Consider the following 57269-nt stretch of genomic DNA (forward strand, 5'->3'; position numbering starts at 1 on the left):
TGTGTTCGGAGCGAGGGCTCACGGCGGTCGCTCGCAACTTCCGGGCCTGGTTCGACTCGGGTCCGGCCGACATCGGCATCCAGACCCGGCAGGTCCTCTGGTCAGCCGGGCCCGCCCCCACCGCGGCGGAGTGCACGTCGGCTGCCGCGGCCCACTTCGCGAGGAACGGGCGGTCGGCGGGCAACGGATCGCTCATGCGGACCGCCCCGGTGGCCCTGGCCCATCTCGGGGACACCGAGGCGATAGTGCGGGCCGCGACCGCGGTGAGTGCGCTGACCCACGGCGACCCCCGCACGGGTCAGGCGTGCGTCCTGTGGTCCCTGGCGATCGACCGCGCCGTCCGGGAGCAGGTTCTCGACATCCGTAGCGGGTTGACCGAGCTCGACGACGAGGCCCGCGGGTACTGGACGGACCGGATCGACGAGGCCGAGCAGGGTCCGCCCGGACGCTTCACCCCCAACGGTTGGGTGGTGACCGCGCTCCAGGCCGCCTGGTCCGCGATCCACCACACCGCGATCCACCCAACCGTGATCCACGACTCCCAGGCTCCCGCGGAGAGCCCCGGCCCGCACCTCGCCGACTCGCTCGTCACCGCCATCGGGATCGGAAACGACACGGACACGGTGGCCGCGATCGCCGGTGGGCTCCTGGGTGCCCGGTGGGGAGCAGCAGCGGTGCCGGCGGACTGGCGGCGGATCAGTCACGGGTATCCGGGTCTGACCGGGGAGGAGCTGATCGAGCTGGCCCTCTCGGCAGCAGGCGGGTAAGCCTGCACGGTTCCAGGCGGGCTGCGGGGAGTCTGTGGACGGAGCGCCGCGGCGCGGGAGAGGATTCAGGGGTGAACCCGCAGCAGCCCGACCACGTCCAGCGCATGCTCGCGGACCTCGACGCCCGGCTCGGACGCATCTCCGCGGAGGTCGCGGAGGTCCGGGCCGGGCTGTCGGCGGTCGCCGGGCAGCCGCGGTCCCCGGAGTCGGTGCCGGGCCCAGCTCCAGCCCAGGGCCCGCAGTTCCAGCGCCAGGCACCAAGCCAGCCGCGTTCGCACGGGCAACATCAGCCGCAGCAGCCCGACCGGGCCTCGGTGTGGCGCGCGGGCGCGGCGCAGGTCGGTTCCCCCGCCCCGGGCGGATATCACCCCGTCGGCGCGGCCAGCGGTCCCCACCCGCAGCCCCGTCCCGGCCCGGCGCACCCGGAGCGGCCCTGGCAGCCGGTGGCTCCCCGTCCTCGGCGGGCACCACGCATCACCGCGGCCACGGTCATCGCCGCGATCGGCGGGTCGGTGATGCTCGCCGGCATCGCGTTCCTGCTGGTCGTGGCCATCCAGGCCGGGCTGTTCCCGCCGCTCGCGCGGGTTGTCGCGGCGGCGGCGCTGGCGGTGGTGCTGGTCGGGCTCGGTCTGCGGCTGCAGTCCCGGCACGAGGCAAACGCGGAACTCAAGGCCACCGCGGAGCCCGGGGCCACCACAGAGCTCAAGGCCACCGCGGAGCGCCCGGCCACGGCGGAGCGCCCGATCAACCCCGGCGCGCTGGCACTGGTCGGCACCGGCCTGGCCGCCGCGATGCTCGACGTGATCGCCTGCACCACGCTCTACCAGTGGGTCCCCGTGCCGGCGGCCTACATGTTCGTCGGCGGGTTGGCGCTGGTGGGGATGGCGCTCGCCCAGCGCTGGTCCTCGGGTCTGCTCGCCTGCCTGGTCTCCGCCGGCACGATGCTGCTGGCCCCGCTCATCTCCACAGGGGTCGAACTCCCCGCGTTCCTGGTCATCCTCGCGATCGCCACCGCCGTGCTCGGGGCCGACCTCGGCACCGCGGTCCGGGTGGTGTGGTCGGTCTTCCCGGCGCCGGTCCTCCTGGGTTACCTCGCGCAGACGCAGGCCCACGGCCGCGGCGAACAGATCGTGCTCATCGTGGCCGCGCTCGTCTTTGCCGCGGTGGGCGTCGGGGTCGCCTGGTTCGACTCGGTGCGCCGGAGCCCGGCTCCGGAGAACGCGGCCCTCGTCGTCGTCCCCACCGCCGTCCCCCTGCTCCTCCTCTCCGGTCTCTTCCTCCTCCGGCCGGGCTGGCCGGTCGGGGTGCTCCTCGCGGCGGCCTACCTGACGGTGGCGGTACTGGCCGGACGGCGCTCCCGGGAAGAGGGTCCGGTGCTGTTGTCCGCGGTCTCGGGCTTCGTGGGCAGCGCGCTGCTGCTCGCCGCGTGGGTGGAGCTGGGTGGGCGGGAGCTGACGAGCCTCGCGCTGACGCTAAGTGCGACCGCCTACGTCGTGGCCGCCGGACTGTGGGGCCGCCGCTGGGTGGACCGGGTGGCGGGCCTCGGCGCCGCCATCGCGCTGACCGTGTACTTCGCGGTCAACCAGCCGTTTGTGGCGCTGAGCGAGCGGCTGTCGGTGCGCGAGTTCTCGTATTGGGACGTGGTGTCGGCGTTCGCGATCACCGTCCTGGCCGTCGCGGTGACGTGGTGGGCTGCCCGCCGCCGACCGCGCGAGGCCTCCCGGGTGGTGATGGTGGGCGCGGTCGTGGCGCTACTGACGTTCTCGGTGATGGTGGTGGCGACGGGCGTGGTGATCGGCGAGCTCGCGGGGGCGCCCCGGAACGGCTTCCTCGTGGCGCATCTGGTGGTCACGGTGCTGTGGATCAGTTGCGCGGCGTGGCTGATCCTCACCGCGAGCCCGCGGATCTCGGAAGCGCGCAAGATGGGCTTCGTGCTGGGCGCCCTCGCGCTGGCCAAGCTGCTCCTGCTGGACCTGGCCACCCTGCCCGGACTGTTCCGCGTCCTGTCCTTCATCGCGGTGGGCGCGGTGACGCTCGCCGTGGCGGTCCGCTACCGCAGCGAGACCGAACCGTCGGGGAGCGGTTCCCCCACGTAGACGCGGAAGGCACGTGGTTCCGCCCCGGACATCAGGACCTCGACCTCGGGGTGGTCCACCTCATCGGGGTCGTCGGACGCCTGACTCCAGACGACCTCGCCGGCGTCGGTGAGCTCGCGGAACGCCTGGCGGGTGGCGCGGACCCATCGGACGTGTTTCAGGGCCGGCTCGTCACGCAGGTCGTCCTCGGCCATCTCCTCCCGGTCGCGCAGATCCACCATCAGGCGTTCGCCGGCGGGTGCCTCGTATGCCATGCAGACGTGGTCCACCAGCACGCCGAGCGGCCATGACGGTTCGGAGCCGAGAAGGTCGATGATGATCATCCGAGCGTCGCCGACCTGGCAGGAAGCCGGTGTGGTGAGGACCTGCAGCCGGTCGGCTACGTCCTCCGTGATCTCGATGAGCTGGACGGTCATGGCGAACCCCTGTTCCGACGGGACGGTCGACGACAGGGTCCGCGGCGCGGGCCCCGGCCGCCGGCGACTGTGACGCATATCATAACCCAGGTCCGTGTCCGGTGGGTCTCGGCCGGATGACGATCGCGGCAACAGGGACGCACAGATGATCACCCGAGCGGCGACCGGAGTGGATAGTGTCGAGGAGGTGACCACCCCGCAGTCCGGATCCGAGAACGACGCCATGCTCGACCAGGCCGACGCCTTCACGCTCTCCTACAGCGGGTTCGATCCCGGAGACGAGGGATTGCGGGAGACCCTGACCTCGACGGGGAACGGCTACCTGGGCTCGCGCGGAGCGGCCGAATGGGAGGACGCCGACGGGATCCACTACCCCGGGACGTACGTCCACGGCCTGTACAACCGCGCGACCACCATGCTCGGCGGAGTCCCCGTTCATAACGAGGACCTGGTCAACCTCCCCAACTGGCTGCCGCTCAAGCTGCGCATCGGCGGGGCGGAGGTGTTGCGGCTGGCCGAGGTGGAGATCCTGGACTACCACCACGAGCTCGACCTGAGGTCGGCCCTGCTCACCAGGCGACTACGGTTCCGGGACCAACAGGGCCGCGAGACCGAGCTGGTCAGCCGCCGGTTCGTCTCCATGGCCTCGCTGCACCACGCCTACCTCGAGTGGACCCTCACGCCGCTCAACTGGTCGGGTCCGGCAGAGGTGGTCACCGCGCTCGACGGGCGGGTGGTCAACGACGGCGTGCCCCGCTACCGCCAGCTCGAGAAAGATCACCTGCGCCCGGGGAGCACGGTGTTCCCCGAACCCGAGGTCATCGCGATCAAGTCCTGGACGCGACAGTCCGAGGTCGTGGTCAGCCTGGCCGCGCGCACCCTCGTCCACTCGGCCGGGGAGGAGATCGACGTCCCGCGTGCGGACTTCCGGACCCCGGACTACATCCAGCAGACGCTGAGCCTCGATCTCGAGCGCGGGGTCCCGGTCACCATCGAGAAGTCGGTGACCCTGTTCACCTCGCGCGACCCCGCCACCGGGGACACGATCATGCGGGCCCACCGCTCGGTGGCCCGCTCCCGGCCCTTCGAGGCCGCCTACGCGCACCACGTGGAGTCGTGGAACCGCCTGTGGGAGGCGTGCGACGTGCGGGTGTTCGGCGACGACGAGACCCAGCACCTGCTCCGCGTCCACATCTGCCACATCCTGCAGACGTGCTCCCACCACACCGCGGACCTGGATGCCGGGGTGCCCGCCCGCGGGATCAACGGCGAGGCCTACCGCGGCCACATCTTCTGGGACGAACTGTTTGTCTACCCCTTCCTCACGTTCCGCACCCCTGACGTCACCAAGGGTCTGCTGATGTACCGCTACCGCCGCCTGTCGGAGGCACGCGCCGCGGCCGAGGCGGCCGGGTACGAGGGCTTCATGTTCCCGTGGCAGAGCGCGTCGCTGGGGACCGAGGAGACCCAGGACCTCCACCTCAACCCGCTGTCCGGGCGGTGGGACGAGGACCTGTCCCACAACCAGCGACACGTCAGCGCGGCCATCTTCTACAACATCTGGCAGTACGTCACCCTCACCGAGGACACGATGTTCCTGGAGTACCGGGGAGCGGAGATGATGCTCGGAATCGCCCGCTTCTGGGCGTCGATCGCCCACTACTCGCCCGAGCGGGACCGCTACGAGATCCACGGCGTGATGGGGCCGGACGAGTACCACGAGAAGTACCCTGGGGCCGCCGAAGGCGGCCTGCGCAACAACGCGTACACCAACATATTTGTGGCCTGGATCTGCGACATCGCCGCCAGCCTGCTGGACTTCCTGCCGGAGCCGCGGGCCGACGCGGTCCGCGCCCGGTTGGAACTGCGCGACGGGGAGGTCTCCCGGTGGAAGGACATGAGCCGCAAGATGTTCGTCCCGTTCCACGACGGGATCATCAGCCAGTTCGAGGGCTATGAGAATCTCGAGGAACTGGACTGGGACGGCTACCGCGCCAAGTACGGCAACATCCAGCGACTCGACCGGATCCTCAAGGCGGAGGGCGACACCCCGGACCGGTACAAGCTGGCCAAGCAGGCCGATGCGGTGATGCTGTTCTTCCTCTTCAGCGACGCCGAGCTCAGGCGGGTCGTCACACGTCTCGGTTACGACTTCCCCGACGACGCCGCCCAGCGCACCATCGAGTACTACGACCAGCGGACCTCGCACGGGTCGACCCTGTCCTACATCACGCACGCCGGCGTCCTGGCCCGCTTCGACCCGGACGCCTCCTGGGAGCGGTTCAAGATCGCGTTGGGCAGCGACGTCGGCGACATCCAGGGCGGCACCACCCGCGAGGGGATCCACATGGGGGTCATGTCCGGAACTGTCGACCTGGTGCAGCGGTTCTACGCCGGGATGCGGGTGACCGGCGGGAAGCTGCGGCTCGACCCGAACCTGCCGTCCGGCATCGACGGGTTCGCCTTCAACATGACCTACCTGCGGTCTCCGCTCACCGTGACGGTGATGCGGGACCGGGTGACCGTGCAGCACCGGGACGGCGTGATCGATGCGGTCCCGGTCTGTGTCCGGGTGGCCGGCGAGGAGCGGCTGGTCCAGGTGGGCGGCGAGGAGACTTTCGACCTGGCGTGAGGCCCGCGCTGGCGTGACGCTCAGCCCGAAGTGGCGCCGTGCCGCGACCGGCGCCGCTCGTCCCTCTGGCGGTGCCGTTCGGCATGGCGTTCCTTCTCGCGCTCGGTCTCCACCTGGTGGTCGTACGGCCGTCCCCGGAAACGCCGGAGCGAGTAGACGAGCAGGGCCAGGCCGATGAGCCCTGAGACGATCAGGCTCGTGCCCGTGCCCCAGCCGCCGATGAACCACACGTCGGGGTCGAACGGCCACCACCCGGGCGCCGGGGGATGCTCACCCCAGAAGATCCCGAGTCCGACCAGCCACGCCACCCCGAGGACCGACGCCGCGATCCGCGGCCACGTCTGCACCCCGCGGGAGGCGCCCTCCAGGGCCAGACGTTTGACGGGGTCGACACGCCTCTCGAACCACTCGTACTGCTGGGAGAGCACCACCATCCCGCCGAAGAGCATGAGCAGGCCGGGGCCGGGGAGGAACAGCGCCGCGATCCCGAGGATGACGAGCGCCCACCCGAGCGTCTCGAGACCCACGCGCTTGGCCGCGACGTAACCGAGTCTTCTCACCGGTCCATCGTGGCAGAACTCCGGCCGCGGGTGTGCGGACCCGGGGCACCCGGTCAGGTGACGGTGGTGCCCAGGATCGTGCCGATCCCGTAGGTCGCGGCCATCGCCGCGAGGCCACCGAGGAGCAGCCGCCGGACCGCCTTCCCCCGATCTGCGTCCCCGAGCCGTGCGGAGACGTAACCGGCGAGTGCCAGGCCGACCAGGGTGAGGACGGCGATCGTCGGCACCCTCAGGGCCGCGGGTGCGAGTATCGCGAGCAGAGGGATGACCGCGCCGAGGGTGAAGGCGACGGCGGAGGACACGGCGGCGTGGATTGGGTTGGTGAGGGACTCTTCGTCGATGCCGAGTTCGGCGTCGAGGTGGGCGGCGAGGGGATCGACTGCGTGGAGTTCGGTGGCCACCTGCCGGGCCGTGTCCTCGCTGAGCCCCTTGGCGGTGTACAGCCCCACCAGCTCCTCGAACTCGGCCTCGGGCTCCTCGGTCAGTTCGCGGACCTCCTTGGTGATGAGCGCCCGCTCGGTATCGCGCTGGGTGCTCACCGAAACGTACTCCCCGACGGCCATGGAGAAGGCTCCCGCGGCCAGACCGGCGATCCCCGCGATCATCAGCGGTGACCTGTCGGTGGTGGCCGCCGCTACGCCCATCACCAGCCCGGCGGTCGAGAGCAGTCCGTCGTTCGCCCCGAGGACGGCGGCGCGCAGCCAGTTGAGCCTGTCGGCGACCGAAGCGTCATGGGGTTCGGCGGCCACGTGATGAGCGGGGCGGGGGGTGACCATGTGCTCACGTTAGGAGCCGACGCGCGGCCCGACAAGTGTCGAAAGCCTTGCCTTACCAGCGCTTTACCGCGTGCGGCGAAGTGCGTACGGCTTCAGGCCGGGACCGTCGTGGCATACGCCCGCACGGCGCGGACCCCCGCCTCGAGGTCGATCTCGGGCCAGCCGTCGGGGGCGTGGAGGACGGCCGCCAGCTGGGCGGCGGTGAGCCCGGTCCCCGAGTTCAACAGGGCGTCGATCGCTCCGGGTGGCGGCGGGTCGAGCAGTGTGTCGTCGGCCAGCTCGTCGATGATGTCCCGCAGCGCCAGCCGGGTGACCGGGAACAGCTCGGGGTCGAAACCGTCGTCGGTGGGCTGGTCGATCCGCCACCAGGACGACCCGTCCCAACCGTAGAGGAAGCCCAGGTAGGCGCCGTGGGATCGGGCGTGCTCGACGCCGCGGCGCCACCAGACGGGGGCATCTCCCACGAGGTCGGTGCCTGCCTCGCCCGCGCGCCCACTGCCCTCGGTCATCGAGAACTCGTGGTGCCAGCCGACCAGGAGTGCGCGTCCCTCCCCGGGGCGGACGAGCGCCATCCACATGCCGTCGGCGCCCGCCCAGTGCAGGGCCGCGGCGGACGGGGGGAAGTGTTCCAGGCCCACGGCAGCGCGCACCGCGGCGTCCACGGCGAGCAGCGAGGCGATGACGTCGGGTGTCGAGTCCAGGTCCACGGGCAGCAGGGCCATGCGGCCCACGGTAGACCACCACGGTGACCACGGCGAGGGGATCAGGGTGAACGCCCGGCGACCCCTGGATGGACGGCTCCGCTCCGATCGGCGGGTCCACCGACGCCCGCGCCGGGGCGCCGCCGGGCGTTCACCTGAGCGACACCTGCACAGCGCGTTCCCGTCTCAACCGGGCTCTAACGTCGAATCCCGCGCGCCGGAACGGCTGGCCGCAGGGAGAGGACACCAGAACAATGGCAGAGAACAGCATCGATCGCCGTCGATTCCTGGCCGGCGCAGCCGCCGTCGGAGCGGGGATGTACGTCGCCGGGAACCTCACCGGCACCTTCACGGGTTCCGGCGCCATCGCGGGCGCCACGGCGGTGGGCACCGAGGGATACGGGGAGCTCGTGCTGGACCCGGACGGTCTGCTCGATCTGCCGGAGGGCTTCACCTACTCCGTGGTCACCCGCGCGGGCGAGCACGCCATGGAGGGCGGTGCCAAGTCCCCGTCCGATCCCGACGCCGCCGGTTACTTCGCGGCCTCCGGCCCCCTCGGTTCGCTCTCGGGGGCACTCGGTTCGCTCGGTGACCTCGTGGGCGCGGGCGGCGGGTTCCTGGTCCTCAACCACGAGATCGGCGGCAGCGAGCCGCATATCGTGCCGGTGACCGACGGCATCACCTTCGACGACCAGGCGGGTGGGGGTTGCACGGTGATCGCCGTCGACTCCAAGGGTGTACGCAAGTCGCAGTACGTGGGCGTGGCCGGCACGGTGAACAACTGCGCGGGCGGCGTCACCCCGTGGGGCTCGTGGCTCACCTGCGAGGAGACCGAGCTCCGGGCTGGCGGCAGGTCCCTCCAGGGGAAGACCGCGTCGGTGGACCACGGCTGGGTCTTCGAGGTCTCGCCGGACACGGCACTCAACCGGGCCCAGGCCGCGGTGCCCCTCAAGTTCCTCGGGCGCTTCTCCCACGAGGCCGTCGCCGTGGACCCCGCGACCAGCGTCATCTACCTCACCGAGGACGCGGGCAATCCCAACGGTCACGTCTACCGCTGGACCCCGCCGGCCGGCTTCACGCCCGGCACCGGCTCGCTCGCCGAGCTCGCCCGCTCGGCGGGCGGCGACACCGCCGGGACCTTCGAGATGATGCGGTGCGTCTCGGGGGGTGCGCACGTCCCTGACCTGTCGGTGGCCACCACCGTCGGAACGACGTACCAGCTCGAGTGGGTCGAGGTCCCGGGCCGCGACCGCCTCGCCGAGACCACGTCGATCCGTAAGCAGTCCTACGGCGCCCGCGGAACCCGTTCGCGCAAGCTCGAGGGTGCGTGGTGGAAGGAGGGCGCGTACATCGTGGCCTCGTTCGCCAGGATGGGCGACGGTTCGGCGGCCGAGCACGACGGCCAGGTCTGGCGCATCGCGCCGGACGGCAAGTCCATCACGTTGAGCTCGATCTTCGGGAAGAACCCGGACCCGGCCGCCGACCTCGCGGCCGGCGGGAACTTCGACGGCCCGGACAACATCACGGTCTCGCCCCACGGCGGCGTCGTGGTCTCCGAGGACGGCTCCGGGGTCCAGCACGTCGTCGGCGTCAACGATCGCGGCCAGGCCTATCCCATCGCCCGCAACCGCGTGAGCAACTCGGAGTTCGCCGGCCCGGTGTTCAACGAGGACGGTTCGGTCATGTTCGTCTCGATCCAGGGTGACGGCTACACCTTCGCGATCACCGGCCCGTGGGCGCGTCTCGCGGGGAGTGCCGGCACCGGCGCCGGCTCGCTCGGCACCGCGGGCCTCGGATCGTGACACCTCTCGCCTAGGTGACCAGGTCCGCGCCGACACCTCCTGCAGCAGGGGAGGTGTCGGCGCGGGTCGTCCGTCCGGCACGATTCGGGCCCGCCGGCCCGATCCCCGCGACCTCACCGGACCGGCTGCGGCAGCACGTGTCGACTCGTACGGTATGGCCATGACCGACGTCCTTCCCCCAGGCCCGCGACTGCCCGGGCTCGTGCAGGCTCTGCTCACCCTGTCGGCCCCCGCCCTCACGTTCCCGGCGGCGGCCAGACGGTACGGGGTGCCGTTCAGTCTCGAGCTCATGCCCAAGGGTCGGTCGGTGGTCGCGGTGGCCGATCCCGCGGACGTCAAGGACGTGTTTGCCGGCTCGCCGTCGGTATTCCACGCCGGCAAGGGCAACGAACTGCTCCGCCCGCTGCTCGGGGAGGACTCGTTGCTCCTGCAGGACGGCGACGCGCACGCCCGCGCGCGCCGGCTCCTGGCCCCGGCGTTCGGCCGGCGGGAGATCGCCGGCTACCGCACGCTCGTGGAGGAGGTGACGGCCCAGCAACTGGACAAGTGGCCGCGCTCGGGCCGGGTCCGCGCCCACGTCCTGCTCAGCGAGCTCACGCTCGAGGTGATCCTGCGGGTGGTGTTCGGCGTGACCGACTCGGAGCGGCTGGATCGGATGCGGCCCGTGGTGGCCCGGGCCGTCGACGCGGGTCCCGTGATGATGATCGGCCTGGCGATCCCCGCGCTACGCCGCCTCTGGCCCTGGACCCGGGAGATCCGCGACCTGGCCACGATCCACGCCTTCCTGGACCAGGAGATCGACGCCGCCCGCAGGGACCCGGCGCTCGCCGACAGGCGCGACCTGCTGGCGTTGCTGGTCCGGGCGTCGGCGCAGGACGGCCAGGGCTCGTTGGGCACAGAGCAGGGCCACAGCGACGGCCGGGGCTCGTCAGGCACAGAGCAGGGCCACAGCGACGGCCGGGGCTCGTCAGGAACAGAGCAGGGCCACAGCGACGGCCGGGGCTCGTCAGGAACCGAGCAGGGCCTCGGCGACGCGGAGTTGCGCGACCAGCTGATGACCCTGCTGGCAGCGGGGCACGAGACCACCGCCACGGCGATGGCCTGGACGATGCTCGAGCTGGCCCGGCAGCCGCGGATCCAGGACACGTGCGTCGCGGAGATCGCCGGGGGTGAGAAGACGGACTACCTCGAGGCGGTCCTCAAGGAGTCCCTGCGGTTGCACCCGGTGGTCCCCATGGTCATGCGGGAGCTGCAGGAACCGGCGACCATCGGGGGCCGAGACTATCCGCGGGGGATGACCATCTCGCCGTCGATCATCCTGGCCCACCGCGCTCCCGCCGCCTACCCGGCGCCGCAGGACTTCGACCCCGAGCGGTTCCTGGGCGACGTACCGACCCCCACCACGTGGTTGCCGTTCGGCGGCGGCGCGCGACGGTGCATCGGGGCGTCCTTCGCGATGATGGAGGGCGAGGTGATCCTCCGGCAGGTGCTGCAGCGCTACCGACTGGACCCGGTGGGCAGCGGCCGGGAATGGCCGAGGTCACGCAATGTGACGCTGTATCCGTGGCGCCGGGCGCGGATAGAGCTGCGTCCGAGGTGACGAGTCGGCCAGGGGACGGGGGCGCAGATGTGCGTTTCACCCCGGACTTTCCTACCGTAGACAGTGTGAACGCTTCTCAGTCGCCCTCGCCTCAGGCCGAAGCGCCCCGCGCCTCGGCTCCCTGCATGTACACGTGGATCTCCGAGACCGGCAAGCTCATCGAGCAGGTGAGGATCGTCCGGAAGGGCGAGTCCTCCCGCGCCCGTGGCCGCATCGTCGCCGCCGCGCACGCCGGTCAGGACGCGTTCACGCTGGAGTACGAGGCCGAGATCGGCTCGGACCTGGCGCCCAAGCGGGTTCAGCTCACGGTCTCCACCGAGGCCTACGAGCGCACCATCGACCTGGTCTGTGACGACGAGGGGTCCTGGCTGCTGGACGACCCCACCGACACCCGCTCCCGCGTCGGCGGCGAGGGCGTGGTGGACGTGGACATCACCTTCAGCGTGTTCTTTGCCAGCGTCATCATCCGGCGGCTCGGCCTGCACTCGCAGCCCGGCTCAGCGGAGCGGCGGGTCCTCTCGGTGGACTCCATGACGCTCGCGGTCACCGAGGACTCGGTCACCATGTCCAGCGACGACGAGAAGATCCACGGCATCACGGCCACCGCCGCCACCAGCGCGACGGTCGACGCAGACGGGTTCATCCTGGACGTCAGCGGACTCAGCCGGCGGGTCTGACCCTCACGCCAGCGAAACCAGAAGGCGGGTCCGACCCTCAGCCGGCGGGTCTGACCTCCAGCCCCGCTGCTCCCGCCTCGCGGAGGGCCTCGAGCCAACCCGGTGCGCCCGGGGTCACCGGCACCGGCGCGTGCTCCACCTTCACGGGTCCCGCATCCGCCTGCCCCCCACGCGCCTGCTCTTCCCGCGAGGGACCTACCTGAGCGTCCTCGTAGGCGCGTCGCGCGCGGTGCCCGTCGTCGACGAGCGCGCCGAGCGTCCCCCGCGCGGCCAGCGACTCCCGCGCCGCACCGAGGTCTGCCAGGCACTCGTCGAGCACGTCCAGCAGCGCGTCCCGGTTGGGTTCGCAGATGGCCCGGACGAGGTCGGGCGAGGTCCCGGCCACACGGGTGCCGTCGCGGAAGGACCCCGCGGCCAGGGCCAGTGCGAGGTCGCCGCCGCGGCCCCCGGCCAGCGCCAGCGCCTCGGCCAGCACGTGCCCCAGGTGCGAGATCCGGGCGACCGCCGAGTCGTGCTGGTCGGAGGTGGCCGAGACCACCCGGGCGCCGCAGCCCACCGCCAGCCGCGCCACCCGCGACCACGTGTCGGGGTCGGCGTCGTCATCCGCGGCCACGAGCCACGTGGCGCCGCGGAAGAGGTCCGGGTCGGTGGCGTCCCAGCCGGAGTGTGCGTTGCCGGCCATGGGGTGGCCGCCCACGAACCGGCCGCCCAGACCCCGCGCGCGCACCGCGGCCAGGACCGGGCCCTTGACGCTCACCACGTCGGTGAGGGCGATCCGGGGTGCGTGTTCGGCCACCGCGTCCAGCACCGCGCCGAGGGCGGGCAGGGGGACGCCGACGACGACGAGGGCATCGGCTCGCGCGGCCCGGCGGAGTGTGTCGGCGAGGTCCGTGGAGACGTCGAAACCGGCCGCCGACGCCGCTCGCGCTCCCGCGGCCGAGCGGTTCCAGCCGAACGCCCGCTCCGGGCCCAGGGCCCGCAGTAGCGAGCCGCCGATCAGACCCACCCCGAGCACGCACACCTCCGTCGCCACCGCCACCTGACAAGGTTCTCACAGCCGACTACGGTTGGGCCCATGACCAGCAGCTCCGACCGAAGCTCCCGCAACACCGACACCGACGACGACACCGTCACCGGTAACGCGTTCGGGGTGATGCAGGAGGGCGACTCCTGGCAGATCACGCGTCTGACCGATGCCGCGCTGACCAGCCTCGACGACGCCGCCCGGCAGGTCCGCTCGCTGCGCACCGAGGGCGCGTCCTTCGGTCTGGTGGACGTGGACCACGAGTTCTTTGTGATCCTGCGTCCAGGACCCTCCGGGATGCGGCTCATGCTGTCCGACGCCACCGCGTCGCTGGACTACGACCTCGCGGCAGACGTGCTCGAGGAGCTCAACGTGGACGTGCCCGACATGTCCGACGAGGAGCTCGAGGACACCGACCCGTGGGGCGAGGGCGACATGTCGATCCTCGAGGATCTGGGGCTCCCGCCCGGGGTGCTGGAGATCATCGTCTCCGAGACCGACCTCTACGCCGACGAACAGTTGCAGTCGGTGGCCGAGCGGATGGGCTTCGGCGAGGTGCTCGAGCGGCACCTGCCCGACTCGTGACCCGGGCAGGTCGCGCGACACCATGTCACTGAATTCGCCCCGGGCAGCCGACGAGAAGCTGATCTGGCGGGCCCTGGCCGTCGCGACCGGCACCCCGGAGCAGGACGTTCCCGTCGGCGCGATCGTGGTGGGCCCGGACGGCCGCGAGTTGGCTGCCGCCACCAACCGTCGCGAGGCGGACGCGGATCCGCTCGCGCACGCGGAGGTGCTGGCGCTGCGCGAGGCGGCCACGGTTCTGGGCGACGGTTGGCGCCTGGAGGACTGCACCCTCGTCGTCACCCTCGAACCGTGCACGATGTGCGCGGGAGCGGCCGTGGCGGCGCGGGTCGGCCGCATCGTCTTTGGCGCCTGGGAACCACGCACCGGCGCCTGCGGGTCGCTGTGGGACGTGGTCCGGGATCGTCGACTGGTCCACCGGCCCGAGGTGCGCGGCGGGGTGCTCGAGGCCGAATGTGCGGCGTTGCTGGAGCAGTTCTTCCGGGAGCGCCGGTGAGCTCTCTCCTCCCCGCTCGGTGACCGCGGCCCGGCCGCGCCGGACACGTCTCCTCGCCCGCGCGGTGACGGGATCGTGACCTCGGATCGGTGGAGGCCCGCCGGGGATCTCCGTACGGTGGATCGGGAGAGGCGCCGGGACACCGGCGCCGCGATCGAGAGGAGCACCACATGGGAGTGGGAGACAAGTTCTCGAACAAGGCCGAGGAGCTGGGCGGCCGCGCCAAGGAGTCGGCGGGTGCCGCGTCAGGCGACCGTGACCTGCAGGCCGAGGGCCAGGCGGACCAGGGCAAGGCCGGCGTCAAGCAGGGCGCCGAGAAGCTCAAGGACAAGGCCAACGAGGCCGCCAGCAAGCTCACGGGGAACAAGTAACCCGCCCGATTTTAACGAGCGGGCCCCGGTGAAGTAGCCTGGTCGGCGGTGGCGTGTCCGAGCGGCCGAAGGTGCAGCACTCGAAATGCTGTGTTGGGTAACCCCCAACCGAGGGTTCAAATCCCTCCGCCACCGCCACGGGGAACCCCGGATCTCAGTCGAGGTCCGGGGTTTCCTCTTTCTCCGCCCCGCTCCCCGGGACGTCGGAGTCGAAGACGTGCAGGGACGCGACCGCGTGCAGGGTGGTCAGCGCCGAGTCGATCACCGCGTACTGCGGAAGACCCGACTCGTCTCCGAGGAGCGCCGCCTCCTCCACGCCGGCCAGCCAGGACCTGGTCAGCACCAGGGGCATCGGGCCGGGTTCGGGAAGTCCGATGCTCTCGAGGATCCGGAGACTGATCGTGCGGTGCATCCCGTCGACGACCTTCTCCAGGGCCGGGTCGACCGATCTGCCCGATCGCAGGACCGCCACGTAGTTGTCGCGCCGACGCTGGATGTAGCGCACCAGGGCGGTGATGATCGCGCGGGTGCGGTCGTCCGCGCTCGTGGTCTCGGGTACCTGGGTGAGCGCCAGCACGTGGTCGGCGGCCGCCTCGACCACCGCTGTGAGGTAGTCCAGCTTGGTGGGGAAGTAGTGGAAGAGGAGGCTGCGGGAGACCCCGGCCCGCTCGGCGACGTCGTCCATCGAGAGCGCGTGGAACGGCACGGTCTCGAGCAGCCGGACCCCCATCATCACCAGCTGGGCGTGACGTTCGCGACGGGAGAGCCGTCGGCTGGTCGTTCCCGGCACAGCTCACCTCGTCGTCGTTGATCTCGGGGGCCGTTGATCTCACCCGCCGTCGGGTCACAGCCGGACCCATCGTAGGTCCATGGCCGGGCCCGTCGTGCGGCTACGGCCGGACCCGTCGTGGTGCTGTCGTGGGGCTGCGACCGGACCCGTCGTGGGGCTACGGCCGGACTCCCGTGCCGTCGTGCCACGATGGAACCCATGTCGGTCCACGAATCCCCCTCGCCACGCGCCACCACCTTCGACGTGGGCTCGCGGATGGTCCTCGACGGCACGGCGGGCGGCCGCACCGGCGTCATCCACACCCCGCACGGCGACATCGCCACCCCGGCGTTCATCCCCGTCGGCACCAAGGCGACCGTCAAGACGCTGACCCCCGAGCAGATCCGGTCCACCGGCGCGCAGGCGGTGTTGGCCAACGCTTATCACCTCTACCTGCAGCCCGGCCACGGGATCGTGGACGCCGCCGGCGGGCTGGGGGAGTTCATGCGCTGGCCCGGGCCCACCTACACCGACTCCGGCGGCTTCCAGGTGATGAGCCTGGGGGTAGGGTTCAAGAAGGTGATCGAGATGAGCGCGGGCACCGAGCCGGCCCCGGACGACTCGGCGACCAACAAGGGCCAGGGAAGGCTGGCGAAGGTCGACGAGGACGGCGTCACCTTCACCTCCCACCTCGACGGCTCGAGCCACCGCTTCTCGCCGGAGGTGTCGATGCGGATCCAGCACGGACTGGGCGCCGACATCTTGTTCGCCTTCGACGAGCTCACCACGCTCATGAACACCCGCGTCTACCAGGAGCGCTCCGTGGAGCGGACCCGGCGCTGGGCGCAGCGCTGCCTGGACGAGCACGAGCGGCTGTCGCTGGAGCGCACCCACCGGCCGGGGCAGTCGCTGTGGGGCGTGATCCAGGGCGCGCAGTTCGAGGACCTGCGGCGGCAGGCCGTGCGCGGGCTGGTGGAGATGAGCGACCGCGCCGAGTCGGAGGGGCGCCGCGGGTTCGGTGGCTACGGGATCGGCGGGGCGCTGGAGAAGGAGAACCTCGGCACGATCGTGGGCTGGTGCGCCGAGGAACTGCCCGAGGACCGGCCGCGGCACCTGCTGGGGATCAGCGAGCCCGACGACATCTTCACGGCCGTGGAGAACGGCGCCGACACCTTCGACTGCGTGGCGCCCACCCGGCTGGCCCGTCACGGCGGCATCTACACCCTCGACGGGCGGGTCAACGTCACGCGCGCGCAGTTCCGCCACGACCACACCCCGCTGGACCCGGAGGGGCCGTCCGAGGTCTCGCGCGAGTACAGCCGGGCCTACATCCACCACCTGTTCAAGTCCAAGGAGTTCCTGGGCTCCACCCTGCTGACCCTGCACAACCTGGCGTTTGTGGTCCGGCTGGTCGACGAGGTGCGCGCGGCGATGGTCGCGGGGCCCGAGCAGTACGTGGCCTACAAGACCGAGTTCCTGGGGCGGTACTACTCGACGTCGAAGTAGGGCTCGCCTCGGGCGAGGACTTCTGACCCCGGTCAACCTGTCAGGCCACGCCCAGGTAGGCCTCGATGATCGACTTGTCTGCCAGCAGGTCGCGGCCCACGCCCGTCCGGGTGACCTGCCCCGTCTCCAGCACGTACGCGCGATGGGCGCGGGAGAGGGCCTGCTTGGCGTTCTGCTCGACCAGCAGGATCGTGGTGCCCTGGGCGTTGATCTCCGTGATGATCGCGAAGATCTGCCGGATGAACTGCGGCGCGAGGCCCATCGACGGCTCGTCCAGCAGCAGCACCCGGGGTTTGGCCATGAGGGCCCGGCCGATCGCCAGCATCTGCTGTTCGCCGCCGGACATGGTCCCGCCGAGCTGCTTCTCGCGTTCCTTGAGGCGGGGGAACAGGGTGTAGACGCGGTCGAGGTCGTCGTCGATGCCCTTCCGCTCTTTACGTCCGTACGTCCCCATGTCCAGGTTCTCCGCCACCGTCATCCCGGGGAAGATGCCGCGCCCCTCGGGCGCCTGGCTGATCCCCCGCGTGACGCGGGTGTGGGCGGGCATCGCGGTGATGTCCTCGCCCTCGAACAGGATCTGCCCGGCCGACGGCGTCAGCAGCCCCGAGATGGTCTTCATGGTGGTGGTCTTGCCGGCGCCGTTCGCGCCGATGAGGGAGACGATCTCGCCCTCGTCGACGGTCAGGGAGAGCCCGTTGATGGCCTGGATCCGTCCGTAGTGCACGTCCACGTTGTGGAGCTCAAGCAGGGACATCGTCGTCGTCCTCTCCGAGGTAGGCGCGGATGACCTCCGGATCGCGGGTGACCTGGGCGGGCGTACCGTCGGCGATCTTGCGGCCGAACTCCAGCACCACGATCCGGTCGGTGACCCCGGTGACGAGCTTCATGTCGTGCTCGATGAGGAGGACGGTGTACCCGTCGGCGGCGATCGTGCGGATCAGGTCCATGAGGTCCTCCTTCTCCGCCGGGGTGAAGCCGGCCGCCGGCTCGTCGAGGCACAGGACCTTGGGGTCGGTGGCCAGGGCGCGCGCGATCTCGAGCCGCCGCTGGGAGCCGTAGGGCAGGTTCTTGGACAGGTCGAACGCGTGGTGGGCGATGCCGACGAAGTCCAGCAGCGCCATCCCGCGCTCGATCGCCGACGCCTCCTCGCGGTGGTGGCGGGGCAGGCGCAGCAGCGCGCCCACGACCGAGGTCTTGTGCCGCGCGTCCAGGCCCACGACCACGTTCTCCAGCGCCGTCATGAACCCGAAGAGACGGATGTTCTGGAAGGTCCGGGCCAGTCCCATCCGGGTGATCTTGTGCTGGGCCCGGCCGATCACCGAGACCCCGTCGAGCACGACATCGCCCGAACTCGGCCGGTAGACGCCGGTCATCGCGTTGAAGCACGTGGTCTTGCCGGCGCCGTTGGGGCCGATGAGGCCGAGGATCTCGCCCTTGCGGATGGTGAAGCTGACGTCCTCGAGGGCGGTGAGCCCGCCGAAGCGGACGGTGAGGTCCTTCACCTCCACCAGGACGTCGCCGATCCGGGCGTTGGTCGCGCGCTCGGGCGCCACGTCCTCCGCCGTGGTGCCGAGTTCGCCGCCGACCAGGGCGTCGGGGTCGAGGCCGATCTCGGCGGCGGTGACGGGCGGGGTGGAGGCGCCGGAGGGGCTGTCGCCGCAACCGGGGTCGGACCGGTCGCCGGGTGGGGTCAGGGCCGAGCTCATGTCGCTCCTCCGTCCTGTCCGCGCGGGACCCGGCGCTCGGACCCCGCCACCATCGAGGAGATCCAGGTCCGCGCCCGGCGGGCGTAGGTGAGCAGGTGCATGCGGGCCGGGATCAGCCCCTGCGGCCGGAAGATCATCAGCAGGACCAGCACGATGCCGAAGATCAGGTACTTGTAGTTGGCGATCTCGACGAAGCGGTAGGGGATGTACGCCACGAGAGCGCCGCCGACGATCGCGCCGACCTTGTTGCCCTGCCCGCCCAGCACCACCGCGGCGAGGAAGAGGATGGAGGTCTGCACGTCGAAGCGCTGGTTGTTGACGAAGCCGATCTGGCCCGCCATCAGCGCGCCGGACAGCCCGCCGAAGGCGGCGCCGAGCGCGAACGCCCACACCTTGTACTTGAAGGTGGGCACGCCCATGATCTCGGCGGCGTCCTCGTCCTCCCGGATGGCGATCCACGCGCGGCCGACGCGGCTGCGCTCGAGGTTGCCCACCAGGAACAGCACCACGATGATGATCGTCACCGTCAGCCAGTACCAGGGGGCACCGTCGGAGTTGGTGAACAGCGGCACGCCGCTGTCCCGGGTGCCGGGAGGGGCGCCGACGTTCTGAAAGCCCACCTGGCCCTTCATCGCCGGGATGATGGTCGCGAGGATGCGGATGATCTCGCCGAAGCCCAGGGTGACGATCGCCAGGTAGTCCCCGCGCAGCCGGAGCACCGAGAGCCCCAGGAAGATCCCGACCAACGCCGTCACCACCATGGCCAGGGGCAGCGTCCACAGGTAGGGGATCTTGAGGTACGGGGAGTCGGGGCTGGTGAACATGGCCGCGACATAGGCACCGACGGCGAAGAACGCCACGTAGCCCAGGTCGAGCAGCCCGGCGTACCCGACCACGATGTTGAGGCCGATCGCCACGAGCGCGAACTTGGACATCTCGAAGCAGGTGATGGCGAAGTCCGAGCCCGGCTCGGTGGTGAGCACAGGCGGGTTGAGGATGGGCAGCGCGTACACCAGCAGCACCACCGGGATCAGGTAGAGCCACTGACTCTGCCGGGGCTGGCGGTGCCACCAGGTGCCCAGGCGGCCGGTGGGTCGGCGCCGGAACAGCGGTCGGTCCGGCTGGTTGTCGACTCCGGCGGCGGGCGGGTCGGCCGCGGCCGGGGTGGCCGACTGTCCGGGAGCGCTCATGCTCGGCTCCTTCCGAGGGAGGTGCCGAGCAGGCCGGTGGGCTTCACCAGCAGCACGAGCACCAGGATGACAAACGCGACGACGTCGGCCCACTGGCCGTTGCCCAGGATCAGCTGGCCGTAGTTGGAGATCAGGCCCAGCAGCAGCCCGCCGACGAGCGCGCCGCGGACGTTGCCGATGCCGCCGAGGACGGCCGCCGCGAACGCCTTGATGCCCAGGACGAACCCGGCGTTGTACTGGACCCCGGAGGGCAGCTTCATCACGTAGAACAACGCGCCGATGCCGGCCAGCAGGCCACCGATGACGAACGTCGTCATGATGATGCGTTCCTTGTTCACGCCCATGAGCGTGGCGGTGTCCGGATCCTGGGCGACGGCACGGATCCCGCGGCCGATGCGCGTCTTGGCCACGACCCGCTCGGTGACGATCATGACCGCGACCGCGGCGACGACGATCACCAGGTGCTGCGAGTTGATGATGGTGCCGCCGATGTCGAAGACCGGCTCGGGGACGAACATCGTCACGGCCCGCTCGGCGTTGGGCCCGCGCCACAGGAAGATCAGGTACTGCAGCGTGAACGAGATCCCGATGGCCGTGATGAGGAAGGCCAGGCGCGGCGCACCCCGCTTCCGCAGTGGCCGGTAGGCGATGCGCTCCATGACCAGGGCCACCGTCGCCGAGGCGAGCATCGCCAGCACGGTGGCAAGCAGCAGGTTGGCCACGATCGCCCACACACCGAGGTTGGGGGCGTCCGGCCCGAAACCGAGGGTGGAGAGGGTGAAGAAGATCGTGTACGCGCCGATGATGAAGACCTCGGAGTGCGCGAAGTTCATCAGATTGAGAACGCCGTAGACCAGGGTGTACCCGAGCGCGACGAGGGCGTAGATGGCGCCGAAGGTCAGGCCCTCGACGGTGGCGGAGCCGAAGTTCTCGGCCAGGGCCCCGAGGTCGAAGGTGATCCAGGTCGAGGTGGCGGCTTGGGCGAGGAGCGATGTCGTCATGACAGTCCTGCTCTTGGAAGGAGGGGAGCGGGCGGGCCCGGGGCCCCGCGCGTCTTAGCTGCGCGGGACCCCGGGAACGCGGGCTCAGCGTGACCGGGGGATCATTCGCCGATCTTGCCGACGGAGACGATCTTCCCGCCCTCGGCCTTGTAGCCGTAGACGTCCGGCTCCTGGAGCTCGCCCTTCTCGTTCCAGCGGTAGTGCTTGGACAGCCCCGGGGCGTCGTAGTTCACGACCCAGTCCAGGAGCGCCGCGCGGTCGTGGTTCCCGGCGTCGATGCCCGCGAGCAGCACGGTCGTGGCGTCGTAGCCCTCGATCGAGTAGGTGCCGGGTTCGATGCCGGCGGTCTCCGTGTAGGCGTCGGCGAAGTCCGGGATGAGCTCGCCCGGGATGCACGGGCAGGTGAAGTAGGCGCCCGCGGACGAGTCACCGGCCTGCTTGATGAACTCGGGGTCCTTGATGCCGTCGGGACCCACGAACGCGCCGTCGTAGCCGGAGGCGCGGAGCTGCTGGATGAACGGCGCGGCCTCGGCGTAGTACCCGGAGTAGAAGACGGCGTCGGGCGTCGCGGTGTTGATCTTGGTGATGATCGCGGAGAAGTCCTTGTTGCCCGTGATCGTCCGGTCCTCGCCGGTCAGCGAGTCGCCGAGGGCCTCCTTGACGGCGGTGCCGAGGCCGATGCCGTAGTCCGAGTCGTCCTGGACCACGTAGATCTTCTCGGCCTCGAGCTGGGTTGGGTGGTCATCATCTCCGCGGCCGCCGGGCCCTGGACCGCGTCGTTACCGAGGCCCCGGAAGAACGTCCGCCACCCGTTGTCGGTGAGCGTGGGGTTGGTGGCGGCCGGGGTCACGTGGACCAGGCCGGCCTGCTCGAAGATGTTGCCGGTCGCCTTGGACTCGCCCGAGAACGGCAGGCCCACGACGCCGATGATGCGCTGGTTGTTGACCGCCTGGGTGACCGGGCCGGTGGCCTTGGTGGGGTCGCCCTCGGTGTCGAACCGGGTGAAGTCGACCGTGCACTCGGGGTTTGCCGCGTTGTGCTCGTCGATCGCGGTCTGGACGCCGTTGTAGATGTTCACGCCGAGCTGGGCGTTGGGACCTGTCTCCGCGCCGATGTAGGCGATGGTCGTCCCCTCCGGGCAGGTGGCCCCGCCCTCGCCGGCCGCGCGGAGGGCGCCCTCGGGGGTGTCGACCTGGTCGACGGTGGGCAGCTCGACACCGCCGCCTCCGCCGCCCTCGGAACCGCCGGCGTCCGAGCCGGAGTCGGACTGGTTGGCGCATCCGCTCATGACGAGACCGACGGACAGCACCGCCGCGGCCAGGGTCAAAGGCTTGCTTCGCTTCATCTGGGGCCGTCCTCTTGGGACCGGGTGGCCGGGCCCGCGTCGGGCCCGGTCACGATGGGATCAGGTGGGATGAATGTACACACGTGAGCCCCCCACCCATGTGTGATCCGCGTCACCCGATTTGACAACACGGGTCCGATCCGTAGCCGCGACCCCCGGATCCTGGTGCGGCGCTGGCCGTCTGGACGCCGGGCGGGGCGGGCCGGGCCCGGCTCGTCAGTCCTCGAAGTACAGGTCGTAGTGCAGCGCGCACCCGGGGTTGAAGGCCGCCCCACACGACGTGCACCGGCCGTGCTCGCGGTACTCCGCGATCGACAGCGTGGCCCGGCAGACGCCGCACAGGATGGCGGGCTCGTCATACGCCTCCCGAGGCCACACCGACAGCGCGTGATCAGCGGCGTCGGCGTGGCACCGGAAGCAGGGATAGAACTCGCGGCAGCAGTGGAACCGGATCGCCACCACGTCCAGCGGCCCGCGGTAGTGCACGCAGCGCGTCTGGTCGTCGACGGTCTGGCCGAGCACGCGGACCGGTGAGCCCGAGCCGGCGGCGGGGTTGACGGCGCCCGCGCCACCGAGTGGGTCAACGGCGCCCGCGCCACTGGGTGGGTCAGCGGGGTCGGTCGCGGTCATGCGTCGATCCTGCCAGCGCGGACTGGTAACTGGGTTCGCGTTTCTTGATCCACGCGATCACGGCGAGGGTCACCGGCAGCATCACGAGTTCCACGAGGGTCTTCCAGACGAACCCGATCACCACGTAGTTCCAGTAGTCACCCGAGCCGAGCACCATGCCCAGGGCGGGCGCCGCGATGGTGCAGAAGACCAGCGTGTCCGCCAGTTGGCCCACGACGGAGGACCCGAGCAGTCGTGCCCACAGGGTCCGCTCCCCGGTGCGGCGCTTCATCCACACCAGGATGTAGCTGTTGAGCAGCTCGCCCACCACGTACCCGGCCAGCCCGGCCAGGAAGAACTGCGGGATCACGCCGGCGACGGCCCGGAACGCGTCCTGGTGCTCGTAGAAGTCGGCCGGGGGGAGGTGCACGGTGACGGTGAAGCTCAGCGCGGCGAGTGCGAGGACGGCGAAACCGGAGAGGACGGCCCGGCGCATCGCCCGGAAGCCGTACACCTCACTGATCACATCGCCCAGCACGTAGGCCAGCGGGAAGAGCAGGAAGGCGCCGTCGGTCACCAGCCCGTCGACGTGGATGAACCCGAGTTCGAAGCTCAGGTCGGGGAAGAGGAGAACGCCCTTGGTGCCGGTGACGTTGCTGATGAGCATGACGCCCACGAACAGGGCGATCAGGTAGCCGAAGTAGGGGCTGGCGACCGTGGCGAAGACGGCTCGGTTGGTGCTGCCGCGGTCTGCTGGGGCGGTGTGGGGGCTGCGTGCCGGCTCGGGAGTGATCCCGTCCGGCCGCCCAGGCCCGAGTGGATCAGGATTCTGCTGCGATGGAGTGTTCACGGTCGTCGATTATCCGCGCCGGCGCACCGCTGCGGCGAATCCTGCCGCCGGCCCGGCCCCGATCCCCGGGGTTGGCGGACGTGCCCCGCCAGTTGGCGGACGTGCCCCGCCTGTTGGCGGACTTCACGCTGGTTTTCGGGCCGGTTTTCGCACGAGATGTCCGCCAGGCGTGAAGCGATGTCCGCCAGGCGTGAAGCGATGTCCGCCAACCCAGAGGCGGGGGGCGCGGGTCAGGCCACGACCCAGGGGCCGGACTGCAGGGACTCGGCGGTGATCACCCCGCGCAGCGCCTCGATCGAGTCCGCGCCCTCGGGCCCACCGAGTGAGGCCACGATGCGGGCGACGGCGGACCTCGTCGTCGTCCCCTCTCGGGCCAGGTCGGCCAGCGTCACCGCGCCGTCCCGCTTGGCCAGGCGCTCGCCCGCGGCGTTGACGGCCAGCGGCACGTGGGCGTATTCGGGCCTCGGCAGTCCGAGCAGCTCCGCCAGGTAGACCTGGCGGGGGGCGGAGGAGAGGAGGTCCTCGCCGCGCACCACCTGGTCGACGCCCTGGTCGGCGTCATCCACGACGACGGCGAGGTTGTATGCCCACACGCCGTCCCCGCGGCGCAGCACCACGTCGTCCACAACACCTGTATGGGACCCGAGGACGAGATCGTGGACGGTGAGCTCAGCGACCTCCGCGCGCAGGCGGAGAGCCGGCGTCCGCCCGGGGCCGAGCGCCTCGCGGCGCAGGGCCCGCTCGGCCCCGGTCAGATAGCGGCAGGTGCCGGGGTACGCGCCGGGCGGGGAATGCGGCGCGCGCGGGGCCTCGGCGATCTCCCGGCGGGAGCAATAGCACTCGTAGACCAGCCCACGGTCGGCCAGGCGACCGGCGGCGGCCGCGTAGGCCTCCGAACGCTCGGACTCCCACATGATCTCGCCGTCCCAGTCGATCCCGATCGCGGCCAGGTCGGCGAGCTGACGCTCGGCCACGCCGGGGCGGGAGCGGGCGGTGTCGAGGTCGTCGACGCGCATCCGGAACGCGCGGCCCGAGTCGCGGGCCAATACCCACGCCACCACGGCCGTGCGCAGGTTGCCCAGGTGCAGGTCACCCGACGGGCTGGGGGCGTACCGGCCGGCGCCGCGGGGAGGGGCGCCGGGCGGGCTGCCGGCTGCGGAACTGGCGGGGGAGTGCACGCCCTCAGGGTAGGCGGCGGCCCGAGGTGCCAGACTGGGCGGCATGAACGCAGACGCACAGAACGCACACAACGCCGACGATGCTGACGCCGCCGGCCAGGCCCCCGATGCCGGCGACAACACCCGCCTCACCGAGGAGCAGATCGCCGAGGGGCTCGCCGACCTGCCCGGTTGGGCGCTGTCGGAGGGGTCGCTGACCTACACGGCGGTATGCGAGACGCCGCAGGCCGCGATCAACCTGGTGGCCGCGATCGGCCAGGCCGCCAACTCCCAGGACCACCACCCGGACCTGCTGTGGAGCTACGACGAGGTGACCCTGGACCTGCGCAGCCACGACGTGGAGGGCGTGACCCGGCGGGACCTGCGGCTGGCGCGGTCGATCTCGGCGCTGTCCGGGGAGTACAACGCGACGCCGCTGGGAATCGACGGGGTCTGACGCGGCGCGGGCGCCTACCCGACGAACACCGCGGCGGACCCGGCCAGGTCGAGCAGCGGCTGCGGCGCGATTCCCAGCGCCAGCGTCACCACCACGGCGACCCCGATCACCGCATACGTCACCGGCTGTCGGGCGAACGCGATCTCCGAACCGCCGGTGACGCCGCCGCCGCCGCGCCCGCCGCCGCCGCGCCCGCCGTCGCCGCTGCCGCCGCCGTCGCCGGCGGGCGCGTCCCGGAAGAACATCACCACGATCACGCGGACGTAGAACGAGGCCGCGATGGCGCTGGTGAGCACCCCGATCACCACCAGGGTCGCCGCGCCCCCGGCCACGGCCGCGGAGAAGACCGCGAACTTGGCGATGAACCCGCTGGTCAGCGGGATGCCCGCGAGCGCCAGCAGCAGCACCGCGAACGCGCCCGCCGCCAGCGGCTGCCGCCGGCCCAGACCCGTCCATGCCTGCAGGTCACCGATCTCGGCGCCGTCGGGGCCGCGGACCAGGCCGGCCACCGCGAACGCGCCCACCGTGCTGACGGCGTACGCCGCGAGATAGAACAGGGTCGCCGACACCCCGGCGGACCCGACCGCGATCACCCCGGTCAGCAGGAACCCCGCGTGCGCGACGGACGAGTAGGCCAGCAGCCGCTTGACGTCGTTCTGCGTGACGGCGACGATCGTCCCGACCAGCATCGTCAGCGCCGCGATCACCCACAGCACCGGTCGCCAGTCCGCCTGGAGCCCGGGGACCGCGGTGTGGAAGAAGCGCAGGATCGCGCCGAACGCGGCGACCTTGGTGCCGGCGGCCATGAACGCGGTGATCGGGGTGGGCGCGCCCTGGTAGACGTCGGGCGTCCAGGTGTGGAACGGCACGGCCCCGACCTTGAACAGCAGCCCCACCGACATCATGGCCACGCCGATCAGGGCCAGCGGGTTGCCGCCCTCGGCCGCCACCACGCGGGCGATCCCGCCGAAGTCCACGGTTCCGGCGTAGCCGTAGACCAGCGCGATGCCGTAGGCGAAGAACGCCGAGGAGAAAGACCCCAGCAGGAAGTACTTGACCGCGGCCTCCTGCGAGAGCAATCGCCGGCGGCGGGCCATCCCGCACAGGACGTACAGCGGTAGCGACAGCACCTCGAGCGCGATGAACAGGGTGATCAGGTCGTTCGCGGCGGGGAACAGCATGAGGCCGCCGGTGGCGAAGAGCGCCAGCGGGAACACCTCGGTCTGCATGACGCCGGCGCGCTCGGCGTCGCGTTCACCGTCACCGCCCGGGGCCACAGCGGCCTGGGGCGCGAACCCTGCCAGCACCTTCTTCGCCGAGGCGGCGGGGACGACGGTGCGCTCGCCGATCAACAGTCCGGCGCCCATCGCGACCAGGACCGTGACCCCCTGCAGGAACAGCGCCGGCCCGTCGACCGCGACCGCACCCTCGGCGGTGACGACCCGCGTCCCGGCCAGCAGCACCACCGAGACCAGCGCAGCGGCCAGAGCGCCGAGGAAGAGCACCAGCTGGGCGTGGTACCGGCGGCGGGCAGGGACGAACGCCTCGACGAGCACACTCAGGATCGCCGCGCCCAACACGATGAGCAGCGGCATGAGCTGGCCGTACGCGATATCCGGGGTCATCGGACTCCTCCCACCAGTTCGACGGTGTGGGCGACCGCCGGTTCGATCACGTCCAGCGCCGGCTGCGGGTAGAAGCCCAGCACGAGCAGCGCCCCGACGAGCGGGAGCACCACGACGCGCTCGCGGAGACCGAGGTCCGGCGTCCCCTCCAGCCCGGGCGCGACCGGCCCGCCCATCACGCGTTGGTAGGTCCACAGGATGTAGATCGCCGCCAGGACGAACGTGGAGGTCGCCAGCACCGCGGCCACGGGGTACGGGCCGAAGGTGCCGACGAACACCAGGAATTCGCTGACGAACGGCGCCAGTCCAGGCAGTGAGAGGGTGGCCAGGCCCGCGACCAGGAACACCCCGGCCAGTACGGGGGCCACCTGCTGCACGCCGCCGAACCGTCCGATCTCGCGCGTGCCGCGGCGGCGCACCAGGAACGCGGCCACCAGGAACAACGCGGCCGTGGCGATCCCGTGGTTGACCATGTAGAGCGCGGAGCCGGCGGCGGACTGCTCTGTCCGCGCGAAGACGCCCAGGACGATGAACCCGAAGTGCGAGATCGAGGCGTAGGCGATCAGCCGGAGCAGGTCGGTCTGCGCGATGGCCATGACGCCGCCGTAGACGATGCTGATCACCGCCAGCGTGACCAGCACGGGCGCCGCGGTGGAGGCGGCGTCGGGGAACAGCGGCAGGCTGTAGCGCAGCATCGCAAAGGTGCCGACCTTGTCCACCACCGCCATCATCAGCACCGCGGAGGCGGGCGTCGCGGCCACCGCCGCGCCGGGCAGCCAGGTGTGGAACGGCCACAGCGGGGCCTTGATGGCGAACGCCAGCGTGAAGCCGGCGAACAGCAGCAGCGCCACGCCGGGCGGGATCTCGAGCCGGCCGTCGCCGATCGCCGCGGTGATGATCCGGTAGTCGAACGTCCCTGCTCCGCCCGCGCCGAGCCCGGCCCGGGCGGTGAGCACGTACAGCCCGATCACGGCGGCGAGCATGACCAGCCCGCCGAGCAGGTTGTAGATCAGGAACCGCACGGCCGCCGCGGCCCGGTCGACGCCGTCGGACACACGGCCGCCAAAGCCCCCGATGAGGAAGTACAGCGGGATGAGCATCGCCTCGAACGCCACGTAGAACAGCAGCACGTCCAGGCTCGTGAACGCGACCAGCGCCAGGGCCTGGGTGGCCAGCATCAGCGCGGGGTAGACCTGGGCCCGCCGCCCGGCGGCGCCCACCTCGTCGTCGTCCTTCTTCCTGTCGCGCTTCCCGTCGTGCTCACCCCCGTCGTGCTCACCCTCGTCGGACGGGGCGGACCCGTCGGCGTCGTGCCACCCCGCCAGCAGCAGCAACGGCATGAGCCCGGCGGTGAGCAGCACCAACACCAGCGCGATGCCGTCGACCCCGAGCGAGTAGGTGGCGCCGAACGCCGGGATCCACGGCCGCGTTTCGACGAACTGGTGGGTGTCGCCGCCCGGGTCGAACCCGACCGTCAGCGCGACCGCCAGCCCCAGGACGAGGAGCGAGGTGGCCAGGGCGAGGGGCCTCGCCGCGCGTCGGGCGCCCGAGGGGAGGACGACGACGAGGAGGGCGCCGATCAGGGGCGTGAGCCACAGCGCGGTGAGCATCCCGGGCCCGGTCACAGCGCGCCTCCGCTCACCATGGCGGCGATGATCAGCGCGGCCCCGATGAGCATGTACAGCGCGTAGGACCGGGTGAGTCCGGACTGCAGGAGCCTGGTCTGTGCGGACAGGAGCCCGATCGCCCCGGCGACCCCGCCGGCGGCGCCGGTCACGACCCTGCGGTCGACAACGGCGGTGGCCGCGACCAGGCCCTGGCCGGGCCGCATCAGCGCGCGCTCGTTGACGGCATCGGCGTAGAGGTCGCGGCGGGCGGCGCGGGTGAGCGCGGAGACCCCCGCCGGGGCCGTGGCCGGGATGTCAGCGCGGGAGTAGAGGCGCACCGCGATGGCGATCCCGGCGGCCACGACCACCAGCGAGGCCGCGGTGACCAGCCACACCGGCACCACATGCTCGGCGTGGTGGTCGCCGACGACTGGGGCCAGCCAGTCCTCCAGACGCCCGCCCATCGCCAGCAGCGCCCCGGAGAGCACCGAGCCCACGGCCACCACGACCATCGGCGCCGTCATGGACACCGGCGACTCGTGCGGGTGGGTGCCCGCGTCCCAGCGCCGCTCGCCGAAGAAGGTCAGGATCATCACGCGGGTCATGTAGAACGCGGTCAGGCCGGCGCCGAGCAGCGCCACCGAACCCAGCAGGTAGCCGCCGGCGCCTGCCCCACCCCCAGCGCCCGCGCCCACGTCGAACGCCGCCGAGATGATGCCCTCCTTGGAGTAGAAGCCCGAGAAGGGCGGGACGCCGATGATCGCCAGGTAGCCCAGCCCGAAGGTGACGAAGGTGACCGGCATGACCGCGCGCAGGGCGCCGTAGCGACGCATGTCCACCTGGTCGTCCATCCCGTGCATCACCGATCCCGCGCCCAGGAACAGCCCGGCCTTGAAGAAGCCGTGGGTGAGCAGGTGCATGATCGCCAGCGCGTACCCGGCGGGGCCGAACCCGGCGGCCATCACCATGTACCCCACCTGGCTCATGGTGGAGGCCGCGAGCACCTTCTTGATGTCGTCCTTGGCGCAGCCGATCACCGCGCCGAACAGCAGCGTCACCGCTCCCACGACGATCACGGCAGTCCGCGCCGCCGGGGCCGCGTCGAAGATCGGGTTGGCCCGGGTGATGAGGTAGACGCCCGCGGTGACCATGGTGGCCGCGTGGATGAGTGCGGAGACCGGGGTGGGGCCCTCCATGGCGTCTCCCAGCCACGACTGCAGCGGGACCTGCGCGGACTTGGCGCACGCGCCCAGGAGCAGGAGCAGTCCGAGCGCGGTGACCAGGCCGCTGCTCACGGCAGCGCCGCCGGCGCCCGACCCCTCGACCCCATCGGCGACCGCCGCGAAGACGCCGTCGAAGTCGAGGGTGCCCAGCTGCGTGACCATCAGCATCATCGCCACCGCGAGCCCGATGTCCCCGACGCGGTTGACCAGGAACGCCTTCTTGGCCGCGGTCGCCGCCGACGGCTTGTGCTGCCAGAAGCCGATGAGCAGATACGAGACCAGGCCGACTCCCTCCCAGCCCAGGTAGAGGACCAGGAAGTTGTCGGCCAGCACCAGCAGCAGCATCGCGGCCAGGAACAGGTTGAGGTAGGCGAAGAACTTCCGCCGCGCCGGATCGGCGGCCATATAGCCGATCGAGTAGACGTGGATGAGCAGGCCGACCCCGGTGACCAGCAGGACGAACACCATGGAGAGCTGGTCCAGGTGCAGGCCCAGGTCTACGTGGAGATCGCCCACCGAGACCCAGGTGAACAGCGTCTGGCCCGCGGTGCGGTCGGCGGCGTCCCGGCCGACCATGGCGGCGAACTGCCAGGCGGCCACGCAGAAGGAGGCCAGCGCCGCGGCGCAGCCCAGCAGGTGACCCCACTTGTCGCCGCGGCGGCCCAGCAACAGCAGTAGAGCGGCGCCGAGCAGCGGCAGTCCGGGGATCAGCCAGAGCGCCGGGGACACGGTGACAGCGACCGCGGTGCTCGAGTCCAAGGCGGTGGAGGCCATGCTGGCAGTCATCGGCGCACCCCTAGTACCTGAGCAGACTGGCGTCGTCGATCGAGGCCGATCGGCGGGAACGGTAGATGGCCATGATGATGGCGAGACCGATCACGACCTCGGCCGCGGCCACGACCATGACGAAGAACGCGAACACGTGCCCGCCCACGTCACCGTGCATCCGCGCGAACGTCACCAGGGCCAGGTTGGTGGCGTTGAGCATCAGTTCGATGCACATGAACACCACGATCGCGTTGCGCCGCAGCAGGAACCCGGCCGCGCCGATGGTGAACAGGATGGCCGAGAGGTAGAGGTAGTTCTCGGGGTTCACGGCCGCCCCCCGTCGTCGGAGCCCAGCCCGCGACGCCCGCGGACCTCGTCGCGATCGGGAACCTCGCCACGCCCGGGAACCTCGCCGGCCCGGCGGCGGAGGATCTCACTCACCGATTCGACCGAGTCGGATCCGTCGGGTAGCCGGGCGGGGATGTCCGCGGAGTTGCGGCGCGCGTAGACGCCGGAGCTGGGCAGCGGCGTCACGCGGGCGCCGGCGTCGCGTTGCCAGTCCAGGAACCGTTGCTCGGACAGCTCGCGCTGCGTGCGGCGCCCGGTGAACCGCTCGCGGTGGGCCAGCACCATGGCGCCGAGGGTGGCGATGATCAGCAGCACCCCGGTCAACTCGAACGCCCACACGTGCCGGGAGAACAGCAGCTCGGCCAGGGCGGGTACGTCGGAGTGCCCGGGGCCGAAGCCGGTGAACGGGGGCAGCTCCGCGCGGGCCAGGCCGGTCGCGAGCAGCACCCCGAACCCGATCCCGGCGACGAGCGCCGCCACGCGATGCCCGCGGATCCGCTCGACCAGGGACTCCGAGGACTCCACGCCGATGAGCATCACCACGAACAGGAACAGCATCATCACCGCGCCGGTGTAGACCACGATCTGGCCGACGCCCAGGAACACCGCACCCTGCGCGATGTACAGCACGGCCAGCGCGATCATCGTCGCGGCCAGGCACAGCGCGGAGTAGACCGCCTTCTTGGCCGAGACGACGCCGAGCGCCCCGACGACGACGACCACGGCCAGCACCCAGAACAGGACCGACTCCCCGGTGGACACCGACCCTCCGGCCATCAGGACTCCTCCCCGTGCTGGGGCGCGCGCTGGTTCGACGAGGGGGCGGCCGTCCGGTCGACTCCGCTCTGTGCGGCCCCGGTGATCTCGCCGCGGTAGTAGTCGGCGTGCGTGGTGCCCGGGACCATGTCGTGCGGGGCGGGGACCATCCCGTCGAGCATCGGCCCGAGCAGATCGTGCTTCTCGTAGATCATGTCGGCCCGGTCGTCGCCGGCCATCTCGTACTCGTTTGTCATGGTCAGCGCGCGGGTCGGGCAGGCCTCCACGCAGAGGCCGCAGCCGATGCAGCGCAGGTAGTTGATCTGGTAGACGCTCCCGTAGCGCTCGCCGGGGGAGAATCGCTCTTCCGCGGTGTTGTCGGCGCCCTCGACGTAGATCGCGTCGGCCGGGCACGCCCAGGCGCACAGCTCGCACCCGATGCATTTCTCCAGGCCGTCCGCGTAGCGGTTGAGCTGGTGGCGGCCGTGATACCGGGCGGCAGTGGGGACCTTCTCCTCCGGGTACTGCTCGGTGTGCTTCTTGCGGAACATGGTCGCGAACGTCACCCCGAACCCCGCGAGCGGTAGGAGGAACCTCGGCACTCTAGCCATCTCGGGCCTCCTCGGGTGTCGTGCGCGGCGCGGACACGCCCTGCGGGGACGTGCGCTGCGGGGACGTGCGCTGGTGGGGGAGCGGCGGGACGGGGAAGCCGCCGGCGACCGGGTTGAATTGCGCCACATCGAAGGTGGCGGCCGGGGGAGCGGACGTGGCGGCGGGGTGACGGTCGGCGCGGGAGCGATAGACGACGACGATGAGGGCGGCGGCCAGCAGACCCGCGATGACCAGGGCGGTCGTCAGGCGGTCGTGATCGGGACCGGCGACCACCCGGATCGTGGCCACCGCCATCACCCACGCCAGGGAGACCGGGATGAGCACCTTCCAACCGAAGCCCATGAACTGGTCGTAGCGCAGCCGCGGCAGGGTGCCGCGGAGCCAGATGAACAGGAACATGAATCCCCACACCTTGATCACGAACCACAGCAGCGCCCACCAGCCCGAGTCCGCGCCGCTGATCAAGGAGAACGGCAGCGGGGCCTGCCAGCCGCCGAGGAACAGGGTGGCCGCCAGGGCCGAGACGGTGGTCATGTTGACGTACTCGGCCAGCATGAACATGGCGAAGCGCAGCGACGAGTACTCGGTGTGGAACCCGCCCACCAGCTCGCCCTCGGCTTCGGGCAGGTCAAAGGGGGCGCGGTTGGTCTCGCCGACCATGGAGATGACGTAGATGAGGAACGAGGGCGCCAGCAGGAAGACAAACCACACGTCGGTCTGCGCGGCGACGATCCCCGAGGTCGACATGGTGCCGGCGAACAGGAACACCCCGACGAAGGACAGCGCCATCGCGATCTCGTAACTGATCACCTGCGCAGTGGAGCGCAGCCCGCCGAGCAGCGGGTACGTGGAGCCGGAGGACCAGCCGGCCAACACGATCCCGTACACGCCCACCGAGGTGACGGCGAGGATGTAGAGCACGCCCACGTTCAGGTCGGTGAGCTGCAGCGGCGTGGAGTGCCCGAAGATCGAGACCACGGGCCCGAAGGGGATCACCGCGAACGCCATGAACGCGGGGATCACCGCGATGACCGGGGCGAGCAGGAATACGGGTTTGTCGACCCCCGCGGGGATCAGCCCCTCCTTGAGGGCGATCTTGACGCCGTCGGCCAGGCTCTGCAGCATGCCCAGCGGTCCCACGCGGTTGGGGCCGATGCGCATCTGCATCCAGGCGATGACCTTGCGCTCGAGGTAGATCGCCGCCAGCACCGTCACCACGAGGAATACAAAGACGGCGACCGCCTTGACGAGCACCAGCCACCACGGGTCGATTCCGAATGCCGACAGGTCGGTGCCGTAACCGGACGAGCCCGACGGGCCGGCAGCGGCGGTGGCAGCGGCGGTGGCAGCGGAAGCGGAAGCGAGAATCGTCACGGGGTCACCTCCTCGGGTGCGTTCTGCGGGGCGCCACCGGCAGCTATCCGGACGAGGTCGCCCGCGGCGACGGCGAGCGTGGCATTGACGGCCGACCCGGGCGAGTTCTGCGGCAGCCACACCACGCGGTCCGGCATCGCGGTGACCGCGCAGGGCAGGGTGATCGCCCCGCGGTCGGTCGAGACGGTCAGCGGCTCACCGTCACGCACGCCGACCTCACGGGCGGTGGCCTGGGACAGCCGGGCCACGGGGGAGCGGGCCGTTCCGGCCAGGTGCGGCTCACCGTCCTGCATGCGCCCGGCGTCGAGCAACATCCGCCAGGTGGCCAGGACGGCCTGCCCGGCGGCGGGATCCGGGAGCCCGCCCGCGAACCCTGCGTCCGCTCCCCGAGATGGCGTCTCGCCCCCGCCGAAGCGCACGCGAGACGCCATCTCGGCGTGCGGCTGCGGTCCGGCGTGCGGCTGCGGTCCGGCGTGCGGCTGCGAAGCCAAAGCCTCGCGCACGGCTGCCATTTCGCGGCGGACGGATTCGACGTCGGTGAGGCCGATCCCGGTGCCCATCTCCTCGGCGAGGGCGTTCAGGACACGGTGGTCGGGCAGGGTATCCGTCCTGGTCAGGGCGGCGGCGAAGGGTCGCTCGCGGCCCTCCCAGGTGAGGAAGGTGCCGGCCTTCTCGGCGACGGGGGCGATCGGCAGGACCACGTCGGCGCGATCGGTGATCTCGCTGCGGCGGAGGTCGATGCTCACCACGAACCCGGCGGCGTCGATCGCGTCCAGAGCGGCCTGCGGGTCGGGGAGGTCGGCGGCCTCGACCCCGCCCACCAGCAGCGCGGTCAGCTCACCCGACGCGACGGCGCGCAGTTGTTCGTCGGTGGACCGGCCGGGGGCGGTGGGCAGGGACTGCGCCGGTGAGAGGTCGGCGCCCCAGAGTTCGGCGAGCGCGCGGCGGGCGGCGTCGTCGGTGACGGGTCGGCCGCCGGGCAGCAGGCCGGGCAGGCATCCCGATTCGAGGGCGCCGCGCTCGCCCGCGCGGCGGGGGATCCACGCCACGCGCGCACCGGTGGCATCGGCGAGTGCGGCGGCCGCCGGCAATCCTCCGGGGATCGCGCCCAGTCGCTCGCCGACCAGGATCACGGCGCCGGGCTGGCGGAGCAGTGCGGGGAGCTCGGCGGCAGGGTCAACGGCAGGGTCAACGGCAGGGTCGGCAGCGGGGTCAACGCCGAGGTTGGCGGCGGGGCCGGCAGCGGCGCGATCCGGAGCGCCATGCCCCTCGGATCCGTGGGCCAGCGCGGCCAGGACCTCGGGTTCGGCGCCGGGCACCGTGGGCAGGAGCGTGGCGGAGGTCTTGCGCACGGCGGGCGAGGCGAACGGGGCCACGGAGAAGACCCGGAGCCTCAGGTCCCGCGCCGCCCTCCGCAGCCTCAGGAAGACGATCGGCGACTCCTCCTCGGGGTCGAAGCCCACGAGCAGCACCACCGGCGCGGCCTCGAGATCGGCGTACGTGACCGCACCGGCGCCGCCCGGGCGGCGGCCCACCACGCGCTCGGCGAGGAAGGCGGCCTCCTCGGGGGAGTGGTGGCGCGCCCGGAAGTCCACGTCGTTGGTGCCCAGGACCACGCGGGCGAATTTGGCGTAGGCGTAGGCGTCCTCGCTGGTCAGGCGTCCGCCGGCGAGGACCCCGGTGCGACCGCGGGCGGCGGCCAGGCCCGCCGCGGCGGCGGCCATCGCGTCGGGCCACGGGACCGGGACCAGACCACCGCCTGGGCCGCGGACCATCGGGGTGGTCAGGCGGTCGCGCTGCGTGGCGTAGGTGAACGCCCAGCGACCCTTGTCGCAGTTCCACTCCTCGTTGACCGCCGGGTCGTCGCCCGCCAACCGGCGCAGCACCTTCCCGCGGCGGTGGTCGGTGCGCTGTCCGCAGCCGCTGGCGCAGTGCTCGCAGACGGCGGGGCTCGAGATCAGGTCGAACGGGCGGGCACGGAACCGGTATGCGGCGCCCGTCAGCGCCCCCACCGGGCAGATCTGGACGGTGTTGCCGGAGAAGTACGACTCGAACGGCTCGTCGCCGTAGACGCCCACCTGCTGCTGGGAGCCGCGCTCCATGAGGTCGATGAACCGGTCGCCGGCGATCTGGTCCGAGAAGCGGGTGCACCGGGCGCACATCACGCAGCGCTCGCGGTCGAGCAGGACCTGTGACGAGATCGCGATGGGCTTGGGGAAGGTGCGCTTGACCTCGGTGAACCGGGAGCGCCCGTGCCCGCTCATCAGCGCCTGGTTCTGCAGCGGGCACTCGCCACCCTTGTCGCAGACGGGGCAGTCCAGCGGGTGGTTGATCAGCAGCAGTTCCATCACCCCGCTCTGCGCCTTGTCCGCGATCGCGGAGGTGAACTGGGTCCGGACCACCATGTCCTGGGTGACCGGGGTGGTGCAGGACGTCACGGGCTTGGGCGCACCCTCGACCTCGACGATGCACTGACGGCACGCACCGGCCGGCGCGAGCAGCGGGTGATCGCAGAAGCGGGGGATCTGCACGCCGAGGCGTTCGGCGGCGCGGATCACCAACGTGCCGGCGGGCACGGAGACCTGCCGGCCGTCGACGGTGAGGGTGACGAGGTCATCGGCTTCGTCGGGCTGGCCGGCCTCTTCGGGCTTCAGATCGGCAGCGGTGTCGTCGGCACGAGGGGTGACCTTGTTGGCCGTGGGGTCAGCCGTGGGGCCGGCCGCGGCGCTGTCCGCGGTGTGGTTCGCGTGGCCACCCGCGCGGTCAGGGGTGGGGTTTCCAGTGGTCATCGGGCCACCTCCTCGGTCCGGGCGAAGATGGTGGAACGGCTGTGGTCGAAGGGGCAACCGTCCGGGATGTGGGCCAGGTACTCGTCGCGGAACAGCGCGATCGAGGAGATGATCGGTGTGCCGGCCGCGTCGCCGAGCGCGCAGAACGACTTACCGACGATGTTGTCCGAGATGTCGAGCAGCCGGTCCAGGTCATTCTCGGTGGCGGTGCCGTCCTCGAGCCGCCGCATGATCTGGACCAGCCAGAAGGTGCCCTCACGGCACGGGGTGCACTTGCCGCAGGACTCGTGGGCGTAGAACTCCGACCAGCGCAGCACGGCCCGCACCACGCACGTCGTGTCGTCGAAGATCTGCAACGCCTTGGTCCCGAGCATGCTGCCCTCCGCCGCGACCCCCTCGTAGTCCAGCGGCATGTCCAACTGGGCGTCGGTGAGGATCGGGGTCGACGACCCTCCGGGGGTCCAGAACTTGAGGGTGTGGCCCTCCCGGATCCCGCCCGCGTACTCAAGCAGTTCGCGCAACGTGATGCCGAGCGGTGCCTCGTACTGGCCGGGGCGGGTGACGTGGCCGGACAGCGAGTACAGCGTGAACCCGGGGGACTTCTCCGAGCCCATCGACCGGAACCACTCGGGTCCGTTCAGCAGGATCGACGGTACGGTGGCGATGGACTCGACGTTGTTGACCACCGTGGGACAGGCGTAGAGGCCGGCGACGGCGGGGAACGGCGGCCGGAGCCGTGGTTGGCCGCGTCGGCCCTCGAGGGAGTCCAGGAGTGCGGTCTCCTCGCCGCAGATGTAGGCGCCGGCGCCGGCATGGACGACGACGTCCAGGTTGAACCCGCTCCCGAGGATGTCCCGGCCCAGATACCCGGCCTCGTACGCCTCGGCGACCGCGGCCTGCAACCGGCGCAGCACCGGGACCACCTCGCCGCGCAGGTAGATGAACGCGTGCGAGGCCCGGATGGCGTAGGCCGCGATCACGATGCCCTCGATCAGCACGTGCGGCGTGGCGAGCATGAGCGGCATGTCCTTGCAGGTGCCGGGCTCGGACTCGTCGGCGTTGACCACGAGGTAGTGGGGTTTCATCGTCCCGTCGGGCTCGGGCTTCTGCGGGATGAAGCTCCACTTGCGGCCGGTGGGGAAGCCCGCCCCGCCGCGGCCGCGCAGGCCCGCGTCGAGCACGGTGGAGATCACCGTGTCCGGCTCGGTGGCCAGGGCGTTCTGCAGACCCACGTAGCCGTCGTCGGCCAGATAGGTCTGGAGGGTCCAGCTCTCCGGGGCGTCCCAGTAGCGGCTGAAGTACGGGGCGAGCGGCATGTCAGGCCTCCTCGTCCGGACGGGCGGGCGCTGACGGGCTGGGTGTCGGCGAGCCGGGCTCGGCGGGGGCCTGCATTCCGCGGTCGCGCGCAGTGCGGAGGCCGGTCAGGGTGGGCTCGCCCGGGGCGCCGTCATTGGCCCCGGGGCGGGTGTCGGGGAAGCCGGCGAGGATCCGCGCGGTCTCGCGGAAGGTGCACATCGGGGCGCCGCGTGTGGGGGTCACCGGGCGACCGGCCCGCAGGTCGTCGACCACCTGCCGCGCCGAGGCCGGGGTCTGGTCGTCGAAGAACTCCCAGTTGACCATCATCACCGGGGCGTAGTCGCAGGCCGCGTTGCACTCGATGTGCTCGAGGGTCACGAGGCCGTCGTCAGTGGTTCCGGAACCGCCGAGCTCCAGATGCGCGGCGAGGGAGGCGAAGATCTCGTCGCCGCCCATCACCGCGCACAGCGTGTTGGTGCAGACCCCCACCAGATAGTCGCCCGTCGGCGTGCGGCGGTACATCGAATAGAAGGTCGCCACCGCCATCACCTCGGCCGCGGTCAGGTCCAGGACCTCCGCGCAGAACACGATGCCCGCCGGGGTGAGGTACCCGTCCTGGGCCTGCACCAGGTGCAGCAGCGGCAGCAACGCCGACCGCGCCTGCGGGTAGCGGGCGACGATCTCCCGGGCGTCGGCGGCCAGTTGATCCCGGACCTCGTCCGGGTACCGCCGCTGTGCCCCGGGGCGGGCGATCACGCCCGGCTCGTCGGGCTTCTGCCCGAATTCCAGGAACACCCGCCCGCTCATGATCGGCTCTGTGCTGCTCATCGGTCCACGCCTCCCATCACCGGGTCGATGCTCGCGACCGCCGCGATGACGTCGGCGAGCATGCCGCCCTCGCACATCGCGGCCACGGCCTGCAGGTTGGTGAACGACGGGTCGCGGTAGTGGACCCGGTACGGGCGGGTGCCGCCGTCCGAGACCATGTGGACGCCGAGCTCGCCGCGAGGGGACTCGATCGGCACGTAGACCTGCCCCGGGGGCACCGGAAAACCCTCGGTGACCAGCTTGAAGTGATGTATCAAGGCCTCCATCGAGTCGTCCATGATGTGGCGGACGTGCTCGGCGGAGTTGCCCAGGCCGTCGGGGCCCACCTTGAGCTGGGCCGGCCAGGCGATCTTGGGGTCGTCGACCATCACGGGACCGGGTTCGAGCCGGTCCAGGCACTGCTCGATGATCTTGAGCGACTCCTTCATCTCGTCCACGCGGACGACGAACCGGTCGTAGCAGTCGCCGCCCGTACCGGTCACCACGTCGAACTCGTAGTCCTGGTAACCGCAGTAGGGATCGGACCGACGGACGTCGTGGGGCAGCCCGGTGGCCCGCAGCACCGGGCCGGTCACCCCGAGGGCCATGCAGCCGGTGAGGTCCAGGTAGCCGACGCCCTCGAGCCGCATCTTCCAGATGGGGTTCTCGCGCAGCAACAACTCCATCTCGCGGATGCGCCCGGGCATCACCTGGAGCAGCTCACGGACCAGGGGCACCGCGTCGTCGGGCAGGTCCTGGACCACGCCGCCGGGCCGGACGTAGGCGTGGTTCATCCGCAGCCCGGTGATGACCTCGAAGACGTCCAGGACCAGCTCGCGCTCCCGGAAGCCGAACAGCATCGGGGTGCTGGCACCGAGCTCCAGGGCCCCGGTGGCCAGCGCGACCATGTGCGAGGAGATCCGGTTGAGCTCCATGAGCATCACGCGGATGACCGTCGCGCGCTCCGGGATCTGGTCGGTGATCCCCAGCAGCCGCTCCACCCCGAGGCAGAAGGCGACCTCGTTGAAGAACGGCGCGAGGTAGTCCATCCGGGTGACGAACGTGACGCCCTGGGTCCAGTAGCGGTACTCGAGGTTCTTCTCGATCCCGGTGTGGAGGTAGCCGATTCCGCAGCTCGCCCGCGTGACGGTCTCTCCCTCGATCTCGAGGATGAGCCGGAGCACCCCGTGGGTGGACGGGTGCTGGGGGCCCATGTTGACGACGATGCGGTCGTCGTCGGCGTTACGCGCGGCCTCACTGATCGCATCCCAGTCCTGCCCCGAGGCGGTGAGGACGGTGTGGTCGGCGGTCACGAGTACGCCCTCCGCTGATCCGGGGGCGGGATGGTGGCGCCCTTGTACTGCACGGGGATCCCGCCGAGCGGGTAGTCCTTGCGCTGCGGGTGGCCCTCCCAGTCGTCCGGCATCTGGATCCGGGTGAGCGAGGGGTGACCGTCGAAGTGGACGCCGAAGAAGTCGTAGGTCTCGCGCTCGTGCCAGTCGGTGGTCGGATACACCCGGGTCAGGGACGGGACGTGCGGGTCGGATTCTGGGGCGGAGGTCTCCAGCAACACCCGGCGGTTGTGGGTGATGGACTGGAGCGGGTACACAACGTGGAGTTCGTGACCCCCGGCGTCGGGGTAGTGGACGCCGCTCGCGCCGAGCGACATCTCGAACCGCAGTGCGGGGTCGTCCCGCAGCGCCGAGGCGACCGCCGGCAGGTGCTCGCGCCGGACGTGCAGCGTCAGTTGACCGAAGTGGTGCACGACCTTCTCCACCGCCTCGTCGAAGGTCGGCCCACCCCGGGCGGCCAGCGCTGCGTTGAGCGACCGGACCACCTCGTCGTCGTCGCCTCCGTCGGGCGGCGGGGTACCCCCCGGCATGTCGGTGGGGCGGACCATCCCGCCGAACCCGGTGGTGTCCCCGGAGCCGCGCACGCCGAACATCCCGTGGCGGACCCCGACAGTGCTCGAATCAGGGCTGTCGGGACCTGCGGCGACGTGGGCATCGGCGGTGACCGGCCGGCCGGTGGAGTCGCGGCGTGCGGGGGCGTCGGGGCGGTCGGAGGAATCGCGGTCGGAGGACGAGGGGCGGTCCGTCATCGGAACATCCCCTCGACCGGGATGAGCGGGCGCTGGTCGAGCGCCGCCTGCTCGGCGGCGCGGACGGCCTCGGCGCGGTTGGCGCCGAGGGGCATCTGCTGGATCTTGTCGTGGAGGGTGAGGATCGCGTGCAGGAGCATCTCGGGCCGCGGAGGGCATCCGGGCAGGTAGATGTCCACGGGCACGATGTGGTCGACGCCCTGGACGATCGCGTAGTTGTTGAACATCCCGCCCGAGGACGCGCACACGCCCATCGCCAGCACCCACTTGGGCTCGGCCATCTGGTCGTACACCTGGCGCAGGACCGGGGCCATCTTCTGGCTCACCCGGCCGGCGACGATCATGAGGTCGGCCTGCCTGGGGGAGGCCCGGAACACCTCGGTCCCGAACCGGGCCAGGTCGTAACGGCCGCCGCTCGTCGCCATCATCTCGATGGCGCAGCACGCCAGGCCGAAGGTGGCGGGCCAGAGCGACCCCTTGCGCATGTACCCGGCGAGTTGTTCGACCGTGGTCAACAAGAACCCGCTCGGCAGCTTCTCTTCCAGTCCCATGGCTGTCGCCCCTCTCGGTTCCGGTCAGTCCCAGCTCAGTCCGCCCCGACGCCACTCGTAGGCGTAGGCGACGGAGACGTTGAAGACGAACAGGGCCATCGCGGCCAGCCCGAACACACCGAGGTGGTCGAAGTGGACGGCCCACGGGTAGAGGAAGAGGATCTCGATTCCGAAGATGATGAACAGCATCGCGGTGAGGTAGAACTTCACCGGGAACCGTCCGCCCCCGACGGGCTGCGGGGTGGGCTGGATGCCGCACTCGTACGCCTCGAGTTTCGCTCTGTTGAACCGGCTCGGGCCGGCGTAGGAGGACACGAACGAGGAGAAGACCGCGAAGGCGACGGCGATGGCCCCGAGGACCAGGATCGGCACATATTCGTTCATGTCACGTCACTCCCCGCGCGTCCCGTGAGAAGGCACCTGTGGGCGCGTTTCTCCTGCAACCGCATGGTTTCCGGCGACCGGTTGTGGTGGGTTCGCGGCCGGTCCGAATCCCTGACGGGCGGACCATGTCCGTCCCGCGACTGTGACTCTACTCACACCCTCTGACATGTGTTGGCACTTCAGGGAGTAGGCGATCCGCCCCTCCCGTCGGCCCTAGCGGTCCGCGCTGAGGAGTGCTGTCACGGCCTCGCGGAGCCGCAGCGGGTCGATCGGGTGGGTGACCGCGGCGTCCGCTCGGGACCAGTCCGCGAGCCACCGGTCGTCGGCGCGCCCGATCAGCACGAGGATCGGCGGGCAGGGGTCCAGCTCGTCCCTCAGTTGCTTGGCCAGGCCGAGCCCTCCGGTGGGGGCCGCCTCACCGTCGAGGATCGCCAGGCCGATTCCTCCGGCGTCCATGTGACGGGTCACGACCGCCGCCGTGGCGACCTCGGTGTAGTGCACTTCCGGGAGGTCAGGGTGCGGACGCGGGCCCAGTGCGGAGATGACGCGGCTGCGGGTGGCGGCGTCGTGGCTGTAGACGAGGACCCGGAGCTCGACGGCCGGGCTGGTGATCTGGGTCACCGTCGTGATGCTACCGAGCCGGGAGGGGGTGCGGATGGACCCCGGAAATGTGAGACGCGGCCCGGGCTCGAGAGCACCGGGCCGCGTCTGCGGCGGAGGATAGGGGATTTGAACCCCTGAGGGGCTATAAACCCCAACCCGCGTTCCAGGCGAGCGCCATAGGCCACTAGGCGAATCCTCCGTCGACGAGACTACCCAGCGCGGACAACCAGTGGCAAACCGCAGTCGGGCCCCGGGTGCCGGAGCGGGCTTCGGGGCCCAGAACGCGGGCGGCGTGCGGCGACGGGTCCGGCATGGCTAGACTCGACTGCGGACCCCGCGCGGCGTCCATCCTGTGAACTCCCCCAGGGCCGGAAGGCAGCAAGGGTCAGCGGGCTCTGGCGGGTGCGCGGGGTCCCTTTACGTCTGGGCACCAACACCACCGAAGTAGTCGACACCTCCGGAGGCCACCATGGCGCTGACCGATCTCACCGCCGACGACCTCGGCCGATTCGAGTCGGAGCTGGCCGCCCAGTACGACGCCGTCCGCGATCGGGGCCTGTCCCTGGACCTGACCCGCGGCAAGCCCTCGCCCGAGCAGTTGGACCTCTCGGAGCGGCTGCTGTCCCTGCCGGGGGAGGGCGATCATCTGGCCGGGAAGACGGACGTGCGCAACTACGGCGGCGGCGCCGGCCTTCCCGAACTGCGGGCGATCATCGCCGAGCTGCTGGGCGTGGACACCGACCACGTGATCGCCCAGGACAACGCGAGCCTGTCGATCATGTACGACCTGCTGACCTTCGCGATGCTGTTCGGGACCCCCGACTCCCAGCGTCCGTGGAAGGACGAGCCGAGACTGCGGTGGCTGTGCCCGGTCCCCGGTTACGACAGGCACTTCGGGATCACCGAGGCGCTCGGCATCGAGATGATCCCGGTGGCTCTGGGCCCGACCGGCCCGGACATGGACGAGGTCGAGCGGCTGGTCGCGGGGGATCCCTCGATCAAGGGCATGTGGTGCGTCCCGATCTTCTCCAACCCCACCGGCGCGACGTACGACGACCACACGGTGTCCCGCCTGGCGCGGATGGCCGCGGCCGCTCCGGACTTCCGGATCATCTGGGACAACGCCTACGTGGTGCACACGCTCACCGAGGACTTCCCCAAGGTGCCCGCCGTCGACACCCTCGCCGCCGAGGCCGGGCACCCGAACCGCTTCCTCCAGGTGTGCTCGACCTCCAAGATCACCTTCGCCGGCGCGGGCGTCTCGTTCCTCTCGGCCTCGCGGGAGAACCTCGACTGGTACCTCGGCCACACGGGAGTCCGGTCCATCGGTCCCAACAAGGTCAACCAGCTCGCGCACCTGCGGTTCTTCGGCGACGCCGACGGTCTGCGGGCGCACATGCAGGAGCACCGCCGGAGCGTCGCGCCGAAGTTCGAGGCCGCCGACGCCGCACTGCGCCGCCGGCTCGGTGAGCACGGCGTGGTGGCCCGCTGGACGCATCCCGAGGGTGGCTACTTCATCGACCTCGAGGTGCCCGACGGCACCGCCACGGAGACCGTCCGCTTGGCTGGCGAAGTCGGGGTGGCTCTGACCCCGGCCGGCTCGGCGTACCCGTACGGGCAGGACCCCGACGACCGGCACATCCGATTGGCCCCCACGCTGCCGCCGCTCGCCGAGGTCGAGACGGCCATGGACGTGGTGGGACTGTGTGCGTTACTGGCGGCCAGTCGTGCAGCGCTCAGGGCCGTGTAACAAGAATCCGTACTCGTTGATGTGCCCCGTTTTTAGAAGGCCTTTACGTGGTCGGATTGCGCGACGTTCCCGGCGGAGCCCTCACCTGCACTCATGGGCATGGTGATCTGCACCACTTTCTCAACTGGTGGGCCGTCCAGCTCGCGCAGTGGTGAGCCCCTGACGTGCATGGATGTAATTCCCCAAGCTTGTTGAGCAGAAGACAACAAAGAACGGCCTTGTCAGGGCGGGGGTGGTCTGGTTGTATCTGAACAGTCCGGGCCACAAGGGATCGGACACCGGATTGCGGCTGAGGGGCCGCGAGGGGCCGGTGTCGGATGTCGGTTCGGAACCACCGCGCAGCGAGGGTCTGAGGGGGCCTGTTTGTAGCGCGAAGGACGTCGGGAGGGGCCGCGGAGACGCGGCCCCTCCCGTCATTTCAGGACTTCCGGTCGCCGGACGCGTAGGGCGGACCTCGTCGTCGTACCCCCTGGGTACCCTCTATGCGTGGCCCTCTATCGGAAGTACCGCCCCGCCTCCTTCGCCGAGGTCGTGGGCCAGGAGCACGTCACCGAACCGCTCTCGGTGGCGTTGACCTCCGGTCGGATCAACCACGCCTATCTCTTCTCGGGCCCGCGCGGTTGCGGCAAGACCTCGTCCGCCCGGATCCTCGCCCGGTCGCTCAACTGTGTGGAGGGGCCCACGGCCACCCCGTGCGGGGAATGCGACTCCTGCGTGGCGTTGGCGCCCGGCGGCACGGGCACGCTGGATGTCACCGAGCTCGACGCGGCCAGCCACGGTGGTGTGGACGACACCCGCGAGCTGCGCGAGCGGGCGTTCTTCGCGCCGGCGTCGTCGCGGTACCGGGTGCTCATCATCGATGAGGCCCACATGGTCACCAACGCGGGCTTCAACGCGCTGCTCAAGATCGTGGAGGAGCCGCCCGAGCACCTCATCTTCATCTTCGCCACCACCGAGCCGGAGAAGGTGCTGCCCACCATCCGTTCGCGCACCCACCACTACCCGTTCCGCCTGCTCACGCCGTCGTCGATGCGGGGCCTGGTCGAGCGGATCAGCGAGCAGGAGGGCGTGAAGGTCGAGCCCACGGTGTTCCCGCTGGTCATCCGCGCCGGCGGGGGGTCGCCGCGCGACACGCTCAGCGTGCTGGACCAGCTCATGGCCGGCGCCGGTGACGAGGGCATCACCTACCCGCGCGCGGTGAGCCTGCTGGGTGCCACCGAGGTCGCGTTGATCGACGACACGGTGGACGCCCTCGCCGCCGGGGACGGTGCCACGCTGTTCCGGACGGTCGACAAGGTGGTCGAGGCCGGGCACGACCCGCGGCGGTTCGCGGCGGACCTGCTGCAGCGGCTGCGGGACCTGATCATGGTGCAGTCGGTGCCCCAGGCCATCGAGCGCGGGTTGGTCGACGCCCCGGTCGAGCAGGCGGAGACCATGCGGCGCCAGGCCGAGACCGTCGGTCCCGCCACCCTCGCGCGCTGCGCGGACATGGTGCACGAGGGCATGGGCTCGATGCGCGGGGCCACCTCGCCGCGGCTGCTGCTGGAGATCCTCTGCGCCAAATTGCTGCTGCCCTCGGCCGACGACTCCATGATCGCGCTGCTCCAGCGCGTCGAGTCGCTGGAGTCCGGCACCGCACGTCCGGCCGCCGCGCCGCGGGATGCCGCCCCGGCCGGTGCGGCGCAGGGCGTGAGGCCGGGGGGTGTCAGCGCTGCGGGCGCGGCCGCGCCAGGGGACGACGACGAGGTGGGCTCCGACCCGGGCGGCGCCCCCACAGCGCAGTCCCACACAGCGCAGTCCCACCCCGCGCAGGTATCGACCCAGCAGGAGAGGGCTCCGAAGTTCGTACGCCGGTCCCAGCGGCAGGAGGCCGAGGCGGCCACCCAGCCGGAGCCGCAGGCCCCGGCACCGGCGGCGGTCCACCTCGACCCGGTGGCGCAGCCCGACCCGGCAGCGCAGCCCGATCCGGCAGCGCAGCCTGATCCGGCAGCGCAGCCCGATCCGGCAACGCAGCCCGCGCCTGCCGATCCGGCAACGCAGACCGCGCCTGCCGACCCGGCAGTGCAGTCTGACCTGGGTGCGCGGCCCGCGTCGGCGGCGGTGGCTTCCGAGCCGACACACCTCGTACCGCCGACGGAACCCGTCCGGGCCGCGGCCGCTGGACCCGCGGTGCCCGCCGAGTCGATCGCGCAGCAACTCGCGGAGAATCAGCCGCCTCAGCCTGCCGCGCCTGCAACTCAGCAGACGGACCAACCGCCCGCAGGCGACCGTCCCGCACCAGGGGAGGCTTCCCCTGCCGCTCCGGCGGCCGACGTCGTCGAGGCTCCCCGCGAATCCGCACCCGCACCCGGGCCCGGTCCCGGGCCCGCGCCCGACGAGGACCCGTGGCGCGGATCGCCTGCCGAGCCCGCCGCGGCGCCCGCCGCCCCCGCCGCCCCCGCCGCCGCTCCGACTCCGGCCAAGCACCCCGCCGCCCCGGAGCGGACCGAGCCGGCCGCGACCTCCGGCATCGAGGCCGAGGACATCCGACGCGCGTGGCCCGCGATCCGTGACGCCGTCCGCAAGCGGACCCGCACCGTCGAGGTCATGCTCGCCGGTGCGACGGTCGCCGGGGTGGACGGTCGGGTCATCCACCTGGTGCACGACTACGCGCCGCTGGCCAAGCGGCTCTCCCAACCGCACAACGCCACGGCCATCACGGACTCGGTCACGGAGGTCGTGGGCGGGAACTGGACCATCCGCTGCACGTCGGGCGGCGTGCCCGCGGCTGCGGCCGACGCGCCTGAGCCCGCCCCGGCGCGGGGGGCTGCCCCGGGTCCGGCCGGTGCTCCGGCGGCCCCTCCGTCAGCGGAGCCGCAGGGTTGGCAGCGCCGCCTCCGCGGGGCTGATGTGGGGCAGGGGCAGGGCGACGGTCGCTCGGGCGGGGCGGTTGATCCCGGTGGTTACGACGACATCCCGCCGCCACCGGAGGAACCCGAGCCGGAACCGCCGGTCAGCGAGGCGGACATGGTGGACGAGGCCCGGAGTGGTCCGCAGAACCTCGACCACCGGACCGGCGAGGACCTCGCGCTGGCGCTGCTCAAGGAGCACCTCGGGGCCCGCCCGCTCGAGCTCTGACCCACCCCGCTCTCCGCGCGGCGGGACGCGGTGTCCGATGCTGCGGTTACGCTGGGTGCCGACCGACCGGGGCCGCACCCCGGCCACACCGGCCCCCAGCCGAAAGGACCCGCCATGCAGCCCGGACCCGACATGAACGCCCTACTCCAGCAGGCACAGCAGATGCAGGAGCAGCTCGCCCAGGCGCAGCAGGAGATCGCCGCGAGCACTGTCGAGGGTCAGGCCGGTGGTGGCCTCGTCACCATCTCGATGCGCGGCACCGGCGAGGTCGTCGGGGTCACCGTCGATCCGAAGGTGGTGGACCCGGAGGATGTCGACACCCTGCAGGACCTCCTCGTCGGCGCGTTCGGCGACGCCCACACCAAGGTGCAGGAGCTCGCCGAGTCGCAGCTCGGCCCGCTGGCCTCGGGTGGCGGCCTCGGCGACATCATGGGTGGCCTGGGCATGTGAGCCCGGCGGGACCCGGAGGACTCCGGATCCCGCCACCCGGTGACGCATTCGTCACCGGGAAGAGGAGAGCACAGGGACGGCGATGTACGAGGGACCGGTCCAGAACCTGATCGACGAGTTCGGCAAGCTGCCGGGCATCGGTCCGAAGTCGGCGCAGCGGCTGGCCTTCCACCTACTGCAGGCCGAGCCGCAATCGGTGGAGCGACTGCGCTCGGCGCTGCAGGCCGTGATCGACGGCGTCACCTACTGCGAGGTCTGCGGCACGGTGGCGGCCAACGAGCGCTGCCGCATCTGCTCCGACCCGCGGCGCGACCCCACCCTCATCTGCGTGGTCGAGGACCCCAAGGACATCGAGGCGATCGAGCGCACCCGCGAGTTCCGTGGGCTCTACCACGTGCTCGGCGGAGCGCTCGACCCCATCAACGGGATCGGGCCCAACGAGCTGCGGATCGCCAACCTGATGCGTCGGGTGGGGGAGGAGTTCGAGGGCGAGGAGATCGCCGAGATCATCATCGCGACCGATCCCAACACGACCGGCGAGGCGACCTCCACCTATCTCGCGCGGTTGCTGCGGCCGTTCCCCGACCTCGTGGTGAGCCGTCTGGCCTCGGGCCTGCCGATGGGGGCGGACCTGGAGTTCGCTGACGAACTCACGCTGGGTAGCGCGCTGTCAGGCCGCCGCATCCTCTCCGGAGGCCCCTCGCAACCCGCGCGGTCGGGCGGAGTGCTGCGGCCGCAACAGATCGAGACCCCTGCCCCGCCCGTCGCGCCGGAGGCGACCGGGGCGACCGACGCTGAGCCGCCGGCGCCTGAGCCGCGGATACCCGACGCACCCGTGGCTGAGCGGCCCATGGCCGACCGGCCGACTGCCCTGAGGTCAGAGGTTGAGCGGTCAGAGGTCGAACAACCGGGCGGCGTTTCCGTGCCAGACCGCCCGTAGCCAGTCGTCGCCCATCCAGAGCCCGGCCAGGGCGTCGAGCTGGTGGGCGAACGGGTAGGGGATGTTGGGGAAGTCGGTCCCCAGTAGGACCTTGTGACCCAGGTCGGCCAACCGCCCTCGCTCTGACGGCGGAAACGGCATGGTCTCCTCCACGAAGTCGGTGAACGCCATGGTCGTGTCCAGGTAGACGCCGTCGTACCTCTCGGCCAGGTCCAGGAACTCCGAGTACTCGCCCATGCCCATGTGGGCGATGATCAGCTGAAGGTCCGGGAACCGCTCGAGCACGGCGGCAACAGGCTCCGGCCCGGTGAAGGTCCCCGCCACGGGGCCGCCACCGCAGTGGATCACCGTGGGGATCTGAGCCTCCGCCAGCAGTCCCCACACCGGGTCCAGCAGCGGATCGCCCGGGTCGTACTCGCCCACCTGGATGTGCGACTTGAACACCTGCGCGCCGGACTCGATCGCGTCGCGGACGTAGTCGCCCGCGGTCGGCTCGGGATAGAACGTCGCGGTGTGCAGGCAGTCGGGATGCCGCGCGGCAAAGTCCGCCGACCACGAGTTGAGCCAGGCGCCCATGTCCGCTTTGTGCGGGTACAGCATCGACGAGAACGCCAGCACCCCGTAGGAGCGCAATCGCTCGACTCGCTCGTCCTCGGCCTCCCGGTAGGTGATGGGCCACGGGCGGCCGATCTTGGGGCCGGCGGCGTCGAAGTAGTCCCACACCTTGTCCATCACACGCGTGGGCATGAAGTGCGTGTGCACGTCGATGATCCCGGGCAGTCCCAGCGGTTCCCACAGCGCGCGGACCTGCGCGGCCTCGGCAGCGGCTGCGGGAGGGGTGACGGAGTCGGCGAGGGTGGAGACGCCGTGGTGTTCGCACATGCGTCTGAGGTTAAGTCAGCGGGGTTCCCCCACCACCGGTATGGGCATCCGCCGGGCCGGGGCACCCCCGAGGGTCGGGTTGTCCGCGACCCGCAGGCCCTTGACAAATTAATTTGTCGGCGGGGCGGTAGGGGTCAGCGGCGGGCGGCGGCCAGGCGCTCGCGGCGCAGTCTCCCCACTGCCGGCACCTCGACCGGGGGGAGCGAGTCCACGCCGAGAGCCCGGCACAGCACCAGGTCGGCCAGCTCGGGATTCCGCGCCAGCACGGGCCCGTGCATGTAGGTCGCGATGATCGACCCCTGCACCACTCCCTCGACCCGCGTGTTCTCGACCCGCTTGTCGTGAACCGCGCCGTCGCCGGCCCGCGCGGGCTCCCCGGCCGGGACGCCGTTGCCGACGCCCGAGGTCACGCGCCCGAGGGGAGCGGCATCGGGGCCCAGCACGGTGGCGCCCATGTGGTTCTCGAAACCGGTCAGCGGCTGGGTCAGACCCGCCAGCTCGGGTGCCACGACCAGCTCACCGATAGACCGGGTGGCCTGCGGGGAGGTGGTCACGTCGAGCAGCCCGAGCCCGGGGGCGCGGGAGCCGTCGGAGACCATGAACCACTCGCCGAAGACCTGCATCCCGGCGCAGATCGCCAGGACCGGCACCCCGCGGGCGACCGCGCGCTGGAGACCCGGCGAGCCGGACAGATGGCGGGACGCGAGCTTCTGGGCCGCGTCCTCGCCGCCGCCCACCGTGTAGACGTCGCAGGAGTCGGGGACGGCGTCGTCGAGGGTGATGCGGACGATCTCGGCGTCGTAGCCCCGCCACTTCAGGCGCTGGCGCAGCACCAGGGAGTTGCCGTCGTCGCCGTAGGTGCCCATGATGTCGGGCAGGATCAGGCCGATACGCACGGTCGACTCGGTGGGCCGCGGCGAATCGGGGGAGACGGTGTTCAGCGGAGAGGCCGAGGCCCCGGCGTCGCGGTCGGTCATCGCTGCTCCTTAGAGGTGCCGGAAGTGTCGGTGGTGCCCCCGGTGGCCCCGGCCCCGGCCCCGGCGGCCCCGGCGGCCCCGGCCCCGGCCCCGGCGGCGCCGCGGGCCGCGATAGCCCGCCCGAGGTCGCGGAACGCGGTGTAGTTGGCCAGCACCTCGACCCGACCGGTCGGGCAGCGCTGGATCGCCGTCAACGGGTCGGGCTCGAGCTGGTGCTCGACGCCCGCGTAGGTCAGGCGCACGGACAGGTCGGCGGCGCGCTCGCCGGCGGCGTACACGGACACGCCCTCGAAGCTCTCGAATCGCACGTCCCACAGCCAGGACAGGTCCACGCCGTCGGCGACCTGGCCGTTCACGGCGATCACCAGCCCCTCGGCGGAGGTGTCGATCATCCCGAGCGCCTCCTGCCAGCCGGCCGGGTTCTTGGCCAGCAGTAGATGGGCGTTGCGGCCGTCCACGTCGACGGTCGAGTAGCGGCCCGCCACGTCGTCGACGGTCTCGACGGCGCGGACCGCGGCCGCCGGGTCGGCGCCCATCGCCACGGCGGCCGCGACGGCCTGCGCGGCGTTGCCCCGGTTGGCCCGCCCGGGGATGGCCAGGTGCATGGGGGCGGTGAACCCGTCCGGTCCGAAGATCGCGTCGTCGGTGATCCACCAGTCGGGCCGGGGGCGGGCGAACTCGCGGCCGTCGGGCAGTGTCCCGACCGCCCGCCAGTGCACGGCGCCGGTGTCGTCGACACTCCGGCTGATCGGCTCGCCGGTGCGGGGGCAGCTCACCGAGTCGCCCGCCCAGGCGGCGCCGGCCGCGACCCACACGACCGAGGGGTTGTCGTAGGCGACGGAGGTGATCATCACGTCGTCGCAGTTGGCCACCACCGTGGCCTGCGGCTGCGCGGCCACCCCGGCCCGCAGCCGTCGCTCGATGGAGTTGATCTCGCCCACCCGGTCCAACTGGTCGCGGCTCAGGTTGAGCAGCACGATCGCCTCGGGCACCGTGTTCACCGCGACCGCCGGGGTGTGCAGCTCATCCACCTCGATCGCCGCGAGCGGGGCCGCCCGGTCGGCGCTCAGCGCGGAGACGATCCCGGCGTCCATGTTGTCGCCGCCGGTGTTCGAGGCGACCGGGGCCACTGTCGACAGCGCGGAGGCGACCATCCTCGTCGTCGTCGACTTGCCGTTGGTTCCGGTGACCAGCACCGTCCGCCGCCCGGCGGCGAGCTGACGCATCAGGTCCGGGTCGAGCTTGAGGGCCACCAGGCCGCCGATCATCCCGCCCGACCCGCGGCCGGACACCCGGGAGGCCCAGGTGGCCAGGCGGGAGACGGCCACCGCCGCGCGGCCTCGGGGGGTCAGAGCGGTGTCGGCGCGGGAACTCATGCGACGAGTCTAGGCAGCATCGCGGGCTCAGAACCGCGCCGCACCGCCGAGGGCCCCGACCACGTCGCGCCCCAGCCCGGCGATGACGTCGTCCGGCGTGTCGACCTCGCTCAGCGCGGTGCCCACGACGGCGACCGCGTACCGCCCCGAGGCGGTGTTGATCACGGCGATGTCATGGGACTCGGAGTCCGTCTCGCCGGTCTTGTTGGCGGTGGAACCCTCGAGTAGCTCGGCGGGCAGCTTCCACAGCCGCTGCTGGCGCGTCATCGCACCCAGCACGAGCCGCGCCACCTCGGGCGAGGTCAACGCCTGCTCGCGGGGCGCGCGACCGTCGGCGGCGCGGACGAGTTCGGCGAGGTATCGGGCGCTGCCGCCGGCGGTCACCGTGCTCATGTCGCCGGTCCACTCGTAGCGGAAGGCCCCGCCGGTGTGGAACTCGGCGGCCAGCCCCACCCGGTCGGTGACGGCGTTGATGGCCTCGAGCGGGTTGGTGGTGTCGGGTGCCGCGGGGCCCTCGACGGAGAGGTCGTAGAGCGTGTTGGCGGCCTCGTTGTCCGAGACGGTGATGGCTGCTTCCAGCAGATCCCCGAGCCGGCCGTAGGGGGTCTCGGCGTCGAGGTCGGCGTTCCAGGCCTCGAGGGCGGCCACGGCGTAGGCCAGCTTGATCACCGAGGCGGCGTAGCGGGGCTGGTCGTCCCCCGCGCACACCACGGGCTCGTCGGGGGCGTCGATCGCCACGACGCACGTCGCCAGCGCGTGCCCGCCCTCGGCGGCGGCGGTGACCGCGCCCTCCAGCAGTGGGCCGACCTCGCCCCAGCCCGGCGGAACGGGCTGCACCACACGGTCGGGGTCCTCGACCCGCCCGTCCGGCGCGGCGTCCGGGAGGGGGTCCGGGGAGGCGGCGGCGCCCTGACCGGTGTCGGCGTCGCTGCGGGTCAGATCGGTCCCGGGCGCGAAGACGACCAGGCCGAGGAGCGCCGCGAGGCACACCGCACCGATCGCGACCAGCGCCACGAGGAGCCGGCGGAGGGTGGGGCGCCGGGCCGGGGCCGGGTCCTCCCGTAGGTGCCTGGCGGGCGCATCCGACCGGTGCCGCGGCACTGTTCTCACCTGATCCGTGCCCTCCTGATCTCGGCGACCTGGCAGGCCGGTGTGCGGACGGAACGGCGTTGACACTAGCCCCCGGGGGTTGCCGCAGGACAGCGGGTTGGTGAACGCCCCACCCGGGTGCCCACCCGGACTTGTCGGGGTGGTCTGCCACGATGGGCGTCATGGGTGGCTGGGTGGTGGTGGACGTCGAGACCTCGGGCATGAAGCCGTCGGTCGACCGGGTGTTGTCGGTGGCGGCCGTGGTGATCGACGACGACGGCGAGGTGGTCGAGGAGTTCGCGACCCTGCTGAACCCGGGGGTCGACCCGGGACCCGTCCACGTGCACGGGCTCACCCCGGCGCTCCTCGCCGGCAAGCCCCGCTTCGCGGATGTGGCGGCGGAGTTGGACCGGGTGCTCGACGGCAGGACCGTGGTGGCGCACAACGCCACGTTCGACGCCTCGTTCCTGGCGTCCGAGGCCCGGCGGGCCGGGACCGCGCCGCCGCTGGAGCGGTTCCTGTGCACCCTCGATTTCGCGGGGAGACTGCACCTGTCCACCGCGGACCTCAAGCTGGCCACGCTCGCCGCGCACTTCGGTGTGGAGCAGCGTGCCGCGCACGACGCCCACGACGACGCCCTGGTGCTGGCCGGGATCTTTGCCGGGATGCTCGAGGTGGCCGCGGCCAAGGACGTGCAGCCCACCGTGCGCGAGCTCGACGGGATGCTGCCGGACCCGGAGACGGGCTTCCTGGTCTCGCGCGTGTGGGCGGAGGCGCTGGCCGCGCCCCGGCTCTGGCGGCCGGCCGGGAAGTTGCGGCGCTCCGGCGGGCTGGTGCAGGGGATGGAGGTGGTCTTCACGCAGGACGTGGACCGGGATCCGGAAGAGGTCGCCGGCCTCGTCGTCGACAAGGGTCTCTACCTGGCCAACCGCATCTCCTCCCGGACCTCCCTCGCGGTGTGCGACGCCCCGGGTGCGGTCCGGGGGAGGGCGGCATTCGCCCGGAGGAAGGGGCTCGAACTGGTGCCGTTCGCCCGGTTCGAGGAACTGCTGACATGCGTGGCGCCCGGACGGCCCGTCGCCGGGGCGCAGGCGGTGGACAGCGCGCAGGAAGCGCTGTTCTAGCCGCGAGCATCCCGGCTGCGCTGCGCTGTCAGGGGTACGGCCGCCCCTCACGCTGACGGGGCAGGTCGTCGGGATGGCCGGAGAGCCAGTCGATGTTCTCGGGGCGGTTCCCGCGGTGGAAGAGGATCCGGTTGACCCCCCAGTGCAGAGCCCACAGCGCCACGCCCACGACCAGCAGCACGGCGGCGACGCGATAGTCGCTCGTCGCCCGCCCGGACAGCGGAGAGACCAGGAACGCGCAGCACAGGGCCCCGAGGATCGGGATCACGGTGGGCGCGCGGAAGTGGCGGTGCTCGGCGGGGTCCTTCCGCAGGACGAGGACGGCGATGTTGGTCACCGTGAAGACCGCCAGCAGCAGCAGCGAGGTGGTCCCGCCCAGCGTGGCGAGGTCGGCAAAGGCGATGAGCCCGAACGCGATCAGGGACGTGAACACGATCGCCACCCACGGGGTGCGGCGACCGGGGAGCACCCGTCCGAGCACCGGCGGCAACACCTGCTCGTGCGCCATGCCGTAGAGCAGTCGCGACGCCATGAGCATGTTGATCAGGGCCGAGTTGGCCACGGCGAACATGGTGATGAACGCGAAGATCCACACCGGGAACGCGGGCGCGCCGGCGGCGACCACCTTGAGCAGCGGGGTCTCGCCCTCGCCCAGGTCCTCGGGGCTCACCAGCGTCACCGAGGCGATCGCCACGAGGACGTAGACGACGCCGGTGATGACGAGCCCGGTCAGCATGATCTTGGGGAAGATCTTCACGGGGTTCTTGGTCTCCTCGGCCATGTTCACCGAGTCCTCGAAGCCCACCAGGGCGAAGAAGGCCAGCGCGGTGGCGGCGGTGACGGCCCGGAAGGGGCTCTCGCCCTCCTTGACATCGAGCTGGCCGGCCCGGGAGAAGTCGCCCTGCCCCTGGCTGATGGCCCACGCGCCGATCGCGATGATGATGAGCAGACCGGACAACTCGACGCAGGTGAGGACCACGTTGAGGCGGACGGATTCGGAGACGCCGCGGAGATTGATCACGGCGACGGCGGTGATGAAGCACAGCGCGATGCCGATCAGCGGCCAGGTCCCGGACGCGAGATCCAGGTTGACCGCCTGGTTGAGGTTGCTCGCGAAGGCGATGGACGCGGACGACGCTGAGGTGAGCCCGGAGGCCATGACGGTGAACGCGACGAGGAAGGTCAGGAAGTGCACCCGGAAGGCGCGGTGGGTGTAAACGGCCGCGCCACCGGCTCGCGGATACTTGGTGACGAGCTCGAGGTAGCTGGCCGCCGTGAGCATGGCCACGGCGAACGCCACCAGGAACGGCAGCCACACCGCACCGCCGACCTGCCCGGCGACCTTGCCGGTCAGCGCGTAGATGCCGGTGCCGAGGATGTCCCCGACTATGAAGAGCAGGAGCAGCCCGGGACCCATCACCCGCTTGAGCGGGGGCTGGCCGGTGGTGCGTTCCGGGCCGGTGACCACCACCGGGATGCCGGACTCCGGCGTCGGTCCGGGTGGCGCCGTGGATCCCGACGCCGGTGTGGGTTCTGACGGGCTGGACATGATGCGCTCCCTCCGCCGGGCCTGTGCGACACATCACAGAGTCATGAGCATCCCACCGAGCGGCCGGGAGAGGAAGAGGCATGCATGGGAGAATGGTCGGCGGCCCATCGACGTCGACCACAGGAGAACCGCCCCGTGCCCGCACCCCAGAACGCCGCCGCCCGCGAGGTCTACGAGAAGGAGCGGGCCCACGTCCTGGCCCCGTGGTCCGCCTGGGGCGCTTCCGATCCGATGGTGATCACCGCCGCGGAGGGGTGCTACCTGACCGACGGCGACGACAACCGCCTGCTCGACTTCACCTCGCAGCTGGTCAACACCAACATCGGGCACCAGCACCCCGTGGTGGTCAAGGCCATCCAGGACCAGGCCGCCGAGCTGTGCACCATCAACCCGGCGCACGCCAACGCCGCCCGCGCCGAGGCGGCCCGGCTGGTCGCCGAGGTCGCGCCGGCCGGGATGAACCGGGTGTTCTTCACCAACGCCGGCTCCGAGGCGGTTGAGCACGCGATCCGCATGGCGCGCCGCCACACCGGCCGGCACAAGACCCTCTCGGCGTTCCGCAGCTACCACGGCGCCACCACCACCTCGATGAACCTCACCGGCGACACCCGCCGCTGGGCCAACGACCTGGGCAACACCGGCGCCGTCCACTTCCACGCGCCCTACCTGTACCGCTCGCAGTTCTACGCCGAGAACACCAAGCAGGAGTGCGACCGCGCGCTCGAGCACCTGGACTCGCTCATCGGGCTCGAGGGACCGGACCACTTCGCCGCCCTGATCATCGAGTCGGTGCCGGGCACCGTGGGGATCATGGTGCCGCCGGCGGATTACCTCCGCGGCGTGCGCGAGATCTGCGACAAGTACGGGATCGTCATGATCTGCGACGAGGTCATGTCAGGCTTCGGCCGCACCGGCGCCTGGCTGGCCCTGGACAACTTCCGCTCCGGCGACGACGACTGGGCGCCCGACCTCATCACCTTTGCCAAGGGCTCCAACTCCGGCTACGTGCCGCTGGGCGGGGTGATCCTGCACGACCGGATCGCCGCCTCCTTCGAGAAGACCCCGTACACCGGCGGTCTGACCTACGCCGGGCATCCCCTGGCCTGTGCCTCCGTGGTGGCGACGATCAACCTCATGCGGGACGAGAAGATCGTCGAGAACGCCCGGACGATCGGCGAGGACGTGATCGGCCCGCGCCTGCGCGAGCTGGCCCAGAAGCACCCGTCGATCGGTGAGGTCCGCGGACTCGGCGTCTTCTGGGCCGTGGAGATGGTGGCCGACCGCGAGACACGCGAGCCCCTCGCGCCCTACGGTGGAACGAGCGAGGCCATGGCCAAGACCTTCGGGGCCGCCAAGAAGGACGGACTGCTGCTGTTCATGAACTACAACCGTTTCCACATCGTGCCGCCCTGCATCATCACGGCCGACGAAGCCCGGAAGGGGCTCGACATCTTCGACCGCGCGCTCGACGTGGCCGATTCCTACGTGGGGAGCTGACTTCTTTCATGGCGCTGGTACTGGGACTGATCGTCAACGCCGTCGCGCTGTGGGTGGCGACGCTGATCGTGCCGGGGATCACCCTGCACGAGACCGCGGGGACCTACGCCCCCGACGCCGGCGGAATGACCAACGAGGTGAGCTGGCAGACCGTCGCCGCGCTGCTCATCGTGGCCGTGGTGTTCACGCTGATCAACGCGGTGGTCAAGCCGATCGTGCAGCTGCTGTCGCTGCCGCTGACCATCCTCACGCTGGGGCTGTTCCTGCTGGTGGTCAACGCGCTGATGCTCATTCTCACCGGGTGGGTCACCACCGCGTTCCAGCCGTTCGGCGCCGAGTACGTGGTGAGCGGGTTCTGGGCGGCGTTCTTCGGGGCGATCGTGATCGGTCTGGTCAACTGGGTGCTGGGCATGCTCATCCCGGCGCGCACCCGGGACTGAGCCCCCGGGCCACGCCCGCCCGCCGCGCGAGGGCCGTCGACAAGAGCGTCCCGCACACATCGCCCGCCGGCGGTCTCAGGTGGCTAGCGCAACACCGTCGATTAGTTCGGTCATCTTCGCATGGGGACTGTGGAAGCCATGGAT

General features: G+C 71.2%; 52 protein-coding genes, 2 tRNA genes, 1 other RNA gene and 1 pseudogene (1 of these 56 running past the window's edge). 20 read left to right on the forward strand and 36 right to left on the reverse strand.

The features are described from left to right. Both R4P08_RS12885 and R4P08_RS12890 read left to right on the forward strand, forming a co-directional pair. A protein-coding gene (locus tag R4P08_RS12885; protein WP_317814289.1) for an ADP-ribosylglycohydrolase family protein crosses the window boundary here: on the forward strand, window positions 1-767 show its 3' portion. 229 nt of this gene lie to the left of the window's left edge; 767 of the gene's 996 nt are visible here — the last part of the coding sequence; its start codon lies beyond the left edge, outside the window; its stop codon occupies window positions 765-767. Window positions 768-838: 71 nt separating this feature from the next. Then, complete coding sequence (locus tag R4P08_RS12890) at window positions 839-2863, forward strand: DUF2339 domain-containing protein (RefSeq protein ID WP_317814290.1); 2025 nt, start codon at window positions 839-841, stop codon at window positions 2861-2863. On the opposite strand, the gene R4P08_RS12895 is transcribed toward R4P08_RS12890, so the two are convergent. Next, the gene (locus R4P08_RS12895; RefSeq protein ID WP_317814291.1) at window positions 2818-3279 is read right to left on the reverse strand and encodes a hypothetical protein; all 462 of its coding nucleotides are present in this window, start codon (window positions 3277-3279) and stop codon (window positions 2818-2820) included. The two genes, R4P08_RS12890 and R4P08_RS12895, sit on opposite strands and share 46 nt — an antisense overlap. 223 nt (window positions 3280-3502) lie before the next feature. Between R4P08_RS12895 and R4P08_RS12900 the strand changes: the two genes are divergently transcribed. After that, window positions 3503-5911, forward strand: a complete 2409-nt coding sequence (locus tag R4P08_RS12900) for a glycoside hydrolase family 65 protein (protein ID WP_317814342.1) — start codon at window positions 3503-3505, stop codon at window positions 5909-5911. 20 nt (window positions 5912-5931) lie between these two features. Here the strand turns inward: R4P08_RS12900 and R4P08_RS12905 are convergent, their stop codons facing one another. From R4P08_RS12905 to R4P08_RS12915, 3 genes are all read right to left on the reverse strand, one after another. Further along, a complete protein-coding gene (locus R4P08_RS12905) occupies window positions 5932-6471 on the reverse strand; it encodes a PGPGW domain-containing protein (protein WP_317814292.1) in 540 nt (179 codons plus the stop codon). 53 nt (window positions 6472-6524) lie between these two features. Continuing rightward, the gene (locus tag R4P08_RS12910) at window positions 6525-7247 is read right to left on the reverse strand and encodes a VIT family protein (RefSeq protein WP_317814293.1); all 723 of its coding nucleotides are present in this window, start codon (window positions 7245-7247) and stop codon (window positions 6525-6527) included. Between the two features lie 92 nt (window positions 7248-7339). Further along, window positions 7340-7969, reverse strand: coding sequence for a hypothetical protein (locus R4P08_RS12915; protein WP_317814294.1), 630 nt, complete (start codon window positions 7967-7969; stop codon window positions 7340-7342). Window positions 7970-8202: 233 nt separating this feature from the next. Between R4P08_RS12915 and R4P08_RS12920 the strand changes: the two genes are divergently transcribed. The 3 genes from R4P08_RS12920 to R4P08_RS12930 all read left to right on the forward strand — a co-directional run bounded on the left by R4P08_RS12920 (window position 8203) and on the right by R4P08_RS12930 (window position 12027). Further along, window positions 8203-9750 carry an alkaline phosphatase PhoX gene (locus R4P08_RS12920; RefSeq protein WP_317814295.1) on the forward strand — a complete coding sequence of 516 codons (1548 nt, stop codon included), beginning with the start codon at window positions 8203-8205 and terminating at the stop codon, window positions 9748-9750. 160 nt (window positions 9751-9910) lie between these two features. Next, entirely contained in the window at window positions 9911-11350 is a 1440-nt protein-coding gene (locus R4P08_RS12925) for a cytochrome P450 (RefSeq protein ID WP_317814296.1), read from the forward strand. A gap of 65 nt (window positions 11351-11415) precedes the next feature. Next, a complete protein-coding gene (locus R4P08_RS12930) occupies window positions 11416-12027 on the forward strand; it encodes a putative glycolipid-binding domain-containing protein (protein ID WP_317814297.1) in 612 nt (203 codons plus the stop codon). Between the two features lie 37 nt (window positions 12028-12064). On the opposite strand, the gene R4P08_RS12935 is transcribed toward R4P08_RS12930, so the two are convergent. After that, a complete protein-coding gene (locus R4P08_RS12935) occupies window positions 12065-13066 on the reverse strand; it encodes a prephenate dehydrogenase (protein WP_317814298.1) in 1002 nt (333 codons plus the stop codon). 36 nt (window positions 13067-13102) lie between these two features. Between R4P08_RS12935 and R4P08_RS12940 the strand changes: the two genes are divergently transcribed. The 4 genes from R4P08_RS12940 (at window position 13103) to R4P08_RS12955 (ending at window position 14638) form a co-directional block, all read left to right on the forward strand. Continuing rightward, window positions 13103-13636 carry a tRNA adenosine deaminase-associated protein gene (locus tag R4P08_RS12940; protein WP_317814299.1) on the forward strand — a complete coding sequence of 178 codons (534 nt, stop codon included), beginning with the start codon at window positions 13103-13105 and terminating at the stop codon, window positions 13634-13636. 22 nt (window positions 13637-13658) lie between these two features. Further along, on the forward strand, window positions 13659-14129 hold the full coding sequence (locus tag R4P08_RS12945; protein ID WP_317814300.1) for a nucleoside deaminase: 471 nt from the start codon (window positions 13659-13661) through the stop codon (window positions 14127-14129). Window positions 14130-14299: 170 nt separating this feature from the next. Further along, a complete protein-coding gene (locus R4P08_RS12950; protein WP_317814301.1) occupies window positions 14300-14500 on the forward strand; it encodes a CsbD family protein in 201 nt (66 codons plus the stop codon). A 47-nt stretch (window positions 14501-14547) separates the two neighbouring features. Next, window positions 14548-14638: transfer RNA gene (locus R4P08_RS12955), tRNA-Ser, on the forward strand. 16 nt (window positions 14639-14654) lie between these two features. On the opposite strand, the gene R4P08_RS12960 is transcribed toward R4P08_RS12955, so the two are convergent. Beyond that, window positions 14655-15290, reverse strand: coding sequence for a TetR/AcrR family transcriptional regulator (locus R4P08_RS12960; protein WP_317814302.1), 636 nt, complete (start codon window positions 15288-15290; stop codon window positions 14655-14657). A 198-nt stretch (window positions 15291-15488) separates the two neighbouring features. Between R4P08_RS12960 and tgt the strand changes: the two genes are divergently transcribed. Continuing rightward, window positions 15489-16775, forward strand: a complete 1287-nt coding sequence (gene tgt, locus R4P08_RS12965; protein ID WP_317814303.1) for a tRNA guanosine(34) transglycosylase Tgt — start codon at window positions 15489-15491, stop codon at window positions 16773-16775. Between the two features lie 40 nt (window positions 16776-16815). Here tgt and R4P08_RS12970 read toward each other — a convergent pair whose 3' ends face one another. The 9 genes from R4P08_RS12970 to gluQRS form a co-directional block, all read right to left on the reverse strand. Further along, window positions 16816-17529: an ABC transporter ATP-binding protein gene (locus R4P08_RS12970; RefSeq protein ID WP_317814304.1), complete on the reverse strand. Its 714-nt coding sequence runs from the start codon at window positions 17527-17529 to the stop codon at window positions 16816-16818. Further along, complete coding sequence (locus tag R4P08_RS12975; protein ID WP_317814305.1) at window positions 17516-18481, reverse strand: ABC transporter ATP-binding protein; 966 nt, start codon at window positions 18479-18481, stop codon at window positions 17516-17518. The genes R4P08_RS12970 and R4P08_RS12975 overlap by 14 nt, the downstream gene beginning before the upstream one ends. Further along, window positions 18478-19671 carry a branched-chain amino acid ABC transporter permease gene (locus R4P08_RS12980; protein WP_317814306.1) on the reverse strand — a complete coding sequence of 398 codons (1194 nt, stop codon included), beginning with the start codon at window positions 19669-19671 and terminating at the stop codon, window positions 18478-18480. Before R4P08_RS12980 ends, R4P08_RS12975 begins: the two co-directional genes overlap by 4 nt. Further along, window positions 19668-20672 carry a branched-chain amino acid ABC transporter permease gene (locus tag R4P08_RS12985; protein WP_317814307.1) on the reverse strand — a complete coding sequence of 335 codons (1005 nt, stop codon included), beginning with the start codon at window positions 20670-20672 and terminating at the stop codon, window positions 19668-19670. The genes R4P08_RS12980 and R4P08_RS12985 overlap by 4 nt, the downstream gene beginning before the upstream one ends. 101 nt (window positions 20673-20773) lie before the next feature. Then, complete coding sequence (locus R4P08_RS12990) at window positions 20774-21379, reverse strand: branched-chain amino acid ABC transporter substrate-binding protein (RefSeq protein WP_317814308.1); 606 nt, start codon at window positions 21377-21379, stop codon at window positions 20774-20776. Next, window positions 21307-22017, reverse strand: coding sequence for an ABC transporter substrate-binding protein (locus tag R4P08_RS12995; RefSeq protein ID WP_317814309.1), 711 nt, complete (start codon window positions 22015-22017; stop codon window positions 21307-21309). Before R4P08_RS12995 ends, R4P08_RS12990 begins: the two co-directional genes overlap by 73 nt. A gap of 216 nt (window positions 22018-22233) precedes the next feature. Continuing rightward, window positions 22234-22647, reverse strand: coding sequence for a CHY zinc finger protein (locus R4P08_RS13000; protein WP_317814310.1), 414 nt, complete (start codon window positions 22645-22647; stop codon window positions 22234-22236). After that, the gene (locus R4P08_RS13005; protein ID WP_317814343.1) at window positions 22625-23419 is read right to left on the reverse strand and encodes a queuosine precursor transporter; all 795 of its coding nucleotides are present in this window, start codon (window positions 23417-23419) and stop codon (window positions 22625-22627) included. The genes R4P08_RS13000 and R4P08_RS13005 overlap by 23 nt, the downstream gene beginning before the upstream one ends. 287 nt (window positions 23420-23706) lie before the next feature. After that, complete coding sequence (gene gluQRS, locus R4P08_RS13010; RefSeq protein ID WP_317814311.1) at window positions 23707-24654, reverse strand: tRNA glutamyl-Q(34) synthetase GluQRS; 948 nt, start codon at window positions 24652-24654, stop codon at window positions 23707-23709. 43 nt (window positions 24655-24697) lie between these two features. Here gluQRS and R4P08_RS13015 point away from each other — a divergent pair, with 43 nt between their 5' ends. Beyond that, the gene (locus tag R4P08_RS13015; protein WP_317814312.1) at window positions 24698-25090 is read left to right on the forward strand and encodes a 4a-hydroxytetrahydrobiopterin dehydratase; all 393 of its coding nucleotides are present in this window, start codon (window positions 24698-24700) and stop codon (window positions 25088-25090) included. 14 nt (window positions 25091-25104) lie between these two features. Here R4P08_RS13015 and nuoN read toward each other — a convergent pair whose 3' ends face one another. The 16 genes from nuoN to R4P08_RS13095 all read right to left on the reverse strand — a co-directional run bounded on the left by nuoN (window position 25105) and on the right by R4P08_RS13095 (window position 42133). Next, a complete protein-coding gene (nuoN, locus tag R4P08_RS13020; protein WP_317814313.1) occupies window positions 25105-26715 on the reverse strand; it encodes an NADH-quinone oxidoreductase subunit NuoN in 1611 nt (536 codons plus the stop codon). After that, window positions 26712-28340 carry an NADH-quinone oxidoreductase subunit M gene (locus R4P08_RS13025; RefSeq protein ID WP_411741202.1) on the reverse strand — a complete coding sequence of 543 codons (1629 nt, stop codon included), beginning with the start codon at window positions 28338-28340 and terminating at the stop codon, window positions 26712-26714. Before R4P08_RS13025 ends, nuoN begins: the two co-directional genes overlap by 4 nt. Further along, window positions 28337-30319 carry an NADH-quinone oxidoreductase subunit L gene (nuoL, locus tag R4P08_RS13030; RefSeq protein ID WP_317814345.1) on the reverse strand — a complete coding sequence of 661 codons (1983 nt, stop codon included), beginning with the start codon at window positions 30317-30319 and terminating at the stop codon, window positions 28337-28339. The genes R4P08_RS13025 and nuoL overlap by 4 nt, the downstream gene beginning before the upstream one ends. A 22-nt stretch (window positions 30320-30341) precedes the next feature. Further along, entirely contained in the window at window positions 30342-30641 is a 300-nt protein-coding gene (gene nuoK, locus R4P08_RS13035) for an NADH-quinone oxidoreductase subunit NuoK (RefSeq protein WP_182627215.1), read from the reverse strand. Continuing rightward, window positions 30638-31438 carry an NADH-quinone oxidoreductase subunit J gene (locus tag R4P08_RS13040; RefSeq protein WP_317814314.1) on the reverse strand — a complete coding sequence of 267 codons (801 nt, stop codon included), beginning with the start codon at window positions 31436-31438 and terminating at the stop codon, window positions 30638-30640. The genes nuoK and R4P08_RS13040 overlap by 4 nt, the downstream gene beginning before the upstream one ends. After that, on the reverse strand, window positions 31438-32019 hold the full coding sequence (nuoI, locus tag R4P08_RS13045) for an NADH-quinone oxidoreductase subunit NuoI (protein ID WP_411741206.1): 582 nt from the start codon (window positions 32017-32019) through the stop codon (window positions 31438-31440). Before nuoI ends, R4P08_RS13040 begins: the two co-directional genes overlap by 1 nt. 1 nt (window position 32020) lies before the next feature. Then, on the reverse strand, window positions 32021-33316 hold the full coding sequence (gene nuoH, locus R4P08_RS13050; RefSeq protein ID WP_317814346.1) for an NADH-quinone oxidoreductase subunit NuoH: 1296 nt from the start codon (window positions 33314-33316) through the stop codon (window positions 32021-32023). 83 nt (window positions 33317-33399) lie between these two features. Then, entirely contained in the window at window positions 33400-36192 is a 2793-nt protein-coding gene (locus R4P08_RS13055) for an NADH-quinone oxidoreductase subunit G (protein WP_317814316.1), read from the reverse strand. Next, a complete protein-coding gene (gene nuoF / locus R4P08_RS13060; RefSeq protein WP_317814317.1) occupies window positions 36189-37508 on the reverse strand; it encodes an NADH-quinone oxidoreductase subunit NuoF in 1320 nt (439 codons plus the stop codon). The genes R4P08_RS13055 and nuoF overlap by 4 nt, the downstream gene beginning before the upstream one ends. A gap of 1 nt (window position 37509) precedes the next feature. Then, complete coding sequence (nuoE, locus tag R4P08_RS13065; protein ID WP_317814318.1) at window positions 37510-38316, reverse strand: NADH-quinone oxidoreductase subunit NuoE; 807 nt, start codon at window positions 38314-38316, stop codon at window positions 37510-37512. After that, window positions 38313-39608 carry an NADH dehydrogenase (quinone) subunit D gene (nuoD, locus tag R4P08_RS13070; protein WP_317814319.1) on the reverse strand — a complete coding sequence of 432 codons (1296 nt, stop codon included), beginning with the start codon at window positions 39606-39608 and terminating at the stop codon, window positions 38313-38315. The genes nuoE and nuoD overlap by 4 nt, the downstream gene beginning before the upstream one ends. Next, window positions 39605-40396 carry an NADH-quinone oxidoreductase subunit C gene (locus R4P08_RS13075; RefSeq protein ID WP_317814320.1) on the reverse strand — a complete coding sequence of 264 codons (792 nt, stop codon included), beginning with the start codon at window positions 40394-40396 and terminating at the stop codon, window positions 39605-39607. The genes nuoD and R4P08_RS13075 overlap by 4 nt, the downstream gene beginning before the upstream one ends. Next, on the reverse strand, window positions 40393-40947 hold the full coding sequence (locus R4P08_RS13080; protein ID WP_317814321.1) for an NADH-quinone oxidoreductase subunit B family protein: 555 nt from the start codon (window positions 40945-40947) through the stop codon (window positions 40393-40395). Before R4P08_RS13080 ends, R4P08_RS13075 begins: the two co-directional genes overlap by 4 nt. A gap of 24 nt (window positions 40948-40971) precedes the next feature. Continuing rightward, the gene (locus tag R4P08_RS13085; protein ID WP_317814322.1) at window positions 40972-41331 is read right to left on the reverse strand and encodes an NADH-quinone oxidoreductase subunit A; all 360 of its coding nucleotides are present in this window, start codon (window positions 41329-41331) and stop codon (window positions 40972-40974) included. A 213-nt stretch (window positions 41332-41544) separates the two neighbouring features. Then, a complete protein-coding gene (locus R4P08_RS13090) occupies window positions 41545-41952 on the reverse strand; it encodes a hypothetical protein (protein ID WP_317814323.1) in 408 nt (135 codons plus the stop codon). Between the two features lie 93 nt (window positions 41953-42045). After that, window positions 42046-42133, reverse strand: a tRNA-Ser gene (locus tag R4P08_RS13095). A gap of 127 nt (window positions 42134-42260) precedes the next feature. Between R4P08_RS13095 and ffs the strand changes: the two genes are divergently transcribed. The 5 genes and pseudogenes from ffs to recR all read left to right on the forward strand — a co-directional run. Then, window positions 42261-42355, forward strand: an RNA gene (gene ffs / locus R4P08_RS13100) — signal recognition particle sRNA small type. A 48-nt stretch (window positions 42356-42403) separates the two neighbouring features. Next, window positions 42404-43684: an aminotransferase class I/II-fold pyridoxal phosphate-dependent enzyme gene (locus R4P08_RS13105; protein ID WP_317814324.1), complete on the forward strand. Its 1281-nt coding sequence runs from the start codon at window positions 42404-42406 to the stop codon at window positions 43682-43684. 486 nt (window positions 43685-44170) lie between these two features. Beyond that, window positions 44171-46801, forward strand: coding sequence for a DNA polymerase III subunit gamma and tau (locus tag R4P08_RS13110; protein WP_317814325.1), 2631 nt, complete (start codon window positions 44171-44173; stop codon window positions 46799-46801). Between the two features lie 114 nt (window positions 46802-46915). Then, on the forward strand, window positions 46916-47251 hold the full coding sequence (locus tag R4P08_RS13115; RefSeq protein WP_317814326.1) for a YbaB/EbfC family nucleoid-associated protein: 336 nt from the start codon (window positions 46916-46918) through the stop codon (window positions 47249-47251). Window positions 47252-47333: 82 nt separating this feature from the next. After that, window positions 47334-47939, forward strand: a pseudogene (gene recR, locus R4P08_RS13120) (recombination mediator RecR); the annotation flags it as partial. Between the two features lie 204 nt (window positions 47940-48143). Here the strand turns inward: recR and R4P08_RS13125 are convergent. The 4 genes from R4P08_RS13125 to R4P08_RS13140 all read right to left on the reverse strand — a co-directional run bounded on the left by R4P08_RS13125 (window position 48144) and on the right by R4P08_RS13140 (window position 52536). Further along, entirely contained in the window at window positions 48144-49073 is a 930-nt protein-coding gene (locus tag R4P08_RS13125) for an amidohydrolase family protein (protein WP_317814327.1), read from the reverse strand. A 134-nt stretch (window positions 49074-49207) separates the two neighbouring features. After that, window positions 49208-50050, reverse strand: coding sequence for a glutamine amidotransferase (locus R4P08_RS13130; RefSeq protein ID WP_317814328.1), 843 nt, complete (start codon window positions 50048-50050; stop codon window positions 49208-49210). Further along, a complete protein-coding gene (locus R4P08_RS13135; protein WP_317814329.1) occupies window positions 50047-51426 on the reverse strand; it encodes a MurT ligase domain-containing protein in 1380 nt (459 codons plus the stop codon). Before R4P08_RS13135 ends, R4P08_RS13130 begins: the two co-directional genes overlap by 4 nt. A gap of 27 nt (window positions 51427-51453) precedes the next feature. Continuing rightward, on the reverse strand, window positions 51454-52536 hold the full coding sequence (locus R4P08_RS13140; RefSeq protein ID WP_317814330.1) for a serine hydrolase: 1083 nt from the start codon (window positions 52534-52536) through the stop codon (window positions 51454-51456). 152 nt (window positions 52537-52688) lie between these two features. On the opposite strand from R4P08_RS13140, the gene R4P08_RS13145 reads away from it, so the two are divergent. Continuing rightward, window positions 52689-53639 carry an exonuclease domain-containing protein gene (locus R4P08_RS13145; RefSeq protein ID WP_317814331.1) on the forward strand — a complete coding sequence of 317 codons (951 nt, stop codon included), beginning with the start codon at window positions 52689-52691 and terminating at the stop codon, window positions 53637-53639. A gap of 28 nt (window positions 53640-53667) precedes the next feature. On the opposite strand, the gene R4P08_RS13150 is transcribed toward R4P08_RS13145, so the two are convergent. Further along, window positions 53668-55188: an APC family permease gene (locus R4P08_RS13150; protein ID WP_411741203.1), complete on the reverse strand. Its 1521-nt coding sequence runs from the start codon at window positions 55186-55188 to the stop codon at window positions 53668-53670. Between the two features lie 135 nt (window positions 55189-55323). Here R4P08_RS13150 and R4P08_RS13155 point away from each other — a divergent pair, with 135 nt between their 5' ends. Next, on the forward strand, window positions 55324-56685 hold the full coding sequence (locus R4P08_RS13155) for an aspartate aminotransferase family protein (RefSeq protein ID WP_317814332.1): 1362 nt from the start codon (window positions 55324-55326) through the stop codon (window positions 56683-56685). A gap of 8 nt (window positions 56686-56693) precedes the next feature. Then, window positions 56694-57125 (forward strand): phage holin family protein, encoded by a 432-nt coding sequence (locus tag R4P08_RS13160; RefSeq protein ID WP_317814333.1) that lies wholly within the window; start codon window positions 56694-56696, stop codon window positions 57123-57125. The last annotated feature ends 144 nt before the right edge of the window (window positions 57126-57269 follow it).

This window comes from Rhodococcus sp. IEGM 1408 (assembly GCF_033142235.1).
In the GTDB taxonomy this organism is placed as follows: Bacteria; Actinomycetota; Actinomycetes; order Mycobacteriales; family Mycobacteriaceae; genus Dietzia.

Coding starts and splice junctions, on each gene's coding strand:
- R4P08_RS13055 (WP_317814316.1), bottom strand. CDS start 36,192: ATGACCACTGGAAACCCCACCCCTGACCGCGCGGGTGGCCACGCGAAC.
- R4P08_RS13130 (WP_317814328.1), bottom strand. CDS start 50,050: ATGACCGACCGCGACGCCGGGGCCTCGGCCTCTCCGCTGAACACCGTC.
- R4P08_RS13125 (WP_317814327.1), bottom strand. CDS start 49,073: ATGTGCGAACACCACGGCGTCTCCACCCTCGCCGACTCCGTCACCCCT.
- R4P08_RS12970 (WP_317814304.1), bottom strand. CDS start 17,529: ATGTCCCTGCTTGAGCTCCACAACGTGGACGTGCACTACGGACGGATC.
- R4P08_RS12985 (WP_317814307.1), bottom strand. CDS start 20,672: ATGACGACATCGCTCCTCGCCCAAGCCGCCACCTCGACCTGGATCACC.
- R4P08_RS12925 (WP_317814296.1), top strand. CDS start 9,911: ATGACCGACGTCCTTCCCCCAGGCCCGCGACTGCCCGGGCTCGTGCAG.
- R4P08_RS12940 (WP_317814299.1), top strand. CDS start 13,103: ATGACCAGCAGCTCCGACCGAAGCTCCCGCAACACCGACACCGACGAC.
- nuoE (WP_317814318.1), bottom strand. CDS start 38,316: ATGAGCAGCACAGAGCCGATCATGAGCGGGCGGGTGTTCCTGGAATTC.
- R4P08_RS13075 (WP_317814320.1), bottom strand. CDS start 40,396: ATGACGGACCGCCCCTCGTCCTCCGACCGCGATTCCTCCGACCGCCCC.
- R4P08_RS12910 (WP_317814293.1), bottom strand. CDS start 7,247: ATGGTCACCCCCCGCCCCGCTCATCACGTGGCCGCCGAACCCCATGAC.
- nuoN (WP_317814313.1), bottom strand. CDS start 26,715: ATGACCCCGGATATCGCGTACGGCCAGCTCATGCCGCTGCTCATCGTG.
- R4P08_RS12900 (WP_317814342.1), top strand. CDS start 3,503: ATGCTCGACCAGGCCGACGCCTTCACGCTCTCCTACAGCGGGTTCGAT.
- tgt (WP_317814303.1), top strand. CDS start 15,489: ATGTCGGTCCACGAATCCCCCTCGCCACGCGCCACCACCTTCGACGTG.
- R4P08_RS12945 (WP_317814300.1), top strand. CDS start 13,659: ATGTCACTGAATTCGCCCCGGGCAGCCGACGAGAAGCTGATCTGGCGG.
- R4P08_RS13000 (WP_317814310.1), bottom strand. CDS start 22,647: ATGACCGCGACCGACCCCGCTGACCCACCCAGTGGCGCGGGCGCCGTT.
- R4P08_RS13080 (WP_317814321.1), bottom strand. CDS start 40,947: ATGGGACTGGAAGAGAAGCTGCCGAGCGGGTTCTTGTTGACCACGGTC.
- nuoF (WP_317814317.1), bottom strand. CDS start 37,508: ATGCCGCTCGCCCCGTACTTCAGCCGCTACTGGGACGCCCCGGAGAGC.
- R4P08_RS13145 (WP_317814331.1), top strand. CDS start 52,689: ATGGGCGTCATGGGTGGCTGGGTGGTGGTGGACGTCGAGACCTCGGGC.
- R4P08_RS13040 (WP_317814314.1), bottom strand. CDS start 31,438: ATGGCCGGAGGGTCGGTGTCCACCGGGGAGTCGGTCCTGTTCTGGGTG.
- R4P08_RS12980 (WP_317814306.1), bottom strand. CDS start 19,671: ATGAGCGCTCCCGGACAGTCGGCCACCCCGGCCGCGGCCGACCCGCCC.
- R4P08_RS13135 (WP_317814329.1), bottom strand. CDS start 51,426: ATGAGTTCCCGCGCCGACACCGCTCTGACCCCCCGAGGCCGCGCGGCG.
- R4P08_RS12920 (WP_317814295.1), top strand. CDS start 8,203: ATGGCAGAGAACAGCATCGATCGCCGTCGATTCCTGGCCGGCGCAGCC.
- R4P08_RS13115 (WP_317814326.1), top strand. CDS start 46,916: ATGCAGCCCGGACCCGACATGAACGCCCTACTCCAGCAGGCACAGCAG.
- R4P08_RS12915 (WP_317814294.1), bottom strand. CDS start 7,969: ATGGCCCTGCTGCCCGTGGACCTGGACTCGACACCCGACGTCATCGCC.
- R4P08_RS13015 (WP_317814312.1), top strand. CDS start 24,698: ATGAACGCAGACGCACAGAACGCACACAACGCCGACGATGCTGACGCC.
- R4P08_RS13160 (WP_317814333.1), top strand. CDS start 56,694: ATGGCGCTGGTACTGGGACTGATCGTCAACGCCGTCGCGCTGTGGGTG.
- R4P08_RS13150 (WP_411741203.1), bottom strand. CDS start 55,188: ATGTCCAGCCCGTCAGAACCCACACCGGCGTCGGGATCCACGGCGCCA.
- R4P08_RS12995 (WP_317814309.1), bottom strand. CDS start 22,017: ATGAAGCGAAGCAAGCCTTTGACCCTGGCCGCGGCGGTGCTGTCCGTC.
- R4P08_RS13105 (WP_317814324.1), top strand. CDS start 42,404: ATGGCGCTGACCGATCTCACCGCCGACGACCTCGGCCGATTCGAGTCG.
- R4P08_RS12950 (WP_317814301.1), top strand. CDS start 14,300: ATGGGAGTGGGAGACAAGTTCTCGAACAAGGCCGAGGAGCTGGGCGGC.
- nuoL (WP_317814345.1), bottom strand. CDS start 30,319: ATGGCCTCCACCGCCTTGGACTCGAGCACCGCGGTCGCTGTCACCGTG.
- R4P08_RS12895 (WP_317814291.1), bottom strand. CDS start 3,279: ATGACCGTCCAGCTCATCGAGATCACGGAGGACGTAGCCGACCGGCTG.
- R4P08_RS12975 (WP_317814305.1), bottom strand. CDS start 18,481: ATGAGCTCGGCCCTGACCCCACCCGGCGACCGGTCCGACCCCGGTTGC.
- R4P08_RS13085 (WP_317814322.1), bottom strand. CDS start 41,331: ATGAACGAATATGTGCCGATCCTGGTCCTCGGGGCCATCGCCGTCGCC.